This window comes from Rhodococcus sp. PvR044 (assembly GCF_040548995.1).
GTDB lineage: Bacteria > Actinomycetota > Actinomycetes > Mycobacteriales > Mycobacteriaceae > Rhodococcus_G > Rhodococcus_G oryzae.
Genome location: NZ_JBEPSX010000009.1, coordinates 114008 through 170092, shown reverse-complemented (window position 1 = coordinate 170092; position 56085 = coordinate 114008). Strand labels below are relative to the sequence as shown.

Sequence of the window (56085 nt, the reverse complement as noted above, 5' to 3'; positions counted from 1 at the left end):
CCTGACCGGTCGCAAGATCATCGTCGACACCTACGGCGGCATGGCCCGCCACGGTGGCGGCGCCTTCTCCGGCAAGGACCCGTCGAAGGTCGACCGGTCCGCCGCGTACGCGATGCGGTGGGTGGCCAAGAACGCCATCGCCGCAGGCCTGGCGGAGCGCATCGAGGTCCAGGTCGCATACGCGATCGGCAAGGCGGCCCCGGTCGGACTGTTCGTCGAGACCTTCGGCACCGAGCGGACCGATCCGGCGCTGATCCAGAAGGCGATCACCGAGGTCTTCGACCTGCGCCCAGGCGCGATCATCCGCGATCTCGACCTGCTGCGTCCGATCTACGCGCCGACCGCGGCGTACGGGCACTTCGGCCGCACCGACATCGACCTCCCGTGGGAGCGCACGGACCGGGCCGAGAAGCTGCGCGCGGCCGCCGGACTCTAGATGGCGACAGCGACGAGCCGCTCACCGAAATCGGTGGGCGGCTCGTGCCGTCGGTACGGGGTGGTCGTTTAGTGGCGGTGAGCGCGGAACGGGAACCGGCGGCGGAGCTGCCCGTCGCCAGGGTGATCCCGATGCTGCCGCTCGCGCACCTGGACCGCGAGTTCGACTACCGGGTACCGCGCGAGCTCGACGAGCAGGCCCAGCCGGGGGTGAGGGTGCGCATCCGCTTCGCGGGCAGGCTGGTGGACGGGTTCCTAGTCGAGCGCATCGCGACCAGCGAGCACCCCGGCAAGCTGGGCTGGCTGGACCGCGTTGTCGGTGCCGAGCGGGTGCTGACACCGGAGATCGCCGCGCTGGTGGACGCCGTCGCCCAGCGGTACGCGGGCACCAGGGCGGACGTGCTGCGGCTGGCGATACCGCCCCGGCACGCGCGCGTGGAGGCCGAGCCGACGGCCGAGCGGGGGCCCCTTCCCCCGTCACCCGGCTGCGAGGCCTGGTCGAGCTACGTGCACGGCGAGGCCTTCGTCTCGGCGGTGCGGGCGGGCCGCGGTCCGCGGGCGGTCTGGCAGGCACTTCCGGGAGAGGACTGGCCCGCCCGGCTGGCCGAGCTGGCGGCGGTGGTCGTGGCGCGCGGTCAGACCGCGGTGCTGGTGGTGCCCGACCAGAAGGACCTGGACCGGGTCGCGGCCGCGTCTGTGGACCTGGTCGGCGACGATCTGGTGGTCCCTTTGGCGGCGGGACTCGGTCCCGCGATGCGGTACCGCCGCTGGCTCGCGGCGCTTCGGGGCACCGCCCGGATCGTGGTCGGAACCAGGAGCTCGGTGTTCGCGCCGGTGCCGGACCTCGGCCTGATCGTGGTGTGGGACGACGGCGACGACAGCCATTCCGAGCCGCGCTCGCCGTACCCGCATGCCCGCGAGGTGGCCCTGCTGCGGGCGCACGCGAGCGGCTGCGCCCTGGTGGTCGGTGGTCACGCCAGGACCGCCGAGGCGCAGGCGCTGGTGAACTCGGGCTGGGCGCACGACCTGGTGGCCGACCGCGCCGAGGTGCGGGCCAAGTCGCCGCAGGTCACCGCCCTCGCCGATAGTGATCATGCGCTGGCGCGGGACCCGGGGGCCAGGGCGGCCAGACTGCCCGCGATCGCCTTCGCCGCGGCCAGGGAGGCGCTCAAGGCGGGAGCGGGCGTTCTCGTGCAGGTGCCGCGCCGCGGATACGTTCCGTCCCTGGCCTGTGGCAAGTGCCGGGCGCCCGCCCGGTGTCGACGGTGCAACGGTCCGATGTCGCTGGCGTCGGCGGTGGGACCGGACGGTGCCGGTACCCCGACGTGCCGGTGGTGCGGCGTCGCCGACGCCACCCATCGGTGCAACGCGTGCGGGTCGCGATCGCTGCGCGCCGTGGTCGTCGGGGCGGGCCGGACCGCGGAGGAGCTCGGCAGGGCCTTCCCCGGCGTCGCGGTGACGCATTCCGGCGGGACCGAGGTGACGGCGGCGGTCAAGCCGGGCCCGCGGCTGGTGGTGGCGACCGTCGGGGCCGAGCCGGTGATGCCGGGCGGCTACGGGGCGGCGCTGCTGCTGGACGGTTGGGCGTTGTTGGGGCGGGCTGACCTGCGGGCGGAGGAGGAGACGTTGCGACGCTGGATGACCGCGGGCTCGCTGGTGCGTCCCGCCGGCGAGGGCGGGCGGGTCGTGGTGGTCGCCGACTCGGGCCTGCCCACTGTCCAGTCGCTGGTGCGCTGGGATCCGGTTGGCGCGGCCCAGGCTCAGCTCGACGAGCGGGCGGAGGTCCGATTCCCGCCGACCGTGCACATCGCCGCGGTGGACGGCTCGCGCGAGGCGATCGAGGCGTTGCTGGCGAACGCGACACTGCCCGACGTGGTGGAGCGGCTCGGTCCGGTGCCGTTGCCGCCGGGCGAACGGTTGCCGTTCTCTGGTGACGGTCCGGAGCCTGCCGATGTCGAGCGGATGCTGCTGCGGGTGCCGCGGGGGAGCGGCGGCGCCCTGGCGAGGGCGTTGTCCGAGGCGCAGGCCGTGCGCGGCGCCCGGCGTGAAGCGGGGTCGGTCCGCGTGCAGATCGACCCCGTCCGGATCGGCTGAGGCCTCCCGATTCACCCCGCCGAAGAACATTGCTCGATAGGTTGAGAACCGGTGCGGAATCAACCATGGAACGAGTCCTTCGAGGAATCGAGCAGAAGATGTCCAGCTTCCCGGGCCTGGCCCACGTCGCCGTCACGGTATCCGACCTGGCCGCCAGCACCGCGTGGTACAGCGCATTGTTCGGGGCGGCGCCAGTGCTCGACGAGGACGAGGAGTCGGGAACCTTCCACCACACGGTGTTCGCACTCGACGACGGAATGCTCTTCGGACTGCACACCCACACCGGCGGTGGTGCCCCCACCACATTCGATGAACGGCACGTCGGTCTCGACCACATCGCGTTCCGGTGTTCCTCCGACGAGCTGCCCCGATGGCGGGATCGGCTCGACGCCCTTGGGATTGAGCATGGCGGGATCAAGTCGGCACATTACGGATCCGGTCTGTCCTTCCGCGATCCGGACAACATCGCTCTCGAGTTCTTCGCGCCGCAGGCGTAGACATTCGGTGTCCGCTCCGCCACCACCGGCGGCCACGGACCGGCGGTTGTGCTAGGAACGGGCAGGGCGTTCACTGGAAGTGGATTCGTGGTTCAACCGTCTGAGTCCGAGGAGGCTCGGCATGAAGCGGGCAACGCCATCGACAACGCGCAGGACCTACGACGTCTTGCCCCACGAGGGCGACGCGGCGCACTGCTGGGAGGTGCACCAGTACGGTTCGCGCGAGCACAACTACTACGGCACCGAGCGGGAGGCGATCGCCGCCGCCCGTGAACTGGCGCACGCGCATCACCCGGCGAAGGTGGTGCTGCACGGGCGAGATGGATTCGCGTACCGCGAATTCAACTGTTAGCGCGGGCGTTTCACCCTCTTGAGTCGGTCGCGAGGAGTGCCATGGGAGCTCGGCCGGAGCAGTGGGCGAGCGGCGAGGACTATCAGCGCTACATGGGCCGGTGGAGCCGCCTGGCCGCCGTCGAGTTCCTTCGCGGTCTGCCGCCGCTGCCCGCGGCCGTGTGGTGTGACGTCGGGTGCGGGACGGGTTCGCTGACGCAGGTGATCCTGGCCACGGAGCGGCCGACGCGGGTCCTCGGGGTCGACCCCTCGGCCCAGTTCCTGGCCGCCGCCGCGCTTCGTTCGGATGGGCGTGCGGAGTTCCGGCTCGGCTCCGCTGCCGCGATCCCTGCCGCCGACGGCGAGTTCGATCGGGTCGTCTCCGCGCTGGTGCTCAACTTCGTACCCGATCCGTGGGCGGCCCTGGCCGAGATGATCCGGGTCACCCGGCCTGGCGGGCTGGTCGCCTCCTGCGTGTGGGACTACGCGGACGGTATGGACATGATCCGGCTGTTCTGGGACGCCGCCATCGAGTTGGACCCGGCCGCCGCCGCGGTCGACGAAGGAGCCCGGTTCCCCCTGTGCCGCCCCGAGCCACTGCGCGAGCTGTTCGGTTCGGCGGGATTGACCCGGGTCAGGGTGGGGCAGGTCGAGGTGGACACCGTTTTCGCGGACTTCGATGACTTCTGGCGCCCGTTCCTCGGTGGTCAGGGTCCCGCCCCCGGGTACTGCGCGAGCCTGCCCGAGGACCATCGGGCCGCCCTGCGGGAGAGTCTTCGCGCCACGACCCCGCGGAACGCCTCCGGTGCCGTCCTCCTGTGCGCGCGGGCGTGGACGGTCCGCGGTCACCGGCCGTGAACCGGAGTCATTTCAGCCAGGTTGGAAGAAGGCGAGCATTCTCCGGCTGGCGTCCGGCGACATCAGGATTTCCTGCATGCGTGTGGACATCCGGGCGGCAGCGCTGGTGCGGTCGAACATCTCGCGTTCGTATTCTCTGACGGCGGCGGGAAAGTCGTCCGGGTGCGTGGCCAGCGCGAGACCGAGCACCGCGCCGTCGAGCAGCGCCATGTTGGCGCCCTCTCCCACCGGCGGCATCAGGTGCGCGGCATCGCCGACCAGCGTGACGTCTGGCGCCGACGGCCACGTCAGGCCGGCAGGGAGAGTGGTGATCGACCGCGGCACGACCGTGTCGTCGCACGCCGCGATCAGCGCGGTGAACCGTGAGTCCCAACCGGGGAGCAGGTCGATCAGCCGCGCCCGGGCGGCGGCCGGGTCATCGAACGGGATCCCGCAGGTAGCGAACCAGTCTTCACCGGTGTTATAGAAGCTGAGGCCGATGCGAACGCGGCCGTCGCCGTTGCGTTGCGCCGCCAGGGAAAGTCCGTTGCCGAGCACCCAGTAGTTGCCGCGCCCGACCATCGCCGCGAGGTCGGGGTGCGTGCGGTCGATGTCCGGAATGCCGACCTCCACGACGTTCTGCCCGATATGAGCCGGGCGGGCGTCGGTGAGCAGCGCGCGGACCCGGGACTGCGCGCCGTCCGCGCCGACCAGCAGGTCATACGTCGCGCTGCTCCCGTCGGCGAAGTGAAGGCGGCCGTTGTCGGCGGATTCGTACGCGTGCCCCCAGCGCACCACGTCTTGAGGGAGGGAATCCAGCAGCAGGTTGCGCAGATCGGCGCGGTCGACCTCGGGTCTCTCGAGCGGGGCGTCGTCGGGCGTGCCCTCCTGGAGCAGCAAGGTGCCGTCCGGCTCCAGAAGGCGCATGTCCTGTCCTTCGCCGCGGGCGATCGCGTCGAACTGGTCGATCAGGCCGGCCTCGCGCAGCGCTCGCTGCCCGGAATGTATGTCGAGCATGCCGCCCTGGCCACGCGCGCCGCGCGAGAGCTCACGTTCGTACACGACGGCGTCGACGCCGTTCACCTGCAACACCCTGGCGAGGGTCAGGCCGCCCAGTCCGGCTCCGACAATGGTGATGGTCACAGTCGCCCCCTTCGATACACCGATTCGTTCAATACACTGTATCGAACCATGCGATGTATCGTCGGCGGCATGTTGGTGTGGGAGAGGCCGGAGCCGCCGGATCGACCGGTGCCTGCCCCATTGAGCCGGGAGCGGATCGTGCGAGCCGCGATCCGGCTGGCGGACGCGGACGGGCTGGCGGCGGTGTCGGTTCGCAAGGTTGCCGCCGCACTGGACGTCGGGCCGATGCGGTTGTACGGCTACATCACCACCAAGGACGAGTTGCTCGACCTGATGGTCGATTCGGTCTACGCCGAGGTGCGGCCGGCCGGAGACGGCTGGCGAGAGGTCTTGCGGTCCCTTGCTGAAACCACCAGACAGGCTGCTCACCAGCACGAATGGCTTGCCGACCTGATCGGCGGGCGCCCCCAGCTCGGGCCGCATGCGTTGGCAAGAGGGGAAGCCGTGGTGGCCGCGATGGGCGGCGTCGACGTGGACGCCATCATGCCGGTGGTTGACGCGGTCAATGCGTACGTGATCGGCGCGGTGCGTCGGGAAATCACCGAACAGCGCGCCGAGCGGGCCAGCGGGATGGACAAGACGCAGTGGCAGACCGCCTTCGGGCCTTACCTCGAGCGGACCTTCGCTACTGGCCGATTCCCCGCGCTGTCCACGGTCATTCGCGACGGCGTCCACCTGGACGCCGACCAAACCTTCCGCATCGGACTCGACTTCCTCCTCGACGGCATTCAAGCCCGCATCTCGAGCTGACGCGGGACCCGTGTCACACCCATTTCGAGTGTGAGGCCAGCCATCCCCTTGCCACCGACTGTTTGTCGATATATCGTCGAAGACATAATTGACGCGAACAGTCGTAGGAGGCTGACATGGAACACATTCAACGAGAGCACGACCACGGGCGCGGCAGGCGCAGGCCCGGACGCGAGGGGCGCGATCGTCGTCGCGACGGATTCGGCCCCGGATTCGGTCCTGGTATGGCCTTCGGGCCCGGCCACGGTCCCGGCGGTCAGCGGCTCGGCCGTGGGCGCGGGCGCGGTGGACGCGGGCGGCGCGGCGACGTGCGCGCCGCGGTGCTGCTGCTCCTCGCCGAGGGGCCGATGCACGGCTACGAACTGATCCAGCGGATCGTCGAGCGCAGCAACGGCGTGTGGCGGCCGAGCCCCGGCTCGATCTACCCGGCGCTCGCACAGCTCGAGGACGAGGGCCTGGTGTTGATCGAGAAGGTGGCAGGCCGCAAGACCGCGCGCCTGACCGAAACGGGCGTCGCGTACGTGGAGGAGAACAAGGCAGACCTGGGGAACCCGTGGGACGAGGTCAGCGCCGGGGTGGGCCAGGAGGCGCAGGACCTGCGCGGACTGATCGGACAGCTGATGGGTGCGGCCGGCCAGGTCGCCGCGGTCGGGACCCCGGACCAGATCCGCAAGGCGGGCGAGGTGCTCACCGAGTCCCGCCGGGCGCTGTATCGGATTCTCGCCGATGATCCGAACCCGACGGCCACCACCCCGGCTTCGGACGAGACCGAGTCCGAGCCCGACGAGTGATCGGTGACCGAACCCCAACCGGACCGTGCTGAAATCGTGACCGCCCGGTGGTCCCGGGGCCGCGGCCACCGCGCGCATGATGTGGATCGTGAACCGGATCGATACGAGGGCGTCAGGGGTGGGAGCGGGTCGCAGGGTCGTCGCGATCATCTCGCTGACGTGCGCCGCCGCCGTCCTCCCGCTCTCGTCCGCTGACGCCCAATCCAGCACGACCCAGGGCGCCGGGTCGATCTCCGAGGTCCCCGAGAATCGCGGGCCTGTGCAGGCGACCCATGTCGACGCGGCCGCCTTCGCCCGAGAGCATCCCGGCACGACCCCGCCCGGATCGAACGACTTCTCCTGCAAGCCATCCGGCGCGCATCCGCGTCCGGTGATCCTCGCGCACGGCACCGACGCCAACGCCTACTCCGACTGGTCCGCGATCTCGCCCGCGCTCAAGGCGGCCGGGTACTGCGTCTTCGCCCTCAACTACGGGGGCAGGCCCGGCGGGGACTCGTTCGGGACCGAGGACATGCGGATCAGTGGTCAACAGACCGCGGACTTCGTGCAGCGGGTGCGTGCAGCAACAGGAGCCGAGAAAGTCGACCTGGTCGGCTTCTCCCAGGGCGCGACGGTGACGAGATACTTCGTCAACCGGCTCGGTGGGGCCGCGGCGGTCGAGCGGTGGGTCGGGGTGGCGTCGCCGTCGTACGGCGGGATCTTTTACGGGCTGGCTCCGGTCGTCGACGGAATCCCTGGCGGGGCCGAGGCCATCGAGGCCGTGCTCGGACAGGCCGTCGGCCAACAGATCCAGGGTTCACCATTCCTGGACGCGCTGAACGAGCCCGCCGACACCGTCCCGGGCGTGAGTTACACCACCATCGGCACCCAGTACGACGAGATGATCCAGCCCGCGTCGAATGTCGCCCTGCGCGGCCGGGGCGCGACGAACGTCACCATCCAGGCGCTGTGCCCGGAAGACCGGACCGGACACATGAACATGGTCTACGACCCGTTCACCATCGGCCTCGTGCTCCGTGCGCTCGATCCCGTTGCCCCGGAACCGGTCTGCGCCCCGGTGGCGCTGGGGACCGGGATCCCCGAGATGATGTACGAGAGCAACTTCGGTGGCGGCAGCAGCGACGGCAGTTGACCCGGTCGTGCGTGCCGCGGCGTCTCAGCCGGCGGGCAGCACCTCGCCCATCACGCGCAGCGTGTTGCCGCCCATGATCGCCCGGATCTCGTCGTCGCTGCGGCCGCGGTCGCGCAGCTCCTGGGTGATCACCGCGATCTCGCTGGTGTCCCAGGCGACCGTGGTCGCTCCGTCGTAGTCACTGCCCAGCGCCGCCGTCGCGAGGCCGCCGACCTCGATCACGTGCTCGATCGCGTCGACTACGGCGGCCGGGGTCAGCTCGCACACGGCCGCGTCCCAGTAGCCGATACCGACCACGCCGCCGGTGGCCGCCACCCCGCGGATCTCGTCATCGGTGAGGTTGCGGTTGACGTTGCAGGTGGCCTGCACGCCGCCGTGGCTCGCGACGAGGGGCCGCGTCGCACGCTCGAGCATCTCCTTGATTGCCGGGTGGCTGGCGTGGGCGATGTCCACGATGATGCCGCGCCGCTCCATCTCCGCGAAGACCGTCCGTCCGAGATCGGTCAGGCCGCCCTTGGCCTCACCGTGCATCGAGCCGGCCGCCTCGTTGTCGAAGAAGTGGGTGAAACCCGCCATCCGCATGCCTGCGTCGTAGAGCGCGTCGAGGTTCTCGGCCTTGCCCTCGAGGTTCTGCAGACCCTCGACCGAGAACAGGGCGCCGGTCACGTTCTGTCCCGCCGCGCGGTCCGCGAGCAGCGCCGCGAGCTCCTCTCGCGTCTTCACGAACCGGAGCTGACCGTCCGAATCCGCTGCCGCGTTCTCGAGCTTCTCCGCGTGATAGAGCGATCGCTGGAGAAGCGAGCCCCAGGTCCGCGGCGGCTGCAGCTGGGCGATCGTGAGGAGCTCGATGTTGTCGGTCTCGTCCGAGTTGGCGTCGTAGTTCTGGCCCTTCGGCGACTTGGAGACGGACGAGAAGACCTGCAATGCCACGTTGCCGTCCTGGAGGCGAGGCAGGTCCATGTGGCCCCGGCCGGAACGCTTGAGGAGGTCGCGATCCCACATCAGGGTGTCCGAGTGCATGTCCGCGATCTGCAGGCTGTCGTGGAGGCTCCGCGTCTGCGCGGTCACCTCAGGAAGATCGGCGGGCACCACCTTGTTCATGCTCCGCTCGATGGCGCCCGGCGCGATGGTGAAGAAACCGACGAGTGCCACGACGATCAGGACCAGGGAACCGAGCAGGACACGACGGGGCCACTTGCGCTTCGGGGACGACATGCCGCGAATCCTAAGGTGCGCGAACCAGTTTTGATCGAGTGTTGTGGGAACCCGAACGGATGCCGAGATCGGCCACGGTGGTTCCCGCCACTGTGACCTCCATCTGAGTTGGAACTTCACGGTCGGCGCACCGAAGTTCGGCACTCGGATTGCGCCAGGGCCCAGTCAATACCCCTTCGGGTGCGGTGTACATCACCGCGGCCGGAGTGTTTCTCGTGGTCGTGGAGCGCGCGGGTGTCATGGGGGACCCGCGGGCTTCCCTAGACTGTTCGTGACGTCGGACCAGACATGACGAGAACCGTGGGAGCAGATTCGTGAGTATTCAGCCCGTTCGCCTGTTCGGCGATCCCGTTCTGCGAACCCGCGCGGACGAGGTGGTCGACTTCGACCGGGAACTGCACAAGCTCGTCGCGGACCTCGAGGACACCATGGACGATGAGGGCGGGGCAGGTATCGCGGCACCTCAGATCGGCGTGAGCCTGCGGGTGTTCGCCTACAACTGCGGGGGCGCCGCGGGACACCTGATCAACCCGACCGTTCGCGTGATCGGTGACGAGGTCCAGACCGGGGTCGAGGGATGCCTGTCGATTCCGGGCGTGCGCGCCGAGTGCACCAGGGCGATGAACGCCGTCGCCACGGGCTTCTCGAAGTACGGCGAGCCGATCACGATCGACGGCACCGGGATCCTGGCCAGGTGTTTCCAGCATGAAACCGATCATCTCGACGGGGTCCTGTTCCTGGACCGGCTGGACCAGGAGGCCAGGAAGGACGCCATGCGCACCATCCGTCAGTCGCAGTGGTTCGGTACCCCGGAGCCGGCGCAGGCCGGTCCGTTCGGCAGGACGGTGCGCTGACATGCGGATCGTCTTTGCCGGTACCCCCGAGCCCGCCGTGCCGTCATTGGCACGGCTGCTGAAGTCCTCCCGGCACGAGGTGGTCGCGGTCGTGACCAGGCCGGACGCCGTCGCCGGTCGGGGCAGGAAGGTCGCCCGATCGCCGATCGGGCAGCTCGCAGACGAGCACGGCATCGAGGTGCTCACGCCGGCGCGAGCCTCCGACTCGCAGTTCCTGGATCGGCTGCGCGCACTCGAGCCGGACTGCTGCCCGGTGGTCGCCTACGGCGCGCTGCTGCCGCGACCGGTGCTCGACGTGCCGCGGCACGGTTGGGTGAACCTGCACTTCTCCCTGCTGCCCGCGTGGCGCGGAGCCGCGCCCGTGCAGGCGGCGATCGCCGCGGGCGACGACATGACCGGCGCGAGCGCCTTCCTGTTGGAAGAGGGTCTCGACACCGGGCCGGTGTTCGGGGTGATGACCGAGCGAATCCGCGACACCGACACCGCGGGCGAGTTGCTCGGCCGCCTCGCGGAGGGTGGCGCGGTGCTGCTCGAGTCCGTGCTCGACGGCATCGAGGACGGCGCGACGACGCCGGTGCCCCAGCCGACCGAGGGCGTGTCGCACGCGCCGAAGGTGACCGTCGAATCGGCCCGGATCCGGTGGGATCAGCCTGCGCAGGCGGTCGATCGGCTGGTCCGGTCGGTAACCCCAGCGCCCGGTGCGTGGACGCAGGTGGGGGAGCTGCGGCTCAAGGTCGGTCCGGTGCAGGTCACCGACGAGACCCTGGAGCCGGGACAATTCCTGGTCCGCAAGGACGGCTGCTATGTCGGAACCGCGACGACCGCGGTCCGGCTGAGTCAGGTTCAGCCACAAGGTAAGAAGGCCATGGCGGCCGCCGATTGGGCGCGGGGAGCGCGCCTCGAACCCGAGGTGCGTGCACTGTGACCGAATCCCGTAGGCCCGCACGAGGAAAGCGCGATCAGTCGCGCGGCGGCGACAAGCAGGGCGCGAAGGGCGGCCCGAACACCCGGCCGCGCCAGGCCGGCAGGCCCGACCCGTCCGCGAGCGGGGTCGATCGGCCCCGGGTCGCGGCCCGCGACGTGCTGCGCGCGGTGCGCGAGCGCGACGCCTACGCAAACCTGGTGCTGCCCGGTCTGCTTCGCGACCGGAAGATGGACGGCCGGGACGCGGCCCTGGCGACCGAGCTCGCCTACGGGGCCTGCCGCGCGCAGGGCCTGCTCGACGCCGTCATCGCCAGCGGCGCGGGACGGCCGATCGACGAGATCGACGGACCTCTGCTCGATGTGTTGCGCCTTGGCACCTACCAGCTGCTGCGCACCCGGGTCGCCCCGCACGCGGCGGTGGCCACCTCGGTGGACCTGGTCCGCAGCGAATTCGGTGGCGGCAAGGCAGGTTTCGTGAACGCGGTGCTGCGCCGGGTGGCCGAGAAGAGCGAGGAGCAGTGGGTGTCCGAGCTGGCGCCCGATGCGAGCTCGGACCCGGTGGGACACCTGGCCTTCGAGTACGCGCATCCGGTCTGGATCGCGCAGGCGTTCGCCGATGCGCTCGGCCCTGACGCGGGCGAGATCGAGCGGGTGCTGGCGGCGGACGACGCCCGGCCGTCGGTGCATCTGGTGGCGCGACCGGGGGAGATCTCGGCGGAGGAGCTCGCCCTGGTGACCGGGGGCGAGATCGGCCCCTACTCGCCGTACGCGGTGCACCTCGACGGCGGCGACCCCGGCCAGCTCGACGCGGTCCGCGAGGGCCTCGCGGGTGTGCAGGACGAGGGCAGCCAGCTCGTGGCCAGGGCGCTGGCGCTGGCGCCGCTGCTCGGTGCCGACGGTGGACGCTGGCTCGATCTGTGCGCTGGACCGGGCGGCAAGGCGGCGCTGCTCGGCGCCCTCGCCGATATCGAGGGCGCGCGGCTGGATGCCGTCGAGCCGGCCGAGCACCGGGCGGACCTGGTCCGCAAGACGACCAAGGGCCTGCCGGTGGACGTACACGTCGCGGACGGTCGGGAACCCGGCCTCGCACCCGGATTCGACCGGGTGCTGGTGGACGCGCCGTGCACCGGCCTCGGCGCGCTGCGGCGTCGCCCCGAGGCGCGCTGGCGCCGTCAGCCCACCGATGTGGCTGCGCTGGTCAAGCTGCAGCGCGAGCTCCTGGCGTCGGCGATCTCGCTGGTCCGGCCCGGTGGGGTCGTCCTGTACTCGACGTGTTCCCCGCACCTGTCGGAGACCGTCGGCGTGGTCGCCGACGCGGTCCGTAGGCACGGCGTCGTGGCGCTGGACACCAGGGAACTGGTGCCGGGCGTGCCCGAGCTGGGTGACGGTCCCGGTGTGCAGCTGTGGCCGCACCGGCACGGCACCGACGCGATGTTCATGGCGGCGCTGCGCAAGCCGGAGTAACCGGACCGGTCAGCAGCAGTTCGGGTCGAGCACGAGGCGCAGCGCCTCGAGCGAGTCGGCGCGGGCGCGGTAGTAGACGTTCATGCCGCGCCTCGTCGACTCGACCATGCCCGCCTTCTTCAGCTGGGCGAGGTGGTGGCTGGCCGTGGACTCGGTCAGCTCGATCGCCGCGGCGAGGTCGCAGGTGCAGGCCTCGCCGTCGGGGTTGGTGAGCAGGATCGACATCAGCTTGATCCGGGTCGGGTCGGCGAGCGCCTTGAGTCGCAGCGCCACGTGCAGCGCGGCCTCGTCCGTCATCGGGCCCGCCGCCACCGGGGCGCAGCAGATCGGTGCGGACACATCCAGCAATGGCAGGGCCTTGGGCATGCCGTCCATCATGCCAGTCTGTTGACATATGTCAAAAAGGTGCCATAGTTGGCGGTATCTAATTCGATATATGTCTCACTGGAGGTTCTCATGTCCCGAGTACAGCTCGCCCTCAACGTCGACGACCTGACCGAATCGGTCGCGTTCTACTCGAAGTTGTTCAACACCGAACCGGCCAAGCTGCGCGAGGGCTACGCGAACTTCGCCATCGCCGAGCCGCCGCTGAAGCTGGTGCTGCTGCAGAACCCAGGCAAGGGCGGCAGCATCAATCACCTTGGCGTGGAGGTGGAATCGAGCGAGGTGGTGCACGAGGAGATCGCCCGGCTGACCGGCGAGGGCTTGTTCACCGACGAGGAGATCGGCACCACCTGTTGCTTCGCGACCCAGGACAAGGTGTGGGTCACCGGCCCCGCGGGCGAGAAGTGGGAGGTGTACACGGTGCTCGCCGACAGCGAGACCTTCGGCACCGGACCGTCCTCGCTCGAGTTGGCCGCGAGCGCGGCACCCGCTGGCGGAGTGTGCTGCGCCTCGACGTCGGCGGAGGAAGCCGCGCCCGCGCAGGGCTCCTGCTGCTGAACCGGCCCGGCCGGGTCAGGACACCGGGGCCGGCGCTCCATCCGCGTGGATGGAACGCCGGCTCAGCAGCGCCGCGGCGAGGAAGCACAGCGCGCCGAGGAAGGTGCCCAGGTTCGCCCAGAACAGGCTGAGGAGGTCGCCGGTCGTGGGAAGCGCGTACGCGCCGACCGCCGACAGCCCGAAGAAGACCGAGCCGAGCATGTTGAGCCAGGTGCCGTGCCAGGTGCGGGCGTGGGTGTCCCACAGGGTGTGGCGATCCCTGGTGGCCACGACGGCGAGTCCGCTGGAAACCAGGAAGCAGATCGATCCGAAGGCATCTGGGCGCCAGCCGTCCGACAGGTGCGCATCGGCATCCATGACCGTGAGCAGGGCCTCCGTCGTGCTCACGTTGAAGCAGAGCGTGCCTGCGAACTGGATGGCGGCGGCCCACCAGTCCGCCCGGTCGGCGGGGTTCGTGCCGCGCCGAGGCGGCTGCCTGCCGCTGAGGACGAGCTGGATCAGGGCGGCGAGGGTGAAGAAGATGGCGCCGACGAAGAACGTGAGGTTGGTGGCCACCACGCCGACCGCCTCGGCGTACTGCGGTACCGCCCCGACGGCGAAGAAGATCGATCCGATGGCGAATCCCCACGCCTCGCGCCGGAGGCGGATGATGCGGTCGCGCGTCACCGTTCGAGCGTAACTGCCCATACGTCCAAGCCCGGGGATGCTGGCGGGTGCAATCTGAACTCATGCACACCTGGGAAGACGTCGTCGACATCGCGGAGCGCCTGCCGGAGGTCGAGGTGTCCACCTCGTACAACACCCCCGCGCTCAAGGTCGGCGGCAAGGGGTTCGCGCGGCTGCGCAGCGAGGCCGAGGGCGGGCTGATGCTGCTGTGCGCACTGGAGGAGAAGGAGGCGCTGCTGGCCTCCGGCGACCCCGCGTTCTTCACGACGCCGCATTACGACGGCTACGGCGCGATCCTGGTCGACCTAGAACGGGTGGATCGGCAACAGCTGATCGAACTCGTGGCCGAGGCCTGGCGGATCAGGGCGCCCGCGAGGTTGCGCAAGCGCCACGTCGAAGAGGCTTCGCGCACCAACTAAGCTGGCGACTTGTGGCTCACCCGATGATCGCTCCGTCCATTCTTTCCGCAGACTTCGCCCGGCTCGCCGAGGAGGCCGCCGCCGTGGCCGGTTCCGACTGGCTGCACGTCGATGTCATGGATGCGCACTTCGTGCCGAACCTGACGCTCGGGCTCCCGGTCGTGCAGAGCCTGCTCAAGGCGACCGACATCCCGCTCGACTGCCACCTGATGATCGACAACCCCGGCCGCTGGGCGCCGCCGTACGCGGAGGCGGGCGCACACAACGTCACCTTCCACGCCGAGGCCACCGACGATCCGATCGCGGTCGCGCGCGACATCAGGGCGGCGGGCGCGAAGGCGGGCCTCAGCGTCAAGCCCGGCACCCCGATCGAGCCCTACCTGGAGATCCTCAAGGAGTTCGACACCCTGCTCGTGATGAGCGTCGAGCCCGGCTTCGGCGGGCAGTCCTTCATGGCCGAGGTGCTGAGCAAGGCGCGCGCGGTGCGCAAGCTGGTCGATTCGGGTGAGCTGACCCTGCTGGTCGAGATCGACGGCGGGATCAACACCGACACCGTCGAGGCGGCCGCGGAGGCGGGCGTCGACTGCTTCGTCGCCGGCTCGGCCGTCTACGGGGCCTCGGACCCGGCGGAGGCCGTTCGCGCGCTGCGCGCGCAGGCCGCGTCGGCCTCGCCGCACCTGACCCTGGCCCACTAACGTGCCCGGTCCCCGTCGCGCCCCCGGGTCGGAGCCGACCGAGTCCGAGTCGGCGGCATTGCGGCTCGCCGTCGATGCCGCCGAGCGGGTGCGCGGGACCACCAGCCCCAATCCGCCGGTCGGCGCCGTGATCCTCGACGAGAGCGGCGCGGTCGTCGGCGTCGGGGCGACCAGCCCGGTCGGCGGACCGCACGCCGAGGTGATGGCGCTGCGCGCCGCGGGCAGCCGGGCCAGGGGCGGCACCGCGGTGGTCACCCTCGAGCCCTGCAACCACCAGGGCCGGACCGGCCCCTGCGCGCTCGCCCTGATCGAGGCCGGGGTGTCCCGGGTGCTCTTCGCGGTGGACGATCCCCATCCGCAGGCCGCGGGCGGCGCGCAGACCCTGCGTTCGGCGGGGATCGACGTGCTGCCCGGTTTCGGTGCCCACGACGTCGAACTCGGGCCGCTGCGCGCCTGGCTGCACCGCCAGCGCACCGGACGATCCCATGTCACCTGGAAGTTCGCCGCGAGCCTCGACGGACGCAGCGCGGCGGCCGACGGCACCAGCCAGTGGATCACCGGCCCCGAGGCGAGGGCGCGGGTACACCGGGAGCGCGCCAAGCTTGACGCCATCGTGGTCGGCACCGGCACCGTCCTCGCCGACGACCCGTGGCTGACCGCCCGCAATCCGGACGGCAGCCTCGCCGATCACCAGCCGGTGCGAGTGGTGGTGGGGGAGCGCGAGATCCCGGCCTCGGCCCGGGTGCTCGACGACGCGGCGCCGACCCTGGTGCTGCGGACCCGTGACCCCCGCGAGGTGGTCGAGGCGCTGGCCGATCTGCCCGATGTCCTGCTCGAGGGCGGACCCCGTCTGGCCGGCGCGTTCCTCGAGGCGGGATTGGTGGACCGGATCCTGGCGTTCCTCTCACCGGTACTGCTCGGCGCGGGGGCGGCCGCCGTAGAGGATGCTGGGGTCACGAACATCGCGCAGGCGCTCCGGTTCCACCGGGAGTCCGTCGAGACGCTCGGGCCGGATCTGCTGCTGAGCCTGACGCCCGGCGACCGCGGCGTGCGAGCCGAGGACGAGAATGAACAGAACAGAACCAACAACTGAGGAGCGGACTGAAGTGTTCACCGGGATCGTCGAAGAACTGGGTGAGATCGTCGCCAAGGAGGACCTGGCCGATGCCGCCCGCTTCACCGTGCGTGGCGCGCTGGTGACCTCCGATGCCGGGCACGGCGACTCGATCGCGGTCAACGGCGTCTGCCTGACCGTGGTGGAGGTGCTCGGCGGCGACTCCTTCACCGCCGATGTGATGGCGGAGACGCTGAACCGCTCCAGCCTCGGCGCGCTGGACGTCGGCAGTCGGGTGAACCTGGAGCGGGCCGCGGCGCTGAACAGCCGCCTCGGTGGCCACCTGGTGCAGGGACACGTCGACGCCACCGGATCCGTCATCAGCCGGTCGCCGTCGGAGAACTGGGAGGTCGTCCGGATCTCGCTGCCCGACACGATCGCCCGCTACGTGGTGGAGAAGGGCTCGATCACCGTCGACGGCGTCTCGCTGACCGTGTCTGCCCTCGGTCGCGACGGGGACGGCGGCGAGTTCTTCGAGATCTCGCTGATCCCCACCACCCTCGAGATGACCACCCTCGGCGGTGCCGCCCCCGGTACCCCGGTGAACCTGGAGGTGGACGTGATCGCGAAGTACGTCGAGCGTCTGCAGACCGCCGGCCGGTAGCCGAATTTCGGGCCCGAGGAGTCGGGGTCGTACTGTTGAGGTGCACTTACGGGTGCACGGAGAGCTATTCATGACTTTGATGGAGCGCACCACGTGACCAGGTTCGACAGTATCGAGCGCGCAGTCGCCGATATCGCCGCAGGCAAGGCCGTCGTCGTCGTCGATGACGAGGACCGCGAGAACGAGGGCGACCTCATCTTCGCCGCCGAGAAGGCGACCCCGGAGCTGGTGGCCTTCATGGTCCGCTACACCTCCGGTTACCTCTGCGTCCCGCTCGACGGTGACGACTGCGACCGACTCGGCCTGCCGCCGATGTTCTCCAGCAACCAGGACAAGCACGGCACCGCGTACACGGTGACGGTCGACGCCAAGGAAGGCATCGGCACCGGCATCTCGGCCTCCGACCGCGCCGCCACGATGCGCCTGCTCGCCGACCCGAACTCGGGCGCGAGCGATTTCACCCGCCCCGGCCACGTGGTGCCGCTGCGCGCCAAGGAGGGCGGCGTGCTGCGCAGGCCAGGCCACACCGAGGCGGCCGTCGACCTGGCCCGGATGGCTGACCTGCGTCCCGCGGGCGTCATCTGCGAGATCGTCAGCCAGAAGGACGAGGGCCACATGGCCCAGACCGACGAGCTCCGGGTCTTCGCCGACGATCACAACCTGGCCATGATCTCGATCGCGGATCTCATCGCCTGGCGTCGCAAGCACGAGAAGCACGTGGTGCGGATCGCCGAGGCGCGGATCCCGACCAACCACGGCGAGTTCAAGGCCGTCGGCTACCAGAGCATCTACGACGAGGTCGAGCACGTGGCCCTCGTGCGCGGCGACCTGGCCGGTCCGGACGGCGACGGCAGCGACGTGCTGGTCCGCGTGCACTCGGAGTGCCTGACCGGAGACGTGTTCGGTTCGCTGCGGTGCGACTGCGGCCCGCAGCTCGACGCGGCGCTCGACATGGTCGCCCAGGAGGGCCGAGGCGTCGTCCTGTACATGCGCGGTCACGAGGGCCGGGGCATCGGCCTGATGCACAAGCTGCAGGCGTACCAGCTGCAGGACGCGGGATCCGACACCGTCGACGCGAACCTGGAACTCGGGCTGCCCGCGGATGCCCGCGACTACGGCATCGGCGCGCAGATCCTCGTCGATCTCGGCATCTCGTCCATGCGGCTGCTGACGAACAACCCGGCCAAGCGGGTCGGGCTGGACGGCTACGGCCTGCAGATCACCGAGCGGGTGCCGATGCCGTTGCGCGCCAACGCCGAGAACCTCACCTACCTGCGCACCAAGCGGGACCGGATGGGTCACGACCTGATCGGTCTCGACGACTTCGAGAGCGGGGGCGCGGTATGAGCGGCGAGGGGCTGCCACAGCTCCAGCTCGACGAGGCGAAGGACCTCAAGCTCGCGATCGTGGCCGGGCAGTGGCACGCCGAGATCTCCGAGGCCCTCGTCGCGGGCGCGCAGCGGGTGGCCGAGCAGGCCCAGCTCGAGGACGTCACGCTCGTCCGCGTCGCCGGCGCCATCGAGCTGCCGGTGGTGGCGCAGGCGCTGGCCCGCACCCACGACGCGGTGGTCGCGCTCGGTGTCGTGATCCGTGGCGGCACCCCGCATTTCGAGTACGTCTGCGACGCCGTCACCGCCGGCCTCACCCGGGTCTCCCTCGACGAGAGCACCCCGGTCGGCAACGGGGTGCTCACCACCGACACCGAACAGCAGGCCAGGGACCGCTCCGGACTCCCCGGCTCCGTCGAGGACAAGGGCGGTCAGGCCTGTGCCGCCGCGCTCGACACCGCGGTGACGCTCCGTCACCTGCGTCAGCCCTGGACCGAGCAGTCGTTCCGATGAGCGCGTGGGAGATGGACGTACGGTCCAAGCGGTCCGCCCGCTACGCGATGGCGGTCGCGGCTGTGTTCGTGCTGGTGTTCGTCGTGCTCGCGGTGCTGCTGCGCAGCTCGGCGACAGGCGTGTACTTCCGGCTGATCGATCAGCTCGCGATGGTCGGCATCGGCGGGATCCTCGCCGGCGGCGCGCTGCTGCTGACCCGCCCGCGGCTACGCGCCAACGCCAGTGGAGTCTCGGTGCGCAACGCGTTCACCGAGCGGTTCGTAGAGTGGGATCTGGTGCGCGGCCTGACCTTCCCGGACGGGGCGGCCTGGGCGCGGATCGAGCTGCCCGACGACGAGTACATCCCGGCCATGGCGATCCAGGCGAACGACCGTGAGTACGCCGTGAACGCGGTCAGGAAGTTCCGCGAACTCGAATCGAAATACGCGCAGGCGGACGCCGAATAGATCTGCCAGGCGCCCCGCTCGACCACCACGGCCCGACGTGCCAAGAGCGCGTCGGGCCGTTCTCGTATCCGAAAAGGTGTGTCCCATCCCACGTCCGGATCGGCCCGAGTTCACGCGGCTGTGACCTTTTGGTGCGTACCAGCCCACTAGTGTGGATCGAGTCAAGTACGTCGAATTCGAGACCGCTCGGATCGGGTGCCCGACTCAATTGCATTGGAGGTCCAGTGGAAATCCTCCTCGTCCTCGCATGCGGCCCGATCATCATGGCCGCCATCTACGTCGCGATCAGCGCGGTCTACTTCGTCGAGCTCCGTCGGCTCGACCGCGCCCGCGCCGCCGTGACCGCCGCGTCCCAGCCGTCCGGTTGTCAGCCGTCCCAGCGGCTGGCCGACCTCCGTCGGGCCGACGGTCGCCGCGCCCCCGCGGGGCGTGGCAACCATCCGCACGCACCGAGTCGGCGGAAATTGGTCTCCACCTCCGCGTAAGTTGCTGCGCCCCTGGCACTTCGGCTACCCGACGACGTCGCCGGTCACCGCGCCCTCCCGGCGCGGGTCCGCGCCGCCGATCCAGCCCTCGTCGTGACGCCCCAGCACGCTCAGCCCACTCGATTGCGGTTCCGTCGAAACCTGGTGGCCCATCTCGGTCAACGCCCGCACCAGTGGGTCCGTGGCGCCATTGTCGGCGGCCTCGATGTTGGGGTGCTCGCCGCCGACGTTCGTTTTCGGTGTGTTCGCCGCGCCGAAATCGACCATGGACACGGCCTGTTGCGGGTCGAGTTCCCAGTCGAGCATGCCGACCAGCGTCTTGACCACGAACTGGATGATCACGGAGCCGCCGGGGGACCCCACGGCCAGCAGCACCTCGCCGCGGTGCCCGTTGCCCCGCTCGAACACCAGGGTCGGGGCCATCGAACTGCGCGGCCGCTTTCCCGGCTCCACCCGGTTGGCGAGCGGCGAACCGTCCGGCGCGGTCGGCTGCGCGGAGAAGTCGGTCAGCTGATTGTTGAGCAGGAAGCCGTCGACCATGTGGAAGGAGCCGAACGCCGACTCGATGGTGGTGGTCATCGCCGCGACGTTGCCGTACCGGTCGGCCACGGTGATCTGACTGGTGCCGTGGTCGTTGCCCGGCTGCGTACCCATGGCGACCGGGCCGAAGTCGCCGGGCTGGGCGGTGCCCATGCTCCGGCGCGGGTCGATCAGCGCCGAGCGGCCCCGCAGGTAGTCCGGATCGATCAGGGTGTCGGGGGAGTTGCCAGGCAGCGGCACGAAGTCCGAGTCGGCGACGTACTTGTCCCGGTCCGCGTAGGCCAGTCGTTCCGCCTCGGCGATCAGGTGCACGCCCGTGGCGTCGGGTTCGCCGCCGTCCGCGTCGAGTGCGGTCGGCGGGTACGCCGACAGGTCGAAGTTGCTCAGGATCCCCAGCGTGGCGGCCACCGCGGTGCCGCCGGACGACGGGCTCGGCATCCCGCAGACCTCGCGCCCTCGGTAGTCCATACACAACGCGGTGCGCTTCTTGGCCTGATATCCGGCGAGGTCCGCGGTGGTCATCGCGCCGGGTGTGCGACCTCCGCTCGGGTCGTCGGTCGCCGCCACGATCGCCTCGGCGATGGGCCCCACGTAGAACGCGTCGGCCCCCTCCGCGGCGATCGCCCCCAACGTCTTCGCCATCGCCGGATTCGTCAACACGGTGCCCTCCGGCTTCGGTGACCCGTCCGGATTGAGGAAGTACGTCCGCGCATCTTCGTCGACGGCCAGGTCCCTGGCCGAGCCCGCGATCGAGCTCGCCATCCGGGGACTGATCTCGACCCCGTTGTCCGCGAGTGCGATCGCGGGCTCGAACAGGGTGTCCCATGGCTGCTTTCCGTGTTCGCGATGGCTCATCTCCAGCATGCGCAGCACCCCGGGAACGCCGATCGAGCGGCCGCTCGCCCGCGCCGAGGGTGTCGGCTCGGTCCGGTTGGCGTCGTCGATGAAACGCAGGTAGTTCTCGGTGGCGGCCATCGGCGCGGTCTCACGTCCGTCGTAGGCGTCGACGGTCCCGGTCGCCGCGTCGTGGTACAGCAGGAAGGCCCCGCCGCCGATGCCCGACGATTGCGGCTCGACCAGACCGAGCACGGCCTGCGCCGCGATCAGCGCGTCCGCCGCGGTGCCGCCGTCGTCGAGTACCCGGCAAGCGGCCTCGGTGGCGACGGGGTTCGCGGTGGACACCGCGAACGTGGCCGTCGTGACGGGGGTCATCCCGGCGCGGTATCCGGTGGCGATCTCGGGATGAGTGGACAGGTTCGCACTGGTGGGCGGCTGGGTCAGGGGTGCGGCGGCGATGGGCGTGCCGTTCGCCGCGATGGTGCACGGTCCTGCCGCACCGTCGTCGGTGGCGGAGCATCCCACCGCCAGCGTCAGGGTCAGGACCGTCGCGGTCGCCGCCGCGAGACGCATCGCGTCGCCTGTGCTCACACCGATCACCCCAGAACGAGTGGCCTACGTGCCCCGGCTTCCGACGCTAGCAGGCGAAGGGGTCCCTCGGTGCGGCTGTCCGGGGTGGTCGGTGGGGACGACTAGCCTGGTGTTGTGCCCGATCCAGCCACCTATCGCCCCGCCCCGGGAACCATTCCGGTGGCGCCCGGCGTCTACAAGTTTCGCGATCCCCACGGCCGGGTCATCTACGTCGGTAAGGCGAAGAGCCTGCGGAGCCGGTTGAGCTCCTATTTCGCGGACGTCGCGTCCCTGCACCCGCGCACCCGACAGATGGTCACCACCGCGGGCAGCGTGGAGTGGACCGTGGTCGGCACCGAGGTCGAGGCGCTGCAGCTCGAGTACAACTGGATCAAGGAGTTCGACCCACGCTTCAACGTCCGCTACCGCGACGACAAGACCTATCCGGTCCTGGCGGTGACCCTGAACGAGGAGTACCCGCGGCTGTTCGTGTACCGCGGTCCGCGCCGAAAGGGAGTGCGGTACTTCGGTCCGTACGCGCACGCCTGGGCGATCCGCGAGACGCTCGACCTGCTGCTCCGGGTGTTCCCGGCCCGCACCTGCTCGGCCGGTGTGTTCAAGCGGCACAACCAGATCGGCAGGCCCTGCCTGCTCGGCTACATCGACAAGTGCTCGGCCCCGTGCATCGGCCGGGTCAGCGCCGACGAGCACCGGCGCATCGCCCTGGACTTCTGCGACTTCCTTTCCGGGCGCACCGACAAACTGGTGCGCGAGCTCGAGGCGAAGATGCTGCGCGCCTCCGACGACCTGGACTTCGAGAGCGCGGCGCGGCTGCGCGACGATCTCGGGGCGCTGCGCAAGGCGCTGGAGAAGCAGGCGGTGGTGCTCGGCGACGGGACGGACGCCGACGTGGTGGCCTTCGCGGCCGACGAGCTCGAGGCCGCGGTCCAGGTGTTCCACGTCCGGGGCGGCCGGGTGCGCGGTCAGCGCGGCTGGGTGGTCGAGCGCTCCGGGGAGAGTGGATCCGAAGACCTGGTCGAACAGTTCCTGACCCAGTTCTACGGCGAACAGGCCGCGATGACCGATCAGCCCGGGCTGACCGCGGACAAGACGACGGTGGTGCCGCGCGAGGTGCTGGTGCCGGAGTTGCCGCCGAACGCCGAGGAACTCCAGGTCTGGCTCAGCGGCCTGCGGGGGTCGGCGGTGACCCTGCGGGTGCCGCAGCGCGGCGACAAGAAGGCCCTCGCCGAAACGGTGCAGCGCAACGCCAAGGAGTCGCTCGCGCAGCACAAGCTCCGCAGGGCGGGCGATCTCACCTCGAGATCGGCGGCGCTGCAAGGGATTCAGGAAGCGCTCGACCTCGACCAGGCGCCGCTGCGGATCGAGTGCGTGGACATCAGTCACGTCCAGGGCACCGACGTGGTCGCCTCGTTGGTGGTCTTCGAGGACGGCCTGCCCCGCAAGTCCGACTACCGGCACTACTCGATCAAAGAGGCTGCGGGGGACGGGCGTTCGGACGACGTGGCCAGCATCGCCGAGGTCACGCGTCGACGTTTCCTGCGGCACGCGGCGGACGTGGCAGGTACGGACGCCGCCGGCCATGCGGACGCGGGCGACGGGGGAGACCAGGCGCCCGAAGCGGCACTCGACCCGCAGACCGGTAGGCCGCGGCGGTTCGCCTATCCGCCGAACCTGTACGTCGTCGACGGTGGCGCGCCACAGGTCGCGGCGGCGGCGGCCGTCCTGGATGAGTTGGGGATCACCGATGTCGCCGTCGTCGGCCTCGCGAAGCGGCTCGAGGAGGTCTGGGTGCCGGGCGACGAGGACCCGGTGATCCTGCCGCGCACCAGTGAATCGCTGTACCTGCTGCAGCGGGTGCGCGACGAGGCACACCGATTCGCGATCACCTTCCATCGGAGCAAGCGTTCGCGTCGGATGACGGCCTCGGCGCTCGACTCCGTCCGCGGGCTCGGCGAGGCCAGGCGCACCGCGCTGGTCACCCATTTCGGGTCGGTGGCCAAGCTCAAGCAGGCGACCGTGGAGGAGATCATCGAGGTGCCCGGGATCGGGGTCACCACCGCGAAGGCGGTGCTGGTCGCGCTCGGGGCCGAACCCGATCCGGCACAAGCCGCGACATCAATGGGCGCGGATGACCCGGTGGTGGACGCCGCGGTGGGGGATGATGGTCCCAGCGTGACCGCCACGACGGCGGGTGAGGGTGAGTTCGGGGGCTCCGACCAGCACGGAAACGGACTGAGGAGGGCGGGAGTCGAGTGAGTGACGTGACGGGGCAGGGGGAGTCGGACATGGAGGTGGCGTTGGTCACCGGCCTGTCCGGCGCCGGAATGAGTACCGCGGCGAACGTGCTCGAGGATCTCGGTTGGTACGTCGCGGACAACCTGCCGCCCGAACTGATCTCCCGGATGGTCGACCTCGGCCTCGAACCCGGATCGCGTATCCCCAAGCTCGCCGTCGTGATCGATGTCCGGAGTCGCCGGTTCACCGGCGACCTCGTCTCGGTCATCAAAGAGGTGGAATCGAAGGCGACGCGGACCCGGGTGCTGTTCCTGGAGGCGACCGATCAGGTGCTGGTCCGACGGTTCGAGCAGGTCCGGCGCAGCCACCCGCTGCAGCAGGACGGCGTCGACGGCACCCTGATCGAGGGGATCGAGGCCGAACGGGTGCAGCTCGCGCCGGTCAAGGCCGACGCGGACCTGGTGATCGACACCTCGTCGCTGTCGGTGCACGAGCTGCGGCAGAAGATCGAGTCCGCGTTCGGCGGCGAGACGACCGGGGCGATCGCGATCACCGTGCAGTCCTTCGGTTTCAAATACGGGCTGCCGATGGATGCTGATCTCGTGTGCGACGTGCGGTTCCTGCCGAATCCGCACTGGATTCCGGAACTGCGCGAACACACCGGGCGGGATGCGGCGGTGAGCGACTACGTCCTCTCTCAGGACGGCGCAAGGGACTACCTGGACACCTACCGGCATTTGTTGGAGTTGACGACCAACGGATACCGTCGGGAAGGCAAGCGTTACATGACAATTGCGGTGGGGTGCACCGGCGGGAAGCATCGGAGTGTGGCAATGACTGAGGCCCTTGCGGGCATGTTGGAGCAGGAGCAGGGTGTGACCGTCAAGGTCGTGCACCGGGACCTGGGGCGCGAATGACGTCCGACTCCTTCGCGGAGGTTCCCGCCGGCCCCACGATCGTTGCCCTCGGCGGCGGTCACGGTCTCTACGCCACCCTCGGTGCAGCGAGGCGAGTGAGCTCCGACGTCACCGCGGTCGTGACGGTCGCAGACGACGGCGGCTCCTCGGGTCGGCTGCGGTCCGAACTCGGCGTGATCCCGCCCGGCGACCTTCGGATGGCGCTGGCAGCTTTGGCGGCGGACACACCCGAGGTGCGGACCTGGACGGCGACGCTGCAGCACCGCTTCGGCGGCACCGGCGCGCTCGCGGGTCACTCGGTCGGCAACCTCATCCTGGCCGGGCTCAGCGAGGTGATGGGCGGCACCGTCGCCGCCCTCGACGAGATGGGCCGGGTGCTCGGCATCCACGGTCGCGTGCTGCCGATGTCGCCGATCGCGCTCGACATCGAGGCCGACGTGGTGGGTCTGGAGAGCGACCCGCGGGTCAGTCGGTGCATCCGCGGGCAGGTGGCCGTCGCCACCACTCCGGGGAAGGTGCGCCGTGTGCGGTTGCTGCCGCCGGATCCACCTGCCTGCCCCGAGTCGGTCGCCGCCATCGAGCGGGCCGACCTGGTGCTGCTCGGTCCCGGCTCCTGGTTCTCCAGTGTCATCCCGCACGTGCTGGTGCCCGAGCTGGTGCAGGCCCTGATGGAGACCAGGGCGCGCAAGACGCTGATCCTGAACCTGGTGGCCGAGCCGGGCGAGACGACGGGGTTCTCGGCGGAGCGCCATCTGCACGTACTGTCCCAGCATGCGCCCGAGCTGACGGTCGACGACATCATCGTCGACTCGGCGTCGGTGCCGGAGGGCAGCGAGCGCGACTATCTTCACCGGGCCGCCCAGCTCCTGGGGGCCGAACTGACCTACGCCGACGTTGCGGACAACGGCGGTGCGACACACCACGCGGGCAAGCTCGCCGCGGTCCTCGACCGCCTCGCGGTGCCGAAGGAACGCCAGACAACCCCCGGAAGGGAGACCACTTCGTGGCAATGACAGCGGAGGTCAAGGACGAGCTGAGCCGGCTTGCGGTGACCCAGGTCTCCGCCCGCAAGGCCGAGGTCTCGTCCCTGCTTCGGTTCGCGGGCGGGCTGCACATCGTCGGTGGGCGCGTGGTGGTCGAGGCGGAGGTGGACCTCGGCAACACCGCGCGCCGGCTCCGCCGCGAGATCTTCGACCTGTACGGCTACTCCTCCGACGTGCACGTGCTCGGCGCGGGCGGGCTGCGCAAGAGCTCCCGCTACATCGTGCGGGTGGCCAAGGAGGGCGAGGCCCTCGCCCGCCAGACGGGTCTGCTGGACCTGCGTGGCCGTCCGGTGCGTGGGCTGCCCGCCCAGGTCGTCGGCGGCAGCGTCGTCGATTCGGAGGCGGCGTGGCGGGGTGCGTTCCTCGCGCACGGCTCGCTGACCGAGCCCGGTCGTTCCTCGGCACTGGAGATCAGCTGCCCTGGCCCGGAGGCGGCGCTCGCACTGGTCGGCGCGGCTCGCAGGCTCGGTGTGGCGGCCAAGGCCAGGGAGGTCCGCGGCACGGATCGGGTCGTGGTGCGCGACGGCGAGGCGATCGGCGCGCTGCTCACCCGGATGGGCGCCCAGGACACGAGGCTGACCTGGGAGGAGCGCCGGATGCGCCGGGAGGTCCGGGCAACGGCGAACCGGCTGGCGAACTTCGACGATGCGAACCTGCGGCGGTCGGCGCGGGCCGCGGTCGCCGCGGCGGCGCGGGTCGAGAGGGCCCTGGAGATCCTCGGCGACGACGTGCCCGATCATCTCGCCGCCGCGGGCAGCCTGCGGGTGCAGCACCGGCAAGCCTCGCTGGAGGAGCTCGGCCAGCTGGCCGATCCGCCGATGACGAAGGACGCGGTCGCGGGCCGGATCCGTCGCCTGCTGTCGATGGCGGACCGCAAGGCGAAGGACACGGGGATCCCGGACACGGAGTCCGCGGTGACCGCCGACCTGCTGGACGAGGCGTAGCGCAGCGGAGCCGACCATCGGCACCGAGGCGTAGCGCGGCGGAGCCGGCCGTGTATTGAGCCTCACCTCGGGTGCAGTGGGTGATCCATCCCACTGGGCCACCTGTCTTTGCGTCCCGCGCGGAGCACTAGTGTGGGGCACACATCTGATCGATGAACACTGAGAATGGTCAAAGGAGCGAATTGTGACTGTCCGGGTAGGCGTGAACGGCTTCGGTCGTATCGGACGTAACTTCTTCAGGGCGGTCGATGCGCAGAAGGCGCTCGGCACCACCGACATCGAGATCGTGGCGGTCAACGACCTGACCGACAACGCGACCCTCGCCCACCTGCTCAAGTACGACTCGATCCTGGGCCGTCTGCCGTACGACGTCTCCCTCGACGGCGACGACACCATCGTCGTCGGCGACCAGCGGATCAAGGCGCTTGCGCACCGCGGCCCGCTGGACGAGCTGCCCTGGGGCGACCTGGGCGTCGACGTGGTCGTCGAGTCCACCGGCATCTTCACCGATGCGGCCAAGGCCAAGGGTCACCTCGAGGCCGGCGCCAAGAAGGTCATCATCTCCGCGCCCGCCAAGGGCGAGGACATCACCATCGTGATGGGCGTCAACGACGACAAGTACGACGGCAGCCAGAACATCATCTCCAACGCCTCGTGCACCACCAACTGCCTCGGCCCGATCGCCAAGGTCCTCGATGACGAGTTCGGCATCGTCAAGGGCCTGATGACGACGATCCACGCGTACACCCAGGACCAGAACCTGCAGGACGCCCCGCACAGCGACCTGCGTCGCGCCCGCGCGGCCGCCCTGAACATCGTTCCCACCGGCACCGGTGCGGCCAAGGCCATCGGCCTGGTCCTCCCGCAGCTGCTCGGCAAGCTCGACGGCTACGCGCTGCGGGTGCCGATCCCCACCGGCTCGGTCACCGACCTCACCGCGAACCTGCGCAAGTCGGCCACCGCCGACGAGATCAACGCCGCGATGAAGGCCGCCGCCGAGGGCCCCCTCAAGGGCATCCTCAAGTACACCGACGCGCCGATCGTGTCCTCGGACATCGTCACCGACCCGCACTCGTCGATCTTCGACTCGGGCCTGACCAAGGTGATCGACGACCAGGTCAAGATCGTCTCCTGGTACGACAACGAGTGGGGCTACTCCAACCGTCTGGCGGACCTCATCGGTCTCGTCGCGAAGTCCCTGTAGATCCACGTGGCTGTTCAGACACTGAAGGATCTGCTGGACGCCGGGGTCGCGGGCCGCACCGTGCTGGTGCGCTCGGACCTCAACGTCCCGCTGGACAACGGCACGATCACCGACCCGGGCCGCATCATCGCGTCCGCACCGACGATCCGCACGCTGGCCGAGGCAGGCGCCAAGGTCATCGTGATGGCGCACCTGGGCCGCCCCAAGGGCGAGCCCGACGCGGCGCTGTCGCTGGCACCGGTCGCGGCCCGGCTCGGCGAGGAGCTCGGACGCAACGTGCAGCTGGCAGGCGATGTCGTCGGACAGGATGCGCTGGCCCGTTCCGAGGGACTCACCGACGGCGACGTGCTCCTGCTGGAGAACATCCGCTTCGATCCCCGTGAAACCAGCAAGGACGACGCCGAGCGGGAATCCCTCGCCAAGGCGCTCGTGGAGCTGGTCGACGGCGACGGCGCGTTCGTCTCCGACGGATTCGGTGTGGTGCACCGCAAGCAGGCGTCGGTTTACGACGTGGCGAAGCTGCTGCCGCACTACGCGGGCGCCCTGGTCGCGACCGAGGTCGAGGTGCTGCAGAAGCTGACCGAGGACTCCGAGCGGCCTTACGCGGTGGTGCTCGGCGGCTCGAAGGTCTCCGACAAGCTGGCCGTGATCGAGGCGTTGGCCACCAAGGCCGACACCCTGGTCATCGGCGGCGGCATGTTCTACACCTTCCTCGCCGCGCAGGGGGTGTCCGTCGGTAACTCGCTGTGCGAGGAGTCGATGATCGACACCTGCAAGTCGCTGCTCGAGCGGTACGCCGACGTCATCCACATCCCGCAGGACGTGGTGATCGCCGACTCGTTCTCCGCCGACGCGGAGTCGAAGACGGTGTCGGTGCTCGAGATCCCGGACGGCTGGATGGGCCTGGACATCGGACCGGAGTCGGTGGAGCGCTTCGCGGCGATCCTGTCCGGCGCCAAGACGGTGTTCTGGAACGGGCCGATGGGCGTGTTCGAGTTCGAGAAGTTCTCGGCCGGCACCAAGGGTGTCGCCGAGGCGATCATCGGGGCCACCGGCAAGGGCGCGTTCAGCGTCGTCGGCGGCGGCGATTCCGCGGCCGCGGTGCGGCTGCTCGGCCTGCCCGAGGACGGCTTCTCGCACATCTCGACCGGCGGCGGCGCCTCCCTGGAGTACCTCGAGGGCAAGGCCCTTCCCGGCATCGAAGCGCTGGAGGGCTGAGCGATGGCACGTAAGCCGCTCATCGCGGGCAACTGGAAGATGAACCTCAACCACTTCGAGGCCATCGCCCTGGTGCAGAAGATCGCGTTCTCGCTGCCCGCGAAGTACTTCGACAAGGTCGACGTGACGGTGATCCCGCCGTTCACGGACATCCGCAGCGTGCAGACGCTGGTCGAGGGCGACAAGCTCCTGCTCACCTACGGTGCGCAGGATGTCTCCGCTCACGATTCCGGCGCCTACACCGGCGAGATCAGCGGTGCCATGCTGGCCAAGCTGGGCTGCACCTTCGCGGTGGTGGGCCACTCGGAGCGTCGCACCCTGCACGGGGAGTCGAACGAGACGGTGCTCGCCAAGACCAAGGCGGCGCTGAAGAACGGCCTGACCCCCATCGTGTGCATCGGTGAGGGTCTGGAGATCCGCGAGGCAGGCAATCAGGTGGAGTACAACCTGGAGCAGCTGCGTGGATCCCTCTCCGGCCTGTCCGCGGACGAGATCGCCAAGGTCGTCGTCGCATACGAGCCGGTGTGGGCCATCGGCACCGGCCGGGTGGCGACTCCGGCGGATGCGCAGGAGGTCTGCAAGGCGGTTCGCGGCGAGCTCGTGACGCTGGCGTCGGCGGAGGTCGCGGCGGGCGTTCGCGTCCTCTACGGCGGCTCGGTGAACGCGAAGAACGTCGGCGAGATCGTCGGCCAGTCGGACGTGGACGGTGCCCTCGTCGGCGGCGCCTCGCTCAAGGCTGACGAGTTCGCGACGCTCTCGGCGATCGCTGCGGGCGGTCCGCTGCCGTGATCTGACGGTCGCAGAACGAACGCCGGTGGGCGCGTGGTCTTCGGATCGCGCGCCCATCGGCGTTTTATGTGTCGAGAGGTAACATGTAGTTGTCGTCGACTAGAGGAGCGTCCGGTGAAGTTCGAGGAGATCCCCGCGGTCAAGAAGATCGGGGTCCAGGTGTTGAAGGCGCATCAGTGGGTCTACGAGCGCACGAACGGCCGGATCGGCCACCGGATCCTCGGGGTGCCGTGCCTGCTGCTGGACACCGTCGGCGCGAAGACCGGGCAGGCGCGGGTCAACAGCCTCACCTATGTGCAGGACGGTCGGGACTACGTGGTGGTGGCCTCCAACGGCGGCGCACCGCGATCGCCCGGCTGGTACTTCAACCTGCGGGCACGTCCGGACGCCTCGGTCCGGGTCGGCACCACCACCGTGCCGGTCACCGCCCGCCTGATCGGGCCGGAGGACGCGGACTACGCGCGGCTGTTCGCGGCGGCCGACGCGAACAACGGCGGCCGCTACAGCGGCTACCAGCGGCACACCGACCGCCCGATCCCGCTGGTCGTGCTCACCCCGCGGTAGCGGAACGCGGAACGCCGGTGGGCGCGTGGCTTCGGGCCGCGCGCCCACCGGCGTTTCGCGAGGGTCACATCAGCGGAGCAGCTTGGCCTTCAGCTTGCCGATGGTGGCCTGATCCAGGCCGAGGCCGTCGGTCAGGTACTTGTCGACGGTGCCGTAATCCGCCTTGACCTGGTCCAGGCCGGCCTGCAGGAAGCTCGACTCGACGGTGACCAGTGGGATGAAGTTGACGTATGCGTCACCGAATGCGCGCTTGAGGCCCTCGGTGTTCTTGGCGATCGAGTCCTTGGCGTACTCGTTGGTCAGCAGGTAGTCGTCCATGATCGTCTGGCTCGACACGCCCGCGATGCTGAGCAGCAGGGCCGAGGTCCAGCCGGTGCGGTCCTTGCCCGCGGTGCAGTGGAAGACCTGGCCGCCGTCGGTGTTCGCCATGTCGGTGAGGAGTTCGTTGAACTTCGACCGCTCGACCGAACCAGTGACGAAGGCGCGGTTCATGTCCTGCATCATCTTCCGGGCGTCCTCGGGGGACTTGATCTTCCCGAGCATCTCGTTGATGTTGCCGGAGAGGATCGGGATGCGCTTGTAGGTGACGCCTGCGGGCAGCACGTCCTGCTTCTGGGCGACCTCGTCGTCGGCGCGGAGGTCGTAGACGGTGGAGAGCTTCAGTCCGGTCAGCGTCGCCATGTCGGCGTCGTTCGGGACGATCGCGTTGGCGCGGTAGAACACGCCCTTGTTGACGTTCTTGCCGTGCGCTCCCGCGTACCCGGCTCCGGTGCCTGCGACATCGCGGAAGTTGTCGATGCTGGCGAGCCGCGGTGCGTCCGGCGCGGTCTGGCCGGCGCCGACGCTACCGAGGCCGGCGGACCCGGAGTTGAGCAGTTCGGCGAGCGCCGGGGGAAGGATCGGGTCGGCCTGCGCGAGCCCGGCGCCGCTGAAACCGGCGAGCAGCACTCCGCTCGTCACCAGCAGAGATCCCGCGATCCTGGAACCGTGTCGAGACATGAAGAACCTTCCGGTCGGATTTGTGGTCTGTCGGGAGGCGAAGGTAGTCACGTGGGCGCTCCGCTGTCTCGAATGACGGCCGTTCCTCCCGCTCAGCGGTCACAATTCGTGTTGGACGGCTCACAATCCGGTCCGATACGAGTCCATGGCGGGCCGAACGGTAGGCTTGGGCGACTTGTGGCCGTATCCGTCAGCGAAGGCGTGGAGAATACATGGAACTGTTCCTGGACATCCTGCTGGTGATCACCAGCCTGCTGCTGATCCTGCTGGTGCTGCTGCACCGTGGTAAGGGCGGCGGCCTGTCCAGCCTGTTCGGCGGCGGCGTGCAGTCCAGCCTGTCCGGTTCCACGGTCGTCGAGAAGAACCTCGACCGGCTCACCGTGTTCACGGCCATCATCTGGCTGATCGCGATCCTCGGCATCGGTCTCCAGATCAAGTACAGCTGACGACACCACCGCATCTGGGCGTCCTGATCCTGCCGGGACGGGGCTGAGCACCGATACTGGTTCCATGAACCCGTTGCCCGTGCACGAGGGTCCGCGTCCCCACCACCCGGCCGAGCCTCCGCGGGAGGCCACCGAACCGCTGCGCGAGGACATCCGGCTGCTCGGCGGGATTCTCGGCGAGATCATCCGCGAGCAGGCGGGCGACGAGGTCTTCGAGCTGGTCGAGCGCGCCCGGGTCGAGTCGTTCCGGGTGCGCCGATCGGAGATCGATCGCGCCGAACTGGCCGCCCTGTTCTCGAGCGTCGATGTCGGCGTCGCGATCCCGGTCATCCGCGCCTTCAGCCACTTCGCCCTCCTGGCGAACCTCGCGGAAGACCTGCACCGCGAGCGGCGCCGGGCGGTCCACGTCCGGGCGGGCGAGCCGCCGCAGGACAGCAGCCTCGCCGCGACATACCGGAAACTCGATGCGGCGCAACTCGATCCGGCGACCGTGTCCCATGAGCTCGAGGGCGCGTCGGTGGTGCCGGTGATCACCGCGCACCCGACAGAGACCCGCCGCCGGACGGTCTTCGAAACCCAGCACCGGATCACCGAGCTGATGCGATTCCGCGAGCGCACGGAGCTGGACCCGGGCGAACTGGCGGGAGTCGACCGCGACCTGCACCGGCAGATCCTCACCCTGTGGCAGACGGCCCTGATCCGGCTCTCGCGGTTGCGGATCCAGGACGAGATCGAAGTGGGTCTGCGGTACTACGACGCGGCCCTGTTCGAGGTGGTTCCGAAAATCAATGCCCAGCTGCGCGCGGAACTCCGGCGACGGTGGCCGGAGGCGAACCTACTGGCCGAGCCGATGCTCACCCTCGGATCCTGGATCGGCGGCGACCGCGACGGGAATCCCTTCGTGACGGCGGACGTGGTGCGCCGGGCGACCCGGCGGGCCGCGGCCACCGCGCTCGAACACCATCTCGGTGAGCTCGAGCTGCTCGAGCGGGAACTGTCCATGTCGGATCGGCTCGTCGACTCCTCGGCGGCGCTGCGGGCCCTCGCGGACGCGTCGGGCGACGACTCGCCGTTCCGGTCGGACGAGTCGTATCGGCGTGCGCTGCGCGGGATCCGGGGGCGGCTCACGGCGACCGCGGTCCGCATCCTCGGCGGGGCCGAGGTCGCGCTGTCGAGGTCGGCCCTTCATCAGCCGGGCCTGGAGCCGTTCGGCACGGCGGCGGAACTGCTCACCGAGCTCGACGTGATGGACGCCTCGCTGCGCGGGCACGGCGACGAACTGGTAGCCGAGGACCGGCTCGCGACGATGCGTGAGTCGGTGCAGGCGTTCGGATTCCACCTGTCCGGACTGGACATGCGGCAGAACTCGGAGGTGCACGAGCAGGTGATCGCGGAGCTGTTCGCATGGGCGGGTGTGCATCCGGACTACCCGTCGCTGTCCGAGCAGGAGCGGGTCGCGTTGTTGACGGCCGAGCTCGGGATGCGGCGGCCGCTGGTGGGTCCCGGGGCCCGGTTCGGCGAGTTGACCACCTCCGAACTGGCGATCCTGGCGGCGGGGGCGGAGGCCGTCAAGAGCATCGGGGCGGGGTCGATCCCGAACTACATCATCAGCATGTGCACCTCCGTCAGCGACATGCTGGAGGCGGCGGTGCTGCTCAAGGAGGTCGGCCTGCTCGATCCGGGGGCGAACGGGTCCGCGCCGTCGTGCCCGGTCGGGATCGTCCCGCTGTTCGAGACCATCGAGGACTTGCAGGGCGGGGCGGCGACGCTGACCGCGGTGCTGGATGTGCCGGTGTACCGCGCGTTGCTGACCGCCCGCGGCGGTCGGCAGGAGGTGATGTTGGGGTACTCGGACTCGAACAAGGACGGCGGGTACCTCGCGGCGAACTGGGCGCTGTACCGGGCCGAGCTCGACCTGGTGGACGCGACGCGGTCGGCGGGAATTCGGCTGCGGCTCTTCCACGGTCGTGGCGGCACCGTCGGGCGTGGTGGGGGACCGAGCTACGAGGCGATCCTCGCGCAGCCGCCGGGCGCGGTGGCGGGGTCGCTCCGCATCACCGAGCAGGGCGAGGTGATCGCCGCGAAGTACGCCGAACCCCGACTGGCGCACCGCAATCTGGAAACCCTGCTCGCGGCGACGCTCGAGTCCACGCTGCTGGATGTGGAGGGGCTCGGCACGGACGCGGAACCGGCGTACGCGGTGCTCGACGAGCTGGCCGCGGCGGCCCGGGTCGCGTACAGCGACCTGGTGCACGACACACCCGGGTTCGTGGAGTACTTCACCACCTCGACGCCGGTCGCCGAGATCGGCGCGCTGAACATCGGCAGTCGGCCGGCCTCGCGGAAGGCCACCAAGTCGATCGCGGACCTGCGGGCGATCCCGTGGGTGTTGTCCTGGAGCCAGTCCCGCGTGATGCTGCCGGGCTGGTACGGCACGGGGACGGCATTCGAGGAGTGGGTCGGCGGCGATCCGGCGCGCCTGGCGAGGCTCACGGAGTTGTACGGGCGGTGGCCGTTCTTCCGTACGGTGCTCTCGAACATGGCGATGGTCATGTCGAAGTCGGACATGGGCCTGGCGGCGCGCTACGCGGAGCTGGTGCCGGATGTGGCGTTGCGGGAGAGGGTGTTCGGCAAGATCACCGCCGAGCACGCGCGGACGATAGCGATGTACAAGGCGATCACCGGCAACGACGACCTGCTCGCCGACAACCCGGGACTGCGGAGGTCGGTGCACAACCGGTTCCCGTACCTCGAGCCGCTGAACCATCTGCAGGTGGAGCTGCTGCGTCGGTATCGTTCCGGCGACGACAGCGATCTGGTGCGGCGCGGAATCCAGCTGACGATGAACGGCCTGGCCACGGCGCTGCGCAACAGCGGGTAGCGGATCGACGTTCGGGCGAGGGAGGGGACGATCCGCCGATGGCGACCTTTGACGTGACGGTCGAGGACTACGATTCGCGCGATCTGCTCGCGATGCCCGCAGGTCCGGGGTGGACGCCTGACGTCGAGCGGTCGGCGCTGCTCGTCCACGACCTCCAGCCGTACTACGCGGATGTGCTTGCGAGCGGGGTTCGTTCGAGAGTGGTCGCCGAGACGTCCAGGTTGGTGAACTGGGCCGCAGACCGGGGAGTCCCCGTGATCGGGAGCGCCCCTCGCGCGGCCACCGAGCCGAGGCAGCGCGGCCTGCTCGGGGAACTGTGGGGGATGGGCCCGACGGAGTGCCAATCGGCCGAGACGGCGATCGACTCGCTCGCATCGGGAGTGACGTGGGTGCGCAAGCGCAGCTACAGCGCCTTCTTCGCGACCGATCTCGCCGAGGAGCTGCGCCGCACCGGCCGTGACCAGTTGGTCGTCGCGGGCGTCTTCGCGTCGGCGGGCATCCTCGCGACGACCTTTGATGCATTCGCGCGAGACGTGCAGTGCTTCGTCGCCGTCGAGGCGACCGCCGACCATACGAAGGACAGACACGCGACAGCGCTCGGCCTCATCGCGGAGCTCACCGGCCGGGTGGTTCCGGTTGGCGAGATCATCGACGCAATGCCGAGCGGCGCTCAGAGTGTCGAGCATCGAACCGACATAGTGTGACGCAATGGCTGAACCGGCGAACAGAACCGTCCTGCTGAAAGCAAGAGGCGGCTGGCAACGTCGCGACAGCGTCCAGGTGATCTGGGTTGCGTTGCTGCCGTTGATGCTTCTCGGTGTGTCGTTACTGGGCGCCTTCGTCGAGGACAATCGCGGAACGTGGGTCGGCGATGTGCTGGCGATGTGGAATCTCGTCGGCATATTCGGTCTGGTGGTGTTCATTCCGTTGGTCGTGGTCTCGCTGTTCGGGGCAGGGGTACTGCCATCGAAGTTCCACCTCGGTCGCTGGCTGTCTTCGCTCGGGAGCTCGGCGATGATGCTCATAGCCGGTGCGCTTGTCGTCGGCGCAATCGCCGATCTGACCACTCCACCCGAACATCGCGACCCGAACAGTTGGGCAGGACCGCTGTCGCTTCTCGGAACAGCGCTGTTTGTCGTCCCCTACCTTGTGATGGTTGCGGCAAACATGATTGTGATCGTGTGCCTCTGGAAGCGTCCTGCGCTGGTTCGGGCAGGCTAGAACGGTGTTTCTCGCCGTCGCCCTGTCGATCACGGACGGACCCGTATGAGATACACGCTCGACTTCGGCAATCCACTACCGCCGGGATGGGCCGAACTGACCGAGGACGACCGGCAAAGGCATTGGACCGCCTTCACCGACAGGGTCGTCGGTTTCCGCCCGGGCGTGTCGCCCGAGTCGTGGCCGGCGGTCGCCGAGCCGACGCCTTCGGTGACCTTCGATCTCACCAATGCCGGTGGTACCCCGGCATCGTGGTCCGCCCGATTCGACGCGGTCAATGCCGAGGCCTTGCGATGTTTTCGTCACCGAGTTCGCCGATGACCCGACGTTCGTTGTCCTCGATTGGCAGCATCCCGGTTACTCGTTCGACGCCGGCACCCATGCAGCGACACCAGACGCCGAGTGGCGAGTGCCCGTCTACCCGAATGGTGACTACTACATCTTCGCGCGAGAAGGGTTCGCCGAGGGTACGTTCGGGCACCCCTGGGAGCAGACGTTGTGTGTGTTCGGCGAACGCCTGGTCGCCACACTCGGCCGCACCTTGGCGACCTGGCTACCCCAGAAGCGCATCAACGGTCAGCAGTGCCAATGAGATGACCTGCCCCGGGGCGTGGTGCTCGAGACTCGGCCGCAGCACTCGCAGTGTCAGCTGTCGTGTTGCTGGAGGCGCGTGGCCCGATACCGGTAGCCATCCTGATCGATCACCTGTTCCCACTCGAGTGAGACGGTCGCCCCGACAGTCAACGTGCGGAACCCCTCGCCGACAATGCTGCTGTAGAAGGCCCAGCAACCACCCGGTGTCTGTGCGGAGTCCTATGACTCCCCACCCCTCCTCGGCGTTCCACGTCTGCACCGTGCCGGTCGTCTGGCCGGTACGAGTCATCGCGTGGTCTGGTACCGGCCGGGTGTCTCCTGTGCCCTGGTCGGAGGCAGAAATGGGGACAAGCGCGACCACTGCCACCCCTGATACCACCGCGGCCGCGGCTAGCAGGAGCTCGCGCAGCTTCCGACCGATCACAGAGAAGGACTCCAATCCGGTGTGGCAGATGCGGACGTACGCAGTCCAACTCCGTAGCCGACCTAATGGTGGAACCGCTGCGCACGTTCTCGCGTCAAACTCCCCAACGGTCGCAAAAGGCCGAGGAGGGAGTCCCGCGATGACCGACTGCTCAGGAGCGCAGGCAGCATGGCGTGGGGGAATCGACAAGCGGTCACGTAACCGCCCCGCGATCCGCAGCGGCTGCCGATCGGCGGCCGCGCCGCGCGAGGTATGGGGTGCCCCCGAAGTGCATCCGGTCCGTCCTCCCGTCGTGGAGGACGAACCGGATGAGAGCTGAGCGTCAGCTCGCGGGCAGGTTTGCCGCTGCGGCCTTGTCGAGCATCCAGATGGTCGACTCGGAGCCGATGGCACCGGCCGACGGGATGTCCACGGGGCGGGCGCCGGTCAGCGCCGCGCTCACGGCCTCGGCCTTGTCCGCGCCCGCGACCAGCAGCCACACGCGCTTGGCCCGCCGCACGGCCGGAAGCGTCAGGGTGACCCGCTGCGCTGGCGGCTTGGGGGAGTCGGTGACCCCCACGACGAACCGCTTGTCCTCGCGGACGGCATCGGTGTCCGGGAACAGCGAGTTGATGTGGCCCTCGCCGCCCATGCCGAGCAGGTGGACGTCGAACTCGGGGATCGAGTTCGACCCGGCGTGCGCGCTGAGCAGGTGGCTGTAGGCGACGGCCGCGGCATCGGGGTCGCCCGCGTACAGCCCGTCGCCGTAGGGCATCGGATGCAGGCGGGCAGGCGTCACCGGCATGTGGTCGAGCAGCGCCTCGTGCGCCTGGACCTCGTTGCGGTCCGGATCTCCCCGGGGCAGGAATCGTTCATCGCCCCAGTAGAAGTCGACCTTGGACCAGTCGACGGCGCCCGGATTCTCCCGGACCTTGCGCAGCAGCCCGATCCCGTTCCCGCCGCCGGTGAGCACCACCGCGGCCTCGCCGCGCTCGGCCTGCGCGGCGACTATCACGTCGACGAACTGGGCGGCCGCGGCCGTCACCAGCTCATCGGAGTCGGCGTAGGTCTGCACGCTCACGTTGTCACTCATAGTTCACCTTCGTCAGCCCGGAGAGCGCCGCGTGGTAGATCTCGTCCGGGTCGAGGCGGCGCAGCTCCTCGGCCAGGCAGTCGCGGGTCTCTCGACGAGCAAGCGAGACAAGTGAATCCGGTGCCCCGAGTCGGCTCAGGGTCGCGGTCTTGCCGGTCTGCGGCCTGCTGAGCGTCACCGACCCGGTCTCGCGCTCCAGGACGACCCTCAGCTCGCCCGCCACCCGTCGGACCGGCCCGTCGATGCGGCTGGCCAGCCACCCGGCGATCATGTCGACGGCGGGTTCCTCGGCGAGGCCGGACACCGTCGCGGAGACGATCCGCTCGTACGGCGGCTGATCGAGCGCGGAGGTGAGCAGCGCCCGCCAGTAGGTGATGCGACTCCACGCGAGGTCGGTGTCGCCGGCGGTGTACGACTGCAGCCGCGACTTGATGGTGGCCAGCGGGTCCCGCGCCCCGGTCGCATCCGTGATGCGGCGGATCGCCAACCGCCCCACCGGATCCAGCGCGGGGAACGGCGGGCTCTTGTCGGGCCACCACGCCACCACCGGGGTGTCGGGGAGCAGGAAGGGCACGACGACGCTGCTCTCGTGGTCGGCGAGCTCACCGTGGAGCCGCAGCACCACGACCTCCGACGCGCCCGCGTCGCCGCCGACCCGGATCTGCGCGTCGAGCCGCGTCTCGGCCGACCGGTCGCCGCGCGCGACCACGATCACCCGACACGGATGCTCGCGACTCGCCTCGTTGGCCGCGTCGATGACGTCCTCGGCGTTCTCGCTGTCCAGGGTGCAGACGACGAGCGTCAGCACCCGACCGAGGGTCACCGCACCGCCGGTCTCGCGGACCTCGACGAGCTTCTTGTTGATCTTCTCGGTGGTCGTCGAGGGGATGTCGATGATCACTGGAGCGCCTCCACGATTGTCACGGCCTTCTCCATTCACGTCCGGTGCGACGGAGCATCTCCTGCGCCGACTCCGGACCCCAGGTGCCGGCCTCGTACGGTTCGGGCTTGCCGGACTCGGCCCAGTGCTCGAGCACCGGGTCGAGGATCTTCCAGGACAGCTCGACCTCGGCGTTGACGGGGAACAGCGACGGCTCGCCGAGCAACACGTCGAGGATCAGGCGCTCGTAGGCCTCGGGGGAGGACTCGGTGAACGCCTGGCCGTAGCTGAAGTCCATGTTGACGTCGCGGACCTCCATGGAGGACCCGGGCACCTTGGAGCCGAACCTCATCGTCACGCCCTCGTCCGGCTGCACCCGGATCACCAGCGCGTTCTGGCCGAGTTCCTCGGTCATGGTCTTGTCGAACGGCAGGTGCGGAGCCCGTTTGAACACCACCGCGATCTCGGTGACCCTGCGGCCCAGACGTTTTCCGGTGCGGAGGTAGAAAGGGACGCCCGCCCAGCGGCGGGTGTCCACCTCGAGGGTGATCGCGGCGAAGGTCTCCGTGGTGGAGTCCTTCGAGAAGCCCTCCTCGTCGAGCAGGCCGACCACTCGCTGGCCGCCCTGCCACCCGCCCGCGTACTGACCGCGCGCGGTGGTCTCGTCGAGGGGCTCCGCGAGCCTGGTGGCGGAGAGCACCTTGATCTTCTCGGACTGCAGCTCGGAGGGCTCGAAGCTGACGGGCTCCTCCATCGCGGTGAACGCGAGCAGCTGCAGCAGGTGGTTCTGGATGACGTCGCGGGCGGCACCGATGCCGTCGTAGTACCCGGCCCGGCCGCCGAGCCCGATGTCCTCCGCCATGGTGATCTGCACGTGGTCGACGTAGTGCGCGTTCCAGATCGGGTCGAACAGCTGGTTTGCGAAGCGCAGCGCCAGGATGTTCTGCACCGTCTCCTTGCCGAGGTAGTGGTCGATGCGGAACACCGAGTCCTCGGGGAAGACCGTGTTGACGACCGCGTTGAGCTCCTTCGCGCTCTCCAGGTCGTGCCCGAACGGCTTCTCGATGACCACCCGTCGCCACTGGTCCTCCACCGGCTGCGCCAGCCCGGACTTGGACAGCTGCTCGCACACGGTGGGGAACGCGGCGGGCGGAATGGCCAGGTAGAACGCGTGGTTGCCGCCGGTGCCGCGCTCCTCGTCGAGATCACGCAGGGTCTTGGTCAGCTCGACGAACGCCGCATCGTCGTCGAAGCTGCCCTGCACGAACCGGATTCCCTCGGCGAGCCGCTCCCACACCTCCTCGCGGAAGGGGGTGCGGGAGTGCTGCTTGACCGCGTCGTGGACGACCTTGCCGAAGTCCTCGGCCGCCCAGTCCCTTCGGGCGAAGCCGACCAGGGCGAAGCCCGGCGGCAACAGGCCCCGGTTGGCCAGGTCGTACACGGCAGGCATCAGCTTCTTGCGTGCGAGATCGCCGGTGACCCCGAAGATCACCAGTGCGCACGGGCCCGCGATTCGCGGCAGTCGTTTGTCCCTCTCGTCCCGGAGTGGGTTGTCCCACCGCGGAGCGGAGCCCGTGCCCGGCACCGGGTCAGCCCTTGTCGGACGCGGCCGCGAGTTCCCCGGAAATGGCTTCGAGAAGCTCATTCCAGGAGACCTCGAACTTGTCGACTCCTTCGGTTTCCAGCTTCTCGAACACCTCGGGAAGCGAGACGCCGGCCGCGGCAATCGCGTCGAAGACCTGCTGCGAGGCGGCGGCGGTACCGGTGATGGTGTCGCCGGTGATGACGCCGTGATCGGCCACCGCGTCCATCGTCTTCTCCGGCATCGTGTTCACCGTGTTCGGTGCGACAAGCTCCGTCACGTAGAGCGTGTCGGAGTAGTCGGGGTTCTTCACGCCGGTCGAGGCCCACAGCGGACGCTGCACGCGGGCGCCCGAGGCCGCCAGCGCCGCGTAGGTGCTGCCGCCCTCGAACACCTCCTGGTATGCGGCGTAGGCGAGGCGCGCGTTCGCGAGCCCGGCCTTGCCGCGCAGGGCCAGCGCCTCCTCGGTGCCGATGGCCCCGAGGCGGGCGTCGATCTCCGAGTCAACGCGGGAGACGAAGAACGAGGCGACCGAATGGATCTGGGAGAGGTCGTGGCCCGCGGCCTTCGCGGCCTCGAGGCCGGCCAGGTACGCGTCCATGACGGCCTTGTGCCGCTCCACCGAGAAGATCAGCGTGACGTTCACGCTGATGCCCTCCGCGATCACCCGGGTGATCGCGGGCAGCCCGGCCAGGGTGGCCGGGATCTTGATGAGCAGGTTCGGGCGGTCGACGATCTTCCACAGCTCGATCGCCTGCGCGACGGTCGCGTCCGTCTCGTGGGCCAGCCGGGGATCGACCTCGATCGAGACGCGGCCGTCCACGCCCGCGCTGGCCTCGAACTGCGGGGCCAGCACGTCGCAGGCGTCGCGGACGTCGTCGGTGGTCAGCGCGCGGACCGTGTCATCCACGTTCGCGCCCCGGCCTGCGAGCTCCTTGAGCTGGATCGTGTACTCGTGACCCTTGGTGATGGCGCCCTGGAAGATGGTCGGGTTGGTGGTGACACCGACGACGCTCTTCTCCCGGACGCGTGCCGCGAGGTTGCCGGACTCGAGGCGGCCACGGGACAGGTCGTCGAGCCACACCGACACGCCGGCCTGCGACAGCGCGGCGAGATTGGCGTTCTGTACTGAATCGCTCATCGAGATCAACCCTTCACTCGGTCGAGGGTGCGGCGGGCAGCGGCGGTGACGGCCTCGGCCGTGAAACCGAACTCGCGGAACAGTGTCTTGTGGTCGGCGGACGCACCGAAGTGCTCGATCGAGACGGCCTCACCGGCGTCGCCGATGATCCGGTACCACGGCATCGCGATGCCGGCCTCGACGGAGACGCGGGCGCGGACCGCGGGCGGCAGCACCGAATCGCGGTACTCCTGGTCCTGCTCCTGGAACCAGTCCAGGCAGGGGACCGAGACGACCCGGGTGGCGATGCCCTCCGCCTCGAGGGCCTCCCTGGCCTCGACGGCCAGGTACAGCTCGGAGCCGCTGGCCAGCAGGATGACCTCCGGCGTGCCGGTGGAGGCCTCCGTGAGGACGTAGGCGCCGCGCGCAACGCCGTCGACGGATCCGGCCTTGGTGCCCTCGAGCACCGGGATGTCCTGGCGGGTCAAGGCGAGCGCGGTCGGCCCGGTCTTGTTCTCCAGGGCGGTCTTCCATGCGTGCGCAGTCTCGTTGGCGTCACCCGGACGGATCACCGCGAGGTTCGGGATCGCGCGTAGCGCGGCGAGGTGCTCGATCGGCTGGTGGGTCGGGCCGTCCTCGCCGAGCCCGATGGAATCGTGCGTCCAGACGTAGATCGCGGGCGTCTTCATCAGCGCGGCCAGCCGGACGGCCGGACGCATGTAGTCGCTGAACACCATGAAGGTGCCGCCGTACGGGCGGGTCGGGCCGTGCAGTGCGATGCCGTTGAGGATCGAGCCCATCGCGTGCTCACGGATGCCGAAGTGCAGGGTGCGGCCGTAGGGCTGCGCGGTCCAGTCCTTCGTCGAGATCGACGCCGGGCCAAAGGAGTCCGAGCCGTCGATGGTGGTGTTGTTGCTGCCCGCGAGGTCGGCGGAGCCGCCCCACAGCTCGGGCAGGATCGGGCCGAGCGCGTTGAGCACCTTGGCGGAGGCCTTGCGGGTGGCGGCGCCCTTGGCATCGGGCTCCCAGGTCGGCAGGATGTCGGTCCAGCCGGCGGGGAACTCGCCTGCCTGCAGGCGGTCGAAGAGCGCCTTGCGCTCGGGCTCGCGGGCCGCCCAGGTCGCGAACTCGGAATCCCAGGCCGCACGCGCGGCGGCGCCGCGGACCGCGACCTCACGAGCGTGCGCCAGCGCGGCTGGGTCGACGTCGAACGATTTCTCGGGATCGAAGCCGAGCGCCACCTTGACGCCCGCGACCTCGTCCGCACCGAGCGCCGCGCCGTGCACGTCGCCGGTGTTCATCTTGGTCGGGGCGGGGTAGCCGATGATGGTGCGGAGCACGATGATCGACGGCTTGTCGGTCACGGCCTGCGCTGCGGCGACGGCGTCGAGCATCGCGGAGACGTTCTCGCCGCCCTCCACGCGCTGCACGTGCCAGCCGTACGCCTCGTAGCGCTTGGCGACGTCCTCGCCGAACGCGATGGCGGTGTCGTGCTCGATGGAGATCTCGTTGTCGTCGTAGAAGACGATCAGGTTGCCGAGCTGCTGGACACCCGCGAGCGAGGAGGCCTCGGAGGTGACACCCTCCTGCAGGTCACCGTCGGAGGCGATGACGTAGATGTTGTGGTCGAACGGGCTGGCGCCCTCGGCGGTGTCCGGGTCGAACAGCCCGCGCTCGCGGCGCGCCGCCATCGCCATGCCGACGGCCGAGGCCAGACCCTGGCCGAGCGGGCCGGTGGTCATCTCGACGCCGACGGTGTGGCCGTACTCGGGGTGGCCGGGGGTCAGCGAACCCCAGGTGCGCAGTGCCTCGATGTCGGAGAGCTCGAGGCCGTAGCCCGACAAGTAGAGCTGCAGGTACAGCGTGAGGCTGCTGTGTCCACAGGACAGGACGAACCGGTCGCGGCCGACCCATTCGGCGTCCGACGGGTCATGGCGCATCACACGCTGGAAGAGCGTGTACGCGAGCGGCGCGAGGCTCATCGCGGTGCCGGGGTGGCCGTTCCCCACCTTCTGCACGGCGTCGGCGGCGAGGACACGGGCGGTGTCCACGGCCTTGGTGTCTAGCTCCGTCCAGTCGGTGGGGTGCACCGGCTGGGTGAGGACGCGGATCTCGTCTGTGATCGACACGAGCAGAAGTCTCCTGACAGTGGGGGTACGGCGACGCGGTAACGCCAAGGGTAGTTCCGCGACAACACTAGTGCTCGGGCGCATCCCGGTCGATCGGTCGAAGGGCTGTGTCGAGACCGGGCGGTCTGTGCAGGAACCGGCGTAAGTGCGACCTGCGGTTCGGATCTGTTCGCCGTGCCGTCTACCATCTTGTGTAGTAGTGCGAAGTCAGGCGCGCAGCGGTGCGCGACAGGATCAGGTGGTCACTCGCGTGTCGCAAGGAGAAATGGTGCGGATTGTGGAGCATGGCGGACACGGTCTCGCTGGTGGCTCCGAGCCCACCCAGGTGAAAAGGCCCGACACCCTCTGGGGCCGGGCGATCGGGAAGGTTCTCGCCTACCTCGCCCTGACGAAGCCGCGGGTGATCGAGCTGCTGCTGGTCGCGACGATCCCGGCGATGCTGCTCGCGGATCGCGGCAACGTGAACTTCCCGCTCATCCTGAGCACGCTGTTCGGCGGCTGGATGGGCGCGGCGAGCGCCAACACGCTCAACTGTGTGGTCGACGCGGACATCGACAAGGTGATGAAGCGGACCGCCCGCAGGCCACTGGCCCGCCTGGCGGTGCCGACCTCGCACGCGCTCGTCTTCGGGCTCGTCCTCGGCGCCGGCTCCTTTGCCTGGCTGTGGTGGGCGACGAACCTGCTGGCTGCCGTGCTGATCGTGCTCACCATCGCGTTCTACGTGCTCGTGTACACGATGATCCTCAAGCGCCGGACCTGGCAGAACGTGATCTGGGGCGGTGCAGCCGGTTGCATGCCGGTGATGGTCGGGTGGGCCGCGGTCACCGGCTCGATCAGCTGGGAGCCGATCGTGCTGTTCCTGGTCATCTTCTTCTGGACGCCGCCGCACACCTGGGCGCTCGCCATGCGCTACAAGGAGGACTACAAGGCGGCAGGCGTGCCGATGCTCCCGGTCATCGCGACCGAGGAGCGCGTCACCAAGCAGATCCTCGTCTACACCTGGCTGACCGTGCTGACCACGCTGGCCCTGGTCCCCGCGGCGGGCGTCGTCTACGCCGCCATCGCCCTGGTCGCCGGTGCCTGGTTCCTGCTGATGGCGCACCAGCTGTACGCGGGCGTGCGCCGCGGCGAGCCGGTGAAGCCGCTGCGCCTGTTCCTGCAGTCGAACAACTACCTCGCCGTGGTGTTCTGCGGGCTCGCGGTGGACTCGGTGCTGGGCATGGACACGATCGGCTCCTTCTTCAGCTGATCGCGGGGGCAGTCGCTTCGTCCCCTCATCTCTCTCGAGTGTTCCTGCATCCGGTGGTGCGCCAGGTCCACCAGCTCGCTCTTGCTCGGGGTGTAGGTGCACAGGGTCATATCCGTGCGCCCGAGCCGTTCACTCACTGATCGCGTCGACAGACCTGTGTCGCCCCGGCCTCGTTCGCTACTCGATCGCGGGTCCGCGACGATGTCCGTCCAGGGTCAGCCCTGGCTTGGGACGAGGTCCGGTTCTCGGGTCCCCGGCGGCGGGCGCCAGCCGCAGCATTGCGATAGAGCGCGCGGAATCGCCCTGAACTGCACATACGCACACTGGCCGTATCTCTTTACGACGTAAGGGATCGCTGCTTTACGTCGTAAGGAGATTGCGAGGCCGCGCGTGCCCGGGCCACACCCCTGCGCGCACACCTTCTGGCAAGGACGCATACACACTGCGGGCACAAAGGGGGTGCGACGTTGTCACAAGGTGTGCGCCGACCGCTGGCGCCGCCTGGGTTGTGCGGCCGGCGCGCCTAGGGGACCAGCACGATCGAGCCGGTGGTGCGGCGACCCTGCAGATCGCGGTGCGCCTGCTCGGCCTCGTCGAGCGGGTACTGCGCGCCGACCCGGATCTTCAGCGAGCCCTCCCTGATCGCCTCGAACACCTCGCCCGAGCGCCACAGCAGCTCGTCGCGGTCGCGGGTGTAGTGCGCGAGGGTGGGTCGGGTCAGGAACACCGAGCCCGCCGGGTTGAGCCGCTGCGGATCGAACGGCGGCACCGGCCCGCTGGCCGCCCCGAACAGGGCGAGCGTGCCCCGGATCCGAACCGACGCGAGGCTGGCCTCGAAGGTGTCGGCGCCGACACCGTCGAACGCCGCCGCCACGCCCTCGCCGTCGGTGAGCGCCCGGACCTGCTGCGCGAGGTCGTCGGAGTAGCGCAGCACCTCCGCCGCGCCTGCCTCCCGGGACAGCAGTTCCTTCTCGTCCGAGGACACGGTGGTGATCACGCGCGCGCCCCTGGCGACCGCGAGCTGCGTCAGCACCAGGCCGACCCCGCCCGCGCCCGCGTGCACGAGCACGGTGTCGCCGGGCTCGACGTAGTACACCGAGTTCATCAGGTAGTGCGCCGTCATGCCCTGCAGGAGCACCGAGGCGGCCTCGGGGGCGCCGACGCCCTCCGGCACCGGCACCGCCACCGCGGCGGGCACCACGACCCTCTCCGCGTAGCTGCCAGGCGCCGAGGACCACGCCACCCGGTCGCCGGCGCGGACGCCGGTGACGTCGGAGCCCACCGCCTCGACGACGCCGCTGCCCTCGAGTCCGGGGACGTACGGCAGGTCCACGGCGTAGGCGCCGGTCCGGTAGTAGGTGTCGATGTAGTTCACGCCGATCGCGTCTGTGCGAACCAGCAGGTCCGCGGCGCCCGGTGCCGGGTCGGGGATCTCGGACATTCGGAGTACCTCGGGGCCGCCGAACTCGGTCACGGTGATTGCGCGCATGCCCCTATTTCTACTCTCCAGTATTCTGACGCCATGACTGTGGACACCCAGGACTCCGGCGCGAGCGCCCCGGCCGTATCGCTGCCCCCGCGGACCGTCGCCGCGGTGAAGAAGTTCGTTGCCGAGCACGGCGGTTCGGCCTCGGCGGTGATCCAGCCGGTCGGCCTCGACGGCGTCCGGATCACCCTCGTCGGCGCCGACGGCGTCCTCGGCGATCAGGTCGTCGACGACCTCGCGACGGCGAACGCCGTGGTTGCCGCGGTCGACAATGTCACCGTCTCCGAGTGGGAGCGCGCGATCACCAGCATCGTCACCCCGCGTGTCGGTCACTGGCGGAAGATGGCCGGTTGGGTGGCGAACCAGACCCGCTTCCCGAAGGCCCGCAACGGTCTCGGCTGAGCAAGACCGGCAACGAATGCGGGCCCCGGTCATGGACCGGGGCCCGCATTCGTCGAGGACGTGTTTCTCTCCCCATGCCGAATCAGGGAACGAAGAAGGTCCCGAAGCCTGGTGACGCGATCGCCTGTGGGTCGGCCAACGCAACTACCTGACCAGCGCCCGGACGGATGGTCACGGGCGCAGCGTTCAATGTCGGAAACGACGCGGACCCTGACGCGCCGGTGGCGAGACTGACCCAGTGGACAACCGCACTGTGCGGGTTTCCGCTTCCGGGAGTTCTCAGCACACTCAAGGTGGCCACGCCCGGTTGTTCGCCCACAGTCGCGGCGAGCCTGGGAGTGGGTAGCTCGACCAGCGGGATAAAGGGATCTAGCTGGAACGGAATGGTGCTCGGCGCAGCTGCCGCGGGACCCACCGCCAGCAGACCGACGGTCGAGAAGGACAGGGCTGCGGCGATGGCGACACGCTTGACTGTTCTGGATCGGGTCATGCGGATTGACGGTACCCGCGCTCCACCAGATCGGCCGTTTCTTCGGCCGTGATCACCGGATTCCCGACTTCATGGGCTCCAACTCGGCCGGGGCGACCTCGCGAACCCGACCGGCGGCGTACAGCGCGGCGGTGGCGGCCGTGCAGGCGGCCGCCAGCGCGACGTGCACCGTCACCAGGGCGGCGGGGACATCGGTCCAGAACTGGACCAAGCCGACGCAGGCCTGCGCCCCCACCACGCCCACGACGACCTTGAGTCGAAGCTTCACCGCGGCCCTGGCTCCGACCGCGTACAGCCCGAAGCCGAGACCCACCAGCAGCGCGAGGTAGGCGACCAGCAGTTCGGCGTGCAGGTGCACCAGGTTGGTGATGTCGAGGTTCAGGCGCTCGACCGTGCGCTCGGGGTTCTTGTCGCCCGCGTGCGGTCCCGCGCCCGTCACCATGGTGCCCGCGACCAGCGTCCCGGCCAGCGCGACGCCGGACAGTGCGGTCAGCCAGCGCAGCTGCTTCGGCACGGTGATGACCTCGACGCCGTCGTCGGGCTGGTCGATCTTGTGGTACAGGATCACCGACAGCCACACCATCGCCATCGACACCAGCAGGTGCACCGCGACGGTCCACCACAACAGGCCGGTGAGCACGGTGATGCCGCCGATCACCGCCTGCGCGACGGTCGAGAGCGGCATCAGCCAGGCGTAGGCGAGCACCTCGCGGCGGCGGGCCGCGCGGGTCACCGCGAGCACCACCGCCGCCGCCGTCGCCACCACCAGGAACGACAGCAGCCGGTTGCCGAACTCGATGGCCTGGTGGAACCACGGCGCGGTGGCGGTGCCGGTGGGCACGAAGCTGCCGGGATGGCACTGCGGCCAGGTGGTGCAGCCGAGGCCCGACGCGGTCACCCGGACCACGGCGCCGGTCACGGCGATACCGCCCTGGGACAGGATCACCGCGACGGCGATCCACTTCTGCACCGCCAATGAGGGGAGCGGCAGACGGTTGACCAGGCTCAGGAACCCTCGATACAGCACGCCCCCGATGGTAGATGCCCGTCAACTACAGAGCGTCGTTGGGGCTGGCCGCGCCCCGGAACCTCAGCTTCCGGAGCTCCCCGCACTGCCGAGGCTGCCGAAACCGTTCGCACCGACCTTGAGCATGCCGGTGATGGTGCCCTGCAGGTAGTCGCCCTGCCCGGTGATGAGCGCCGACATCTGCAGGGTGTCGTTCGCCGTGGTGCCGGGGAGCCCGGTGCGGTTCAGGATCGAGCCGTTGCTCGGGTCGATGGCGGCGAACGCATAGCCGTCGAGGGGACCGCCGGTTCCGTCCCGCAGCACCGTGTAGAGGTGACCGTCCGCGGTCGACAGGTGCGGCACCGCGGAGCTGCGTAGCGCGTTGTCCCACACCTGATGGCAGCCGGCCCCGTCGAGGTCGACGCGGGTCATGCCGCCGGTGAACGGGGCGGTCGCGGGCACGGCCGGTCCGGCGCCCTCGGGCACCTTCGGGTACGGGTAGCCGTAGGTGCCCGCGATGAAGACGGAGTTGCCAACGCCGATCGGGGAGTTCTCGCTGCCGGGTCCGCCCGCGCCGAGCACCGGGATCTTGCAGACCTCCTGCCCGGTGTCGGTGCGGTGCACCAGCAGGTTCACCCGGGTGTCGGCGCTGTCGACGATCGCGACGTACTCGTAGCCGTTGGTGGGACCGAAATAGGTGGGGGTGGACCCGGTGCCCCAGCTCAGCTGCCCGGGTTTGCGGGCCGATCCCCGGTCGTACTCACGGCGCCAATCGATCTTCGGGGTGCCGTCGGCGGCGAGGCTCAGCTGGTACAGGGCGTGGGTGGTGGCCACCGAGGTGCCCGCAGGGGAGGTGGAGATGCTGTTCTGCACCTGCTCGCCTGCCGGGACCGCGACGGTCTTCGCGACGCCCGCCGCATCGACGGAGCCGATCACCCCGCCGCCCGTCGCGAACCAGACGTTGCCCTGCCAGTCCGGCGCGAGGCCCGTCACCGCGTCGCCGTCCGGGATGGCCCCGGACAGGTCGACGGTCGAGTCGATGAACAGCGCGTTGTTCGCGTGGCCGACCCGCTGGAGCTTGCGGTCACCGTCGACCGCGACCAGCCGGTTCTGGTTGTCCAGGAATGCGTACACCCCGCCGAGCAGGCTGCCCTTGGCCAGCTTGAGCTGGGCGAGCGATCCGCCCACCGGCGCCGCCGGCGCGGCGGGATCGATCAGGTGCACGGTCGGGTCCTGGCCGAGGACCGAGGTGCACAGCGCGACCACCAGTCCGTCGGAGCCCTGCAGCACGGTCGGGCACGCGGCCAGGAGCGGGTACGAGGTCACCCCGACGGCTCCGGCGCCGGGACCGTCCAGCGGTGTCGCGTCCGAGGACCCGGCGTCGCCGTGCATCGTCGAGGTGCCCATAGGTCCGAGGAACGGGTTGGGCGGTGCGAGCGGGCCCCATGTGGGCTGGGCTGAGGCGAGTCCGCCGCCGAAGGTGATCGCGGAGACGGCGGCCATGCAGGCGAGGGCGCGGAGTGTTTTCGGCACGGCTTCGCATATTGCCGCTTCGCGGCGGAAATGAATACGTTTTGGAACGATCCGTATTAGGTGAACTTGAAGTATCGGGTCGCCAGCCATGCGGCGACGGAACCCCACACCACGAGCACCGCGACCGCGAACAGGTCGAGCGAGCCGCCGATCGCCTGTTGCAGGGCCTCGGCGAGGGCGCCGGACGGGATCAGCCGGGCCGCCGTGTGCAGCGGTCCTGGGATGTCATCGGAGAACACGACGGAGCCGATGCCCGCCATCACGAACCAGAGGACGTTCGCCAGCGCGAGCACGATCTCGGCCCGCAGGGTGCCGCCGAGCAACAGCCCGAGCGAGGCGAATGTGATGGTCCCGAGCGCGATGATGAGCGCGCCCAGCAGCAGGCCGGTCGGCTCGGGTCGCCAGCCGAGCGCGAAGGCGATGCCACCGAGGAGGACCGATTGCATGGCGACCACGATGATGACCGCGGCGCTCTTGCCCACGATGATTCCCCAGCGCGGCAGGGGGGTCGCACCGAGCCGCTTGAGCGCGCCGTAGCGCCGATCGAAACCGACGGCGATGGCCTGCCCGGTGAACGCGGTGGACATGATCGCCACCATCATCACGGCGGGCAGGACGGTGTCGACGCGGGGGTCGCCGAGGTCGCCGATCGGGAGCAGACACAGCCCGATCAGGAGGGTGATCGGGATGAACATGGTGAGCAGCAGTTGTTCACCGTTGCGCAGCAGCAGGGTGAGCTCGAGCCGGGTCTGGGCCGCCAGCATGGGCAGCGCGGCGCTCGGCCTGGGATCGGGGGTGAAGGTCCCCGCCTCGAACCTGTTGTCGGCGAGCCGGTCTTGCACGTTCATCCCCTCAGATCCCGTCCGGTGAGGTCGAGGAAGACATCCTCGAGCCTGCGCTGATCGACCCGCAGTTCGGTGGCGAGCACATCGAGCTCGGCGCACCACGCGGTCACCGTCGCCAGCACCTTCGGGTCGACGATGCCCTCGACCAGATACGACCCGGGGGAGACCTCCCGTGGGGTGAATCCGGTGGGCAGGGCGGCGCGCAGCCCACTCAGGTCCAGGTTCTCGGGCGCGAGGAACCGGAGTTGTCCGGCCGAACCGTGTCGCGTCAGCTCCGTCGGTGTGCCCTCGGCGACGATCCGGCCGTGGTCGATGATGATCAGGCGGTCGGCCAGCGCCTCCGCCTCGTCCATCAGGTGCGTGGTCAGCAGCACGGCGACGCCGTCGCGGCGCAGCGCGTCGATGAGCTCCCAGACCAGCAGCCTGGCCTGGGCATCGAGACCCGCGGTCGGTTCGTCGAGGAACACCAGCTCGGGCCGTCCGACGAGCGCGCAGGCCAGCGCGAGGCGCTGCTGCTGTCCACCGGAGAGCCGGCGGTACGGGGTGCGGGCGGCGTCGGTGAGGCCGAGGGTCCGCAGCAGCCATGCCGGGTCCAGCGGATCGGCCGAGTACGCCGCCACCAGGTCCAGCATCTCGCCCGCCCGGGACCCCGGGTAGGCGCCGCCGCCCTGCAGCATGACGCCGACGCGCGCCCGGACCGCTCCGGAATCGGCGATCGGGTCGAGGCCGAACACGCGGACGGTGCCGCTGTCGGGGCTCAGGAAGCCCTCGCACATCTCCACGGTCGTGGTCTTGCCCGCGCCGTTGGGGCCGAGCAGTGCCAGCACCTCGCCGCGGTGCAGGGACAGATCGAGGCCGTCGACGGCGGTGACGCTGCCGAAGGACTTGACCACGCCATCGAGCCGAAGAACCGGATGCGCCGTGTCGGACGCGGAAGAGCTCACGGGGCCTCAGCGTATTCGGCGCTCGATCCGCGGCCGTTCGGTGCCCCGGTCCCGGCCCGCCAGGGCAGCCGGTCTCGGGTCAGGAACATCGCCAGTCCCACCACGAGGATGGTGGCGACGGCGGCCTGGACGATCATGAACGGCTGGTACTCGCCGCCGTTGGGCATCACGATCAGACTCACCGCCGACGAGAAGACGATCGCCGGGATGCGGAAGACCGGCCGGGTCGCCCACGCGGCCAGCGGGATGACCGCCCACAGCAGGTACCAGGGCTGGACCACGGGGAAGAGCAGCACCAGGACGCCGAGGGAGACGCCGAGCGCGCCCACCGGGTGCACGCGCCCGACGAGCACGGCGACCAGCATGCGCAGCGCGACGAAGGCCGCGGCGAGGGAGGCAATCGGCCGGGTCAGGTTGAGGACGGCGGTGGTGTGGTCGCCCAGTCCGAGGAACACGCCCGCCAGGCCGGTGCCGAGGCCGAGCAGTGTCGGCAGCGACATCCAGCTGCGCACCTCGTTCGCGGTGCCGAGGGTGTCCGGGGAGAGCCAGCCGAAGCCGAGGCCGCTGGCCAGGCTCACCACCAGGATGACCACCGCGGTCACCGCCATCAGCAGTCCGGCGGCCGCCAGCACGGATCGGACGGTGCCACCCCAGCGCCGCGCCAGCGCCATGCCGAGGAACCCGAGTGCCAGCAGCGACGGGATCTTGACCGTCGCCGACAGCGCTATCAGGCCGGACCCGGCCAGCAGATACGTCAGGTTCCTGCCGCCCGCGGTGGCGCCGCGGATGTCGAACCGGATCGGGTCGGCGCTCTCGACGGCGCGCAGCGCCAGTTCCATGCCCGCCAGCATCAGGCCGAGCATCAGCGCCTCGTTGTGGATCCCCGCGACCAGGTGGAACAGCAGCAGCGGGTTGGCGGCGCCGAGCCAGAGCGCGGTGACGCTGGCGACGCCGCATCGGCGCGCCAGCCGGGGGAGTGCCCAGACGATCAGTGCGACGCCCGCGAGCGCGAGCAACCGGTGCAGGAAGATGCCTGCGACGATGTTCTCGCCGGTGACCGCGGAGATGCCGCGACCGATCCAGAGGAAGAACGGCCCGTACGGCGCGGGGGTGTCGCGCCAGATGGTCGGGACAGTCCTTGTCAGCACGTGGTCGACGCCGAGGGCCTGGGCGGGCCCGATCGCGTACGGGTCCAGTCCTCGTGCGGTGATCTCGCTCTGCGCCAGGTACGAGTAGACGTCCTTGCTGAACATCGGGGGTGCGATCGTCAGCGGGATCACCCACAGCAGCAGGGTGCGGTCCAGCTGGGAGCGGGTCAGCCGCCGGGGCGCGGCGCCTTCCCCTCGGTAGCGGCCGATCGCGAACCGGCCGAGCAGTAGCCACGCCAGCACCACCATCACGCTGCCGGTCATCGTCAGCGTGAGCGCGGTCGCGCCGAGGCGCGCAGGCAGTCCGAGGATCCGCAGGCCCTGCACCGGGTTCTGCAGCACCGGCTGCGCGCCCGCACCGAGCGCGCCGATCGCCATCAGCACGGCCCCGGTCGCACCGAAGCGCCTGATCCCCTTGAGCTGACCGGTCTCGCGCTTGTTGAGCCCGGGTGCCTCCGCCTCGTCGCCGTGCAGGCTCGAGACCTCGAAGCCGTGGTGGGGGCCGTCGATTCCCAGCCCTCGCTTGGCGAGGGTCACCGCCCGTTCGCGGAATCTGGTCGCCGGGCCGGCGCTTGGGGTGTCACCGGAGTCCGGTGCGTCGTCGGTCTGCGGCACATGGGGCAGCGTAGCGGTGTAATACAGGGCACCCTTGGTGGACCAGCTCCGATAATTCCGTCACACTTGTGTTGTGAAAACGGCACCGGCTCGGGACGCGCGCAGTGAAGGCGCAGGTCATGCACCTGTTTCGCCTGCGCTCAGTGGTGCCCCGACCGCAACCGTTGTGGGCCACGAAGGGCACACCAGGGCCGCCGTCGTCCAGCTTCTCCTCGAGCAGGGCCCGATCACGGCCCCCGAGATCGGAGTGAAGCTCGGTCTGAGCGCCGCGGGTGTCCGACGTCACCTCGAGGCGCTGATCGATGCGGGCGAGGCGCGATCCTCGAACGCCGCGAGCTGGCAGCACAAGGGTCGCGGGCGCCCGGCGAAGCAGTTCCAGCTGACCGCTGCGGGCCGTTCGCGCCTCGGCCACTCCTACGACGATCTCGCAGGCGCAGCCATGCGGCACCTCCGCGAGGTCGGCGGCGAGGAGGCGATCGTGGAGTTCGCACGCCGCCGGGTCCAGACGATCGTCGCCGACATCGATCCCGTCGCCCCGCACACCCCTGGTGAAGTGGCCGACACCGCTGACGCCATCGCGGACGCGTTCACCTCGGCCGGCTTCGCCGCCACCACCCGCCCCGTGGGCAACGGCGTCCAGATCTGCCAGCACCACTGCCCTGTCTCGCACGTCGCCTCGGAGTTCCCCGAGCTGTGCGAGGCGGAGACGCAAGCCTTCGCCGAGTTGCTCGGCACCCACGTGCAGCGCCTGGCGACCATCGCCAACGGTGACTGCGCCTGCACCACCCACATACCCATCGCTCCACCGGACGAGCCCGACTCGTCGCCAGACGCATCCCCGAAGTAAGCACCACCCACGCCGATGCCCAGCCCGCACCGGCACGCAACAAGACTCCGGAAGGAGCTCGCATGACAGTCACCCAAGATCAGGCATCCGGCAGCACGGAGAAGTCGCCTGCACTGACGCAGGACGAGGCCATCGCCTCGCTCGGCCATTACGGCTACGGCTGGTCTGATTCCGACGTGGCAGGCGCCAGCGCGCAGCGCGGGCTGTCCGAGGCCGTCGTGCGGGACATCTCCGCGAAGAAGAACGAGCCCGAGTGGATGCTCGACATCCGGCTCAAGGCGCTCAAGACCTTCGACAAGAAGCCGATGCCGCACTGGGGCTCCAACCTCGAGGGCATCCACTTCGACAACATCAAGTACTTCGTGCGCTCGAGCGAGAAGCAGGCCGAGTCCTGGGAGGACCTGCCCGAGGACATCAAGAACACCTACGACCGGCTCGGCATCCCCGAGGCGGAGAAGCAGCGCCTGGTCGCCGGTGTCGCCGCGCAGTACGAGTCCGAGGTCGTCTACCACTCGATCCGTGAGGATCTCGAGAAGCAGGGCGTGATCTTCCTCGACACGGACACCGGGCTCAAGCAGCACCCGGAGCTGTTCAAGGAGTACTTCGGTTCGGTGATCCCCGCCGGCGACAACAAGTTCTCCGCGCTCAACACCGCGGTGTGGTCGGGCGGCTCCTTCATCTACGTGCCGCCGGGCGTGCACGTCGACATCCCGCTGCAGGCCTACTTCCGGATCAACACCGAGAACATGGGCCAGTTCGAGCGCACCCTGATCATCGTCGACGAGGGCGCCTCGGTGCACTACGTCGAGGGCTGCACCGCGCCGATCTACAAGTCCGACTCGCTGCACTCCGCGGTCGTCGAGATCATCGTGAAGAAGGGCGGCCACTGCCGCTACACGACCATCCAGAACTGGTCGAACAACGTCTACAACCTGGTGACCAAGCGCACCAAGGTGGACGCGGGCGGTTCCATGGAGTGGGTCGACGGCAATATCGGATCCAAGGTCACCATGAAGTACCCGGCTGTGTGGATGATGGGCGAGCACGCGCGCGGCGAGGTCCTCTCGGTCGCGTTCGCGGGCGAGGGCCAGCACCAGGACACCGGTGCGAAGATGCTGCACCTGGCGCCGTACACGTCCTCGACCATCGTCAGCAAGTCGGTGGCCCGCGGCGGCGGGCGCGCCTCCTACCGCGGCCTGGTCCAGGTCAACAAGGGTGCGCACGGCTCGAAGTCGACCGTGAAGTGTGACGCCCTGCTGGTCGACCAGATCAGCCGTTCCGACACCTACCCCTACGTGGACATCCGCGAGGACGACGTGTCGATGGGTCACGAGGCGACCGTCTCGAAGGTCAGCGAAGACCAGTTGTTCTACCTGATGAGCCGCGGCCTCACCGAGGACGAGGCAATGGCCATGGTGGTGCGCGGGTTCGTCGAGCCCATCGCCAAGGAGCTGCCGATGGAATACGCCCTCGAGCTCAACCGCCTGATCGAACTGCAGATGGAAGGGGCCGTGGGTTAGTGGCCAACGCAAACGAGGCGACGACCGGGGTCAAGGCCGCCGTCGCCGGTGAGAACATCGTGCCCGCCACCAACAAGGGCGAGGTGTTCACC

The 56085-nt window shown here is 69.6% G+C and carries 57 protein-coding genes (2 of these 57 only partly in view); 39 read left to right on the top strand and 18 right to left on the bottom strand.

Features of this window, described 5'->3' with window-relative positions; translation table 11 throughout:
- The 5 genes from metK to ABIC28_RS20490 all read left to right on the top strand — a co-directional run.
- Positions 1 to 436: the 3' portion of a methionine adenosyltransferase gene (gene metK / locus ABIC28_RS20510; RefSeq protein ID WP_097209893.1), read on the top strand. It extends 779 nt beyond the left edge of the window; the window shows 436 of its 1215 coding nt (coding positions 780–1215); the start codon falls outside the window, past its left edge; the stop codon is at positions 434 to 436.
- Positions 437 to 567: 131 nt separating this feature from the next.
- Entirely contained in the window at positions 568 to 2529 is a 1962-nt protein-coding gene (locus ABIC28_RS20505; RefSeq protein WP_502945054.1) for a primosomal protein N', read from the top strand.
- Between the two features lie 98 nt (positions 2530 to 2627).
- Positions 2628 to 3026 (top strand): VOC family protein, encoded by a 399-nt coding sequence (locus tag ABIC28_RS20500; protein WP_354580652.1) that lies wholly within the window; start codon positions 2628 to 2630, stop codon positions 3024 to 3026.
- A 121-nt stretch (positions 3027 to 3147) separates the two neighbouring features.
- Entirely contained in the window at positions 3148 to 3378 is a 231-nt protein-coding gene (locus ABIC28_RS20495; RefSeq protein WP_169310482.1) for a DUF2188 domain-containing protein, read from the top strand.
- A 41-nt stretch (positions 3379 to 3419) separates the two neighbouring features.
- Positions 3420 to 4214, top strand: coding sequence for a class I SAM-dependent methyltransferase (locus tag ABIC28_RS20490; RefSeq protein ID WP_354580563.1), 795 nt, complete (start codon positions 3420 to 3422; stop codon positions 4212 to 4214).
- Between the two features lie 12 nt (positions 4215 to 4226).
- Here ABIC28_RS20490 and ABIC28_RS20485 read toward each other — a convergent pair whose 3' ends face one another.
- Positions 4227 to 5336, bottom strand: a complete 1110-nt coding sequence (locus ABIC28_RS20485) for an FAD-dependent oxidoreductase (RefSeq protein WP_354580561.1) — start codon at positions 5334 to 5336, stop codon at positions 4227 to 4229.
- Between the two features lie 138 nt (positions 5337 to 5474).
- Between ABIC28_RS20485 and ABIC28_RS20480 the strand changes: the two genes are divergently transcribed.
- The 3 genes from ABIC28_RS20480 (at position 5475) to ABIC28_RS20470 (ending at position 8009) form a co-directional block, all read left to right on the top strand.
- The gene (locus ABIC28_RS20480; protein ID WP_354580559.1) at positions 5475 to 6086 is read left to right on the top strand and encodes a TetR/AcrR family transcriptional regulator; all 612 of its coding nucleotides are present in this window, start codon (positions 5475 to 5477) and stop codon (positions 6084 to 6086) included.
- A 116-nt stretch (positions 6087 to 6202) separates the two neighbouring features.
- Positions 6203 to 6877, top strand: coding sequence for a PadR family transcriptional regulator (locus tag ABIC28_RS20475; protein ID WP_097209888.1), 675 nt, complete (start codon positions 6203 to 6205; stop codon positions 6875 to 6877).
- Positions 6878 to 6965: 88 nt separating this feature from the next.
- Complete coding sequence (locus ABIC28_RS20470; RefSeq protein WP_354580557.1) at positions 6966 to 8009, top strand: esterase/lipase family protein; 1044 nt, start codon at positions 6966 to 6968, stop codon at positions 8007 to 8009.
- 24 nt (positions 8010 to 8033) lie between these two features.
- Here ABIC28_RS20470 and ABIC28_RS20465 read toward each other — a convergent pair whose 3' ends face one another.
- On the bottom strand, positions 8034 to 9224 hold the full coding sequence (locus ABIC28_RS20465) for a dipeptidase (RefSeq protein WP_097209887.1): 1191 nt from the start codon (positions 9222 to 9224) through the stop codon (positions 8034 to 8036).
- Between the two features lie 314 nt (positions 9225 to 9538).
- On the opposite strand from ABIC28_RS20465, the gene def reads away from it, so the two are divergent.
- The 3 genes from def to ABIC28_RS20450 are packed head-to-tail and all read left to right on the top strand — an operon-like array spanning position 9539 to position 12466.
- A complete protein-coding gene (gene def, locus ABIC28_RS20460) occupies positions 9539 to 10078 on the top strand; it encodes a peptide deformylase (protein ID WP_097209886.1) in 540 nt (179 codons plus the stop codon).
- A gap of 1 nt (position 10079) precedes the next feature.
- Positions 10080 to 11003 (top strand): methionyl-tRNA formyltransferase, encoded by a 924-nt coding sequence (gene fmt / locus ABIC28_RS20455; protein ID WP_097209885.1) that lies wholly within the window; start codon positions 10080 to 10082, stop codon positions 11001 to 11003.
- Positions 11000 to 12466, top strand: a complete 1467-nt coding sequence (locus ABIC28_RS20450) for an RsmB/NOP family class I SAM-dependent RNA methyltransferase (protein ID WP_097209884.1) — start codon at positions 11000 to 11002, stop codon at positions 12464 to 12466. Before fmt ends, ABIC28_RS20450 begins: the two co-directional genes overlap by 4 nt.
- 9 nt (positions 12467 to 12475) lie before the next feature.
- On the opposite strand, the gene ABIC28_RS20445 is transcribed toward ABIC28_RS20450, so the two are convergent.
- On the bottom strand, positions 12476 to 12832 hold the full coding sequence (locus ABIC28_RS20445) for an Rv2640c family ArsR-like transcriptional regulator (protein ID WP_097209980.1): 357 nt from the start codon (positions 12830 to 12832) through the stop codon (positions 12476 to 12478).
- Positions 12833 to 12922: 90 nt separating this feature from the next.
- Between ABIC28_RS20445 and ABIC28_RS20440 the strand changes: the two genes are divergently transcribed.
- On the top strand, positions 12923 to 13408 hold the full coding sequence (locus ABIC28_RS20440; protein WP_097209883.1) for an ArsI/CadI family heavy metal resistance metalloenzyme: 486 nt from the start codon (positions 12923 to 12925) through the stop codon (positions 13406 to 13408).
- 15 nt (positions 13409 to 13423) lie between these two features.
- Here the strand turns inward: ABIC28_RS20440 and ABIC28_RS20435 are convergent, their stop codons facing one another.
- Positions 13424 to 14074, bottom strand: a complete 651-nt coding sequence (locus tag ABIC28_RS20435; protein WP_097209882.1) for a hypothetical protein — start codon at positions 14072 to 14074, stop codon at positions 13424 to 13426.
- Between the two features lie 62 nt (positions 14075 to 14136).
- Between ABIC28_RS20435 and ABIC28_RS20430 the strand changes: the two genes are divergently transcribed.
- The 8 genes from ABIC28_RS20430 to ABIC28_RS20395 all read left to right on the top strand — a co-directional run bounded on the left by ABIC28_RS20430 (position 14137) and on the right by ABIC28_RS20395 (position 19678).
- Positions 14137 to 14493: an MmcQ/YjbR family DNA-binding protein gene (locus ABIC28_RS20430; protein WP_097209881.1), complete on the top strand. Its 357-nt coding sequence runs from the start codon at positions 14137 to 14139 to the stop codon at positions 14491 to 14493.
- A gap of 11 nt (positions 14494 to 14504) precedes the next feature.
- Positions 14505 to 15188, top strand: a complete 684-nt coding sequence (gene rpe, locus ABIC28_RS20425; protein ID WP_097209880.1) for a ribulose-phosphate 3-epimerase — start codon at positions 14505 to 14507, stop codon at positions 15186 to 15188.
- 1 nt (position 15189) lies between these two features.
- Positions 15190 to 16281: a bifunctional diaminohydroxyphosphoribosylaminopyrimidine deaminase/5-amino-6-(5-phosphoribosylamino)uracil reductase RibD gene (ribD, locus tag ABIC28_RS20420; protein ID WP_354580551.1), complete on the top strand. Its 1092-nt coding sequence runs from the start codon at positions 15190 to 15192 to the stop codon at positions 16279 to 16281.
- A gap of 13 nt (positions 16282 to 16294) precedes the next feature.
- Positions 16295 to 16906 (top strand): riboflavin synthase, encoded by a 612-nt coding sequence (locus ABIC28_RS20415; protein ID WP_209926271.1) that lies wholly within the window; start codon positions 16295 to 16297, stop codon positions 16904 to 16906.
- A gap of 93 nt (positions 16907 to 16999) precedes the next feature.
- Positions 17000 to 18253, top strand: coding sequence for a bifunctional 3,4-dihydroxy-2-butanone-4-phosphate synthase/GTP cyclohydrolase II (locus ABIC28_RS20410; protein WP_097209877.1), 1254 nt, complete (start codon positions 17000 to 17002; stop codon positions 18251 to 18253).
- The gene (gene ribH, locus ABIC28_RS20405; RefSeq protein ID WP_097209876.1) at positions 18250 to 18747 is read left to right on the top strand and encodes a 6,7-dimethyl-8-ribityllumazine synthase; all 498 of its coding nucleotides are present in this window, start codon (positions 18250 to 18252) and stop codon (positions 18745 to 18747) included. Before ABIC28_RS20410 ends, ribH begins: the two co-directional genes overlap by 4 nt.
- Complete coding sequence (locus ABIC28_RS20400) at positions 18744 to 19193, top strand: PH domain-containing protein (RefSeq protein ID WP_136909300.1); 450 nt, start codon at positions 18744 to 18746, stop codon at positions 19191 to 19193. The genes ribH and ABIC28_RS20400 overlap by 4 nt, the downstream gene beginning before the upstream one ends.
- A 224-nt stretch (positions 19194 to 19417) precedes the next feature.
- Positions 19418 to 19678: a hypothetical protein gene (locus ABIC28_RS20395; RefSeq protein ID WP_209926273.1), complete on the top strand. Its 261-nt coding sequence runs from the start codon at positions 19418 to 19420 to the stop codon at positions 19676 to 19678.
- Between the two features lie 24 nt (positions 19679 to 19702).
- Here the strand turns inward: ABIC28_RS20395 and ggt are convergent, their stop codons facing one another.
- On the bottom strand, positions 19703 to 21628 hold the full coding sequence (ggt, locus tag ABIC28_RS20390; RefSeq protein WP_354580650.1) for a gamma-glutamyltransferase: 1926 nt from the start codon (positions 21626 to 21628) through the stop codon (positions 19703 to 19705).
- A gap of 132 nt (positions 21629 to 21760) precedes the next feature.
- Between ggt and uvrC the strand changes: the two genes are divergently transcribed.
- The 8 genes from uvrC (at position 21761) to ABIC28_RS20350 (ending at position 30560) form a co-directional block, all read left to right on the top strand.
- Positions 21761 to 23902, top strand: coding sequence for an excinuclease ABC subunit UvrC (gene uvrC / locus ABIC28_RS20385; protein WP_354580548.1), 2142 nt, complete (start codon positions 21761 to 21763; stop codon positions 23900 to 23902).
- Positions 23903 to 23931: 29 nt separating this feature from the next.
- Positions 23932 to 24798, top strand: a complete 867-nt coding sequence (gene rapZ, locus ABIC28_RS20380) for an RNase adapter RapZ (RefSeq protein ID WP_354580648.1) — start codon at positions 23932 to 23934, stop codon at positions 24796 to 24798.
- The gene (locus ABIC28_RS20375; protein WP_097209872.1) at positions 24795 to 25811 is read left to right on the top strand and encodes a gluconeogenesis factor YvcK family protein; all 1017 of its coding nucleotides are present in this window, start codon (positions 24795 to 24797) and stop codon (positions 25809 to 25811) included. The genes rapZ and ABIC28_RS20375 overlap by 4 nt, the downstream gene beginning before the upstream one ends.
- A complete protein-coding gene (gene whiA / locus ABIC28_RS20370; protein WP_077041526.1) occupies positions 25802 to 26785 on the top strand; it encodes a DNA-binding protein WhiA in 984 nt (327 codons plus the stop codon). The genes ABIC28_RS20375 and whiA overlap by 10 nt, the downstream gene beginning before the upstream one ends.
- 184 nt (positions 26786 to 26969) lie before the next feature.
- Positions 26970 to 27989 carry a type I glyceraldehyde-3-phosphate dehydrogenase gene (gene gap / locus ABIC28_RS20365; RefSeq protein WP_077041527.1) on the top strand — a complete coding sequence of 340 codons (1020 nt, stop codon included), beginning with the start codon at positions 26970 to 26972 and terminating at the stop codon, positions 27987 to 27989.
- A gap of 6 nt (positions 27990 to 27995) precedes the next feature.
- Positions 27996 to 29207: a phosphoglycerate kinase gene (locus tag ABIC28_RS20360; protein ID WP_097209871.1), complete on the top strand. Its 1212-nt coding sequence runs from the start codon at positions 27996 to 27998 to the stop codon at positions 29205 to 29207.
- Between the two features lie 3 nt (positions 29208 to 29210).
- Positions 29211 to 29996 carry a triose-phosphate isomerase gene (gene tpiA / locus ABIC28_RS20355; protein ID WP_354580544.1) on the top strand — a complete coding sequence of 262 codons (786 nt, stop codon included), beginning with the start codon at positions 29211 to 29213 and terminating at the stop codon, positions 29994 to 29996.
- A 114-nt stretch (positions 29997 to 30110) separates the two neighbouring features.
- Positions 30111 to 30560 (top strand): nitroreductase family deazaflavin-dependent oxidoreductase, encoded by a 450-nt coding sequence (locus tag ABIC28_RS20350; protein WP_269590057.1) that lies wholly within the window; start codon positions 30111 to 30113, stop codon positions 30558 to 30560.
- 69 nt (positions 30561 to 30629) lie between these two features.
- Here ABIC28_RS20350 and ABIC28_RS20345 read toward each other — a convergent pair whose 3' ends face one another.
- On the bottom strand, positions 30630 to 31559 hold the full coding sequence (locus ABIC28_RS20345) for a tyrosine-protein phosphatase (RefSeq protein WP_502945052.1): 930 nt from the start codon (positions 31557 to 31559) through the stop codon (positions 30630 to 30632).
- A gap of 212 nt (positions 31560 to 31771) precedes the next feature.
- On the opposite strand from ABIC28_RS20345, the gene secG reads away from it, so the two are divergent.
- The 6 genes from secG to ABIC28_RS20315 all read left to right on the top strand — a co-directional run bounded on the left by secG (position 31772) and on the right by ABIC28_RS20315 (position 36699).
- Positions 31772 to 32005: a preprotein translocase subunit SecG gene (secG, locus tag ABIC28_RS20340; protein ID WP_097209867.1), complete on the top strand. Its 234-nt coding sequence runs from the start codon at positions 31772 to 31774 to the stop codon at positions 32003 to 32005.
- A gap of 64 nt (positions 32006 to 32069) precedes the next feature.
- The gene (gene ppc / locus ABIC28_RS20335; protein WP_097209866.1) at positions 32070 to 34886 is read left to right on the top strand and encodes a phosphoenolpyruvate carboxylase; all 2817 of its coding nucleotides are present in this window, start codon (positions 32070 to 32072) and stop codon (positions 34884 to 34886) included.
- 38 nt (positions 34887 to 34924) lie between these two features.
- A complete protein-coding gene (locus ABIC28_RS20330; RefSeq protein ID WP_354580539.1) occupies positions 34925 to 35590 on the top strand; it encodes an isochorismatase family protein in 666 nt (221 codons plus the stop codon).
- 4 nt (positions 35591 to 35594) lie between these two features.
- A complete protein-coding gene (locus tag ABIC28_RS20325; RefSeq protein ID WP_354580537.1) occupies positions 35595 to 36107 on the top strand; it encodes a hypothetical protein in 513 nt (170 codons plus the stop codon).
- Positions 36108 to 36152: 45 nt separating this feature from the next.
- Complete coding sequence (locus ABIC28_RS20320) at positions 36153 to 36428, top strand: DUF2716 domain-containing protein (protein WP_354580535.1); 276 nt, start codon at positions 36153 to 36155, stop codon at positions 36426 to 36428.
- Positions 36337 to 36699, top strand: coding sequence for a DUF2716 domain-containing protein (locus ABIC28_RS20315; protein ID WP_354580533.1), 363 nt, complete (start codon positions 36337 to 36339; stop codon positions 36697 to 36699). The genes ABIC28_RS20320 and ABIC28_RS20315 overlap by 92 nt, the downstream gene beginning before the upstream one ends.
- A gap of 748 nt (positions 36700 to 37447) precedes the next feature.
- Here the strand turns inward: ABIC28_RS20315 and pgl are convergent.
- From pgl to tkt, 5 genes are read right to left on the bottom strand one after another with little or no spacing between them, the layout of a single operon-like run.
- Positions 37448 to 38197, bottom strand: coding sequence for a 6-phosphogluconolactonase (pgl, locus tag ABIC28_RS20310; protein WP_354580531.1), 750 nt, complete (start codon positions 38195 to 38197; stop codon positions 37448 to 37450).
- The gene (gene opcA / locus ABIC28_RS20305) at positions 38190 to 39098 is read right to left on the bottom strand and encodes a glucose-6-phosphate dehydrogenase assembly protein OpcA (protein WP_097209861.1); all 909 of its coding nucleotides are present in this window, start codon (positions 39096 to 39098) and stop codon (positions 38190 to 38192) included. Before opcA ends, pgl begins: the two co-directional genes overlap by 8 nt.
- A 19-nt stretch (positions 39099 to 39117) precedes the next feature.
- Entirely contained in the window at positions 39118 to 40722 is a 1605-nt protein-coding gene (gene zwf / locus ABIC28_RS20300) for a glucose-6-phosphate dehydrogenase (RefSeq protein WP_354580528.1), read from the bottom strand.
- Complete coding sequence (gene tal, locus ABIC28_RS20295) at positions 40667 to 41800, bottom strand: transaldolase (protein WP_354580526.1); 1134 nt, start codon at positions 41798 to 41800, stop codon at positions 40667 to 40669. Before tal ends, zwf begins: the two co-directional genes overlap by 56 nt.
- A 5-nt stretch (positions 41801 to 41805) precedes the next feature.
- Positions 41806 to 43908 carry a transketolase gene (tkt, locus tag ABIC28_RS20290; protein ID WP_097209859.1) on the bottom strand — a complete coding sequence of 701 codons (2103 nt, stop codon included), beginning with the start codon at positions 43906 to 43908 and terminating at the stop codon, positions 41806 to 41808.
- A 265-nt stretch (positions 43909 to 44173) separates the two neighbouring features.
- Between tkt and ABIC28_RS20285 the strand changes: the two genes are divergently transcribed.
- Positions 44174 to 45157 carry a heme o synthase gene (locus tag ABIC28_RS20285; protein WP_097209858.1) on the top strand — a complete coding sequence of 328 codons (984 nt, stop codon included), beginning with the start codon at positions 44174 to 44176 and terminating at the stop codon, positions 45155 to 45157.
- A gap of 523 nt (positions 45158 to 45680) precedes the next feature.
- On the opposite strand, the gene ABIC28_RS20280 is transcribed toward ABIC28_RS20285, so the two are convergent.
- Positions 45681 to 46646 (bottom strand): quinone oxidoreductase family protein, encoded by a 966-nt coding sequence (locus ABIC28_RS20280; RefSeq protein WP_269590068.1) that lies wholly within the window; start codon positions 46644 to 46646, stop codon positions 45681 to 45683.
- Between the two features lie 33 nt (positions 46647 to 46679).
- Between ABIC28_RS20280 and ABIC28_RS20275 the strand changes: the two genes are divergently transcribed.
- Positions 46680 to 47045, top strand: a complete 366-nt coding sequence (locus tag ABIC28_RS20275) for a hypothetical protein (protein ID WP_097209856.1) — start codon at positions 46680 to 46682, stop codon at positions 47043 to 47045.
- A gap of 82 nt (positions 47046 to 47127) precedes the next feature.
- Here ABIC28_RS20275 and ABIC28_RS20270 read toward each other — a convergent pair whose 3' ends face one another.
- The 6 genes from ABIC28_RS20270 to mptB all read right to left on the bottom strand — a co-directional run bounded on the left by ABIC28_RS20270 (position 47128) and on the right by mptB (position 53626).
- Positions 47128 to 47535, bottom strand: coding sequence for a hypothetical protein (locus tag ABIC28_RS20270; protein ID WP_354580522.1), 408 nt, complete (start codon positions 47533 to 47535; stop codon positions 47128 to 47130).
- A gap of 52 nt (positions 47536 to 47587) precedes the next feature.
- Complete coding sequence (locus tag ABIC28_RS20265; protein ID WP_209926302.1) at positions 47588 to 48562, bottom strand: COX15/CtaA family protein; 975 nt, start codon at positions 48560 to 48562, stop codon at positions 47588 to 47590.
- 63 nt (positions 48563 to 48625) lie between these two features.
- Positions 48626 to 50044, bottom strand: a complete 1419-nt coding sequence (locus ABIC28_RS20260; RefSeq protein ID WP_354580646.1) for a hypothetical protein — start codon at positions 50042 to 50044, stop codon at positions 48626 to 48628.
- A gap of 86 nt (positions 50045 to 50130) precedes the next feature.
- On the bottom strand, positions 50131 to 50922 hold the full coding sequence (locus ABIC28_RS20255; protein ID WP_097209853.1) for an ABC transporter permease: 792 nt from the start codon (positions 50920 to 50922) through the stop codon (positions 50131 to 50133).
- Positions 50919 to 51863, bottom strand: coding sequence for an ABC transporter ATP-binding protein (locus ABIC28_RS20250; RefSeq protein ID WP_136909338.1), 945 nt, complete (start codon positions 51861 to 51863; stop codon positions 50919 to 50921). The genes ABIC28_RS20255 and ABIC28_RS20250 overlap by 4 nt, the downstream gene beginning before the upstream one ends.
- A complete protein-coding gene (mptB, locus tag ABIC28_RS20245; RefSeq protein ID WP_179800408.1) occupies positions 51860 to 53626 on the bottom strand; it encodes a polyprenol phosphomannose-dependent alpha 1,6 mannosyltransferase MptB in 1767 nt (588 codons plus the stop codon). The genes ABIC28_RS20250 and mptB overlap by 4 nt, the downstream gene beginning before the upstream one ends.
- Positions 53627 to 53699: 73 nt before the next feature.
- Between mptB and ABIC28_RS20240 the strand changes: the two genes are divergently transcribed.
- From ABIC28_RS20240 to sufD, 3 genes are all read left to right on the top strand, one after another.
- On the top strand, positions 53700 to 54473 hold the full coding sequence (locus tag ABIC28_RS20240; protein ID WP_097209851.1) for a helix-turn-helix transcriptional regulator: 774 nt from the start codon (positions 53700 to 53702) through the stop codon (positions 54471 to 54473).
- A 62-nt stretch (positions 54474 to 54535) separates the two neighbouring features.
- Positions 54536 to 55993: a Fe-S cluster assembly protein SufB gene (sufB, locus tag ABIC28_RS20235; RefSeq protein WP_097209850.1), complete on the top strand. Its 1458-nt coding sequence runs from the start codon at positions 54536 to 54538 to the stop codon at positions 55991 to 55993.
- A protein-coding gene (gene sufD, locus ABIC28_RS20230) for a Fe-S cluster assembly protein SufD (RefSeq protein WP_077041546.1) crosses the window boundary here: on the top strand, positions 55993 to 56085 show its start. 1107 nt of this gene lie beyond the right edge of the window; 93 of the gene's 1200 nt are visible here — the first part of the coding sequence; the start codon lies at positions 55993 to 55995; its stop codon lies beyond the right edge, outside the window. The genes sufB and sufD overlap by 1 nt, the downstream gene beginning before the upstream one ends.

Coding starts and splice junctions, on each gene's coding strand:
- ABIC28_RS20330 (WP_354580539.1), top strand. CDS start 34,925: ATGGCGACCTTTGACGTGACGGTCGAGGACTACGATTCGCGCGATCTG.
- ABIC28_RS20490 (WP_354580563.1), top strand. CDS start 3,420: ATGGGAGCTCGGCCGGAGCAGTGGGCGAGCGGCGAGGACTATCAGCGC.
- ABIC28_RS20325 (WP_354580537.1), top strand. CDS start 35,595: ATGGCTGAACCGGCGAACAGAACCGTCCTGCTGAAAGCAAGAGGCGGC.
- secG (WP_097209867.1), top strand. CDS start 31,772: ATGGAACTGTTCCTGGACATCCTGCTGGTGATCACCAGCCTGCTGCTG.
- ABIC28_RS20505 (WP_502945054.1), top strand. CDS start 568: ATGCTGCCGCTCGCGCACCTGGACCGCGAGTTCGACTACCGGGTACCG.
- ribH (WP_097209876.1), top strand. CDS start 18,250: ATGAGCGGCGAGGGGCTGCCACAGCTCCAGCTCGACGAGGCGAAGGAC.
- ABIC28_RS20475 (WP_097209888.1), top strand. CDS start 6,203: ATGGAACACATTCAACGAGAGCACGACCACGGGCGCGGCAGGCGCAGG.
- fmt (WP_097209885.1), top strand. CDS start 10,080: ATGCGGATCGTCTTTGCCGGTACCCCCGAGCCCGCCGTGCCGTCATTG.
- ABIC28_RS20315 (WP_354580533.1), top strand. CDS start 36,337: ATGCCGGTGGTACCCCGGCATCGTGGTCCGCCCGATTCGACGCGGTCA.
- tpiA (WP_354580544.1), top strand. CDS start 29,211: ATGGCACGTAAGCCGCTCATCGCGGGCAACTGGAAGATGAACCTCAAC.
- ppc (WP_097209866.1), top strand. CDS start 32,070: ATGAACCCGTTGCCCGTGCACGAGGGTCCGCGTCCCCACCACCCGGCC.
- ABIC28_RS20375 (WP_097209872.1), top strand. CDS start 24,795: ATGACGTCCGACTCCTTCGCGGAGGTTCCCGCCGGCCCCACGATCGTT.
- ABIC28_RS20445 (WP_097209980.1), bottom strand. CDS start 12,832: ATGCCCAAGGCCCTGCCATTGCTGGATGTGTCCGCACCGATCTGCTGC.
- ABIC28_RS20495 (WP_169310482.1), top strand. CDS start 3,148: ATGAAGCGGGCAACGCCATCGACAACGCGCAGGACCTACGACGTCTTG.
- ABIC28_RS20255 (WP_097209853.1), bottom strand. CDS start 50,922: ATGAACGTGCAAGACCGGCTCGCCGACAACAGGTTCGAGGCGGGGACC.
- tal (WP_354580526.1), bottom strand. CDS start 41,800: ATGAGCGATTCAGTACAGAACGCCAATCTCGCCGCGCTGTCGCAGGCC.
- sufB (WP_097209850.1), top strand. CDS start 54,536: ATGACAGTCACCCAAGATCAGGCATCCGGCAGCACGGAGAAGTCGCCT.
- ABIC28_RS20345 (WP_502945052.1), bottom strand. CDS start 31,559: ATGTCTCGACACGGTTCCAGGATCGCGGGATCTCTGCTGGTGACGAGC.
- ABIC28_RS20430 (WP_097209881.1), top strand. CDS start 14,137: ATGCACACCTGGGAAGACGTCGTCGACATCGCGGAGCGCCTGCCGGAG.
- ggt (WP_354580650.1), bottom strand. CDS start 21,628: ATGCGTCTCGCGGCGGCGACCGCGACGGTCCTGACCCTGACGCTGGCG.
- ABIC28_RS20465 (WP_097209887.1), bottom strand. CDS start 9,224: ATGTCGTCCCCGAAGCGCAAGTGGCCCCGTCGTGTCCTGCTCGGTTCC.
- pgl (WP_354580531.1), bottom strand. CDS start 38,197: ATGAGTGACAACGTGAGCGTGCAGACCTACGCCGACTCCGATGAGCTG.
- ABIC28_RS20440 (WP_097209883.1), top strand. CDS start 12,923: ATGTCCCGAGTACAGCTCGCCCTCAACGTCGACGACCTGACCGAATCG.
- ABIC28_RS20280 (WP_269590068.1), bottom strand. CDS start 46,646: ATGCGCGCAATCACCGTGACCGAGTTCGGCGGCCCCGAGGTACTCCGA.
- ABIC28_RS20400 (WP_136909300.1), top strand. CDS start 18,744: ATGAGCGCGTGGGAGATGGACGTACGGTCCAAGCGGTCCGCCCGCTAC.
- ABIC28_RS20270 (WP_354580522.1), bottom strand. CDS start 47,535: ATGACCCGATCCAGAACAGTCAAGCGTGTCGCCATCGCCGCAGCCCTG.
- ABIC28_RS20275 (WP_097209856.1), top strand. CDS start 46,680: ATGACTGTGGACACCCAGGACTCCGGCGCGAGCGCCCCGGCCGTATCG.
- ABIC28_RS20500 (WP_354580652.1), top strand. CDS start 2,628: ATGTCCAGCTTCCCGGGCCTGGCCCACGTCGCCGTCACGGTATCCGAC.
- ABIC28_RS20285 (WP_097209858.1), top strand. CDS start 44,174: ATGGTGCGGATTGTGGAGCATGGCGGACACGGTCTCGCTGGTGGCTCC.
- ABIC28_RS20260 (WP_354580646.1), bottom strand. CDS start 50,044: ATGGCCGCCGTCTCCGCGATCACCTTCGGCGGCGGACTCGCCTCAGCC.
- zwf (WP_354580528.1), bottom strand. CDS start 40,722: ATGAGCTTCTCGAAGCCATTTCCGGGGAACTCGCGGCCGCGTCCGACA.
- rapZ (WP_354580648.1), top strand. CDS start 23,932: ATGGAGGTGGCGTTGGTCACCGGCCTGTCCGGCGCCGGAATGAGTACC.
- ABIC28_RS20320 (WP_354580535.1), top strand. CDS start 36,153: ATGAGATACACGCTCGACTTCGGCAATCCACTACCGCCGGGATGGGCC.